We start from the raw sequence: 56,140 nt of genomic DNA on the forward strand, positions 1-56,140 counted from the left end.
GGCTCCAGTAGCGTCGGGACCATGGAATTCAGGTACCTGGGCAACTCCGGACTCAAGATCTCCGAGATCACCTACGGCAACTGGCTGACGCACGGCTCGCAGGTCGAGAACGACGTCGCCTCCCAGTGCGTGCGGGCAGCGCTCGACGCCGGCATCACCACGTTCGACACCGCGGACACGTACGCCAACACCGCCGCCGAGACCGTCCTCGGCGAAGCACTCAAGGGCGAGCGGCGTGCTGGGCTCGAGGTCTTCACGAAGGTCTACTGGCCTACCGGCCCCAAGCAGCACAACGACGTCGGCCTCAGCCGCAAGCACATCACGGAGTCGATCAACGGCTCGCTGACCCGCCTGCAGACCGACTACGTCGACCTCTACCAGGCGCACCGCTACGACCACGAGACCCCCCTCGAAGAGACCATGCAGGCCTTCGCGGACGTCGTCCGCCAGGGCAAGGCGCTCTACATCGGCGTCAGCGAGTGGAACGCCGAGCAGATCCGCGCCGGCGCAGCGCTCGCGAAGGAGCTCGGCTTCCAGCTCATCTCGAACCAGCCGCAGTACTCGATGCTGTGGCGGGTCATCGAGGGCGAGGTCGTCCCCGCCTCGAAGCAGCTCGGCCTGTCGCAGATCGTCTGGTCGCCCATCGCTCAGGGTGTCCTGACCGGCAAGTACAAGCCGGGTCAGCCGCTGCCCGAGGGCTCGCGTGCCACGGACGAGAAGGGCGGTGCCGACATGATCAAGCGGTTCATGCGCGACGAGGTCCTCGAAGCCGTGCAGCGCCTGCAGCCCGTCGCCGACCAGGCCGGCCTCACCCTCGCGCAGCTCGCGATCGCGTGGACCCTGCAGAACGACAACGTCGCCAGCGCCATCGTCGGTGCCTCGCGTCCGGAGCAGGTCACGGACAACGTCAAGGCAGCGGGCGTCACGCTCGACGCCGACGCGCTCGCCGCCATCGACGAGGCACTGGGTGACCTCCCGGAGCGCGACGCGGCCAAGACCGTGTCCCCGGCGCAGCGTCCCGCCTGAGACGCGACCCACCATCGGACGGGAGGCCCGTGGCGACGCCGCCACGGGCCTCCCGTCCGCTCTGCTGGCTGCCTGCACAGACCGGTCCGGTCTGCACAGACCGGCCGTCGGTACCCCGTGTGAACAGTACGTGTCGTGGAACTGGCAGACGCCTGGGTAAGCCCGTACCCCACCCAAACCACAATCCGGTTACCCCCGAATCGGGGGCATGACCCGAACTGATACCCCCGTTCTGGTGTCACCCGACACCGGAACGGTGCCGCCCGTGCGACCCGGCACGGTCGCCCGCCTGCTCGCCACCGCGAGGCAACTCGCGTCGTTCGGCACGATCGGTGCCGTCTGCTTCGTCATCGATCTGGGCATCTACAACCTGCTGCGCGCCACCGTCATGCCCGACGGTCCCATCGCCGCGAAGATCGTGTCGGCCGTCGTGTCGACCGCCGTGGCGTGGATCGGCAACCGCTTCATCACGTTCCGTGCCGAGCGCCAGACCGGCCGCCGCGAGACCGTGCGCGAGGGGCTGCTCTTCGCTGCCACCAACCTGATCGGGCTCGGCATCGCCGCGGCCTGCCTGTTCGTCTCGCACTACGTCCTCGGGTTCACCTCGACCCTCGCCGACAACGTCGCCGGCAACGGCGTCGGCCTCGTGCTCGGAACCGCTTTCCGGTTCGCCGCGTACAAGGCCCTCGTCTTCCGTTCCACCGATGCTCGTCGCACGAAGGGGCTCGCCGCATGACCATCTCCGCCACGCTGCTGACGGCCGCAGGGCCGCTGCTCCAGCCGAACGAGGGGACGGCTCCGTCGAGCGTCCCGAACCGAGGGACCACCGACGTCCCGACCGGAGGCTCCGGTGCCGTCCAGCAGGCCGCGTGGTCGCTGGGCGAGTGGATCGGCTACTCCGCCCTCATCGCGATCTCCGTACTGCTCACGATCGTCGCGTTGACGACGCTCTGGTGGATGTTGCACGCGTGGCGCTCGCGGGACGCGCTGAAGTCGACGAGCTTCAGCCAGACCCCGCGCCCGGCCGCGCACCGCTTCACCCTGCTGGTGCCCGGACGGCACGAGCAAGAGGTCATGGGCCAGACGCTCGACATGCTCGCGAAGCAGGACCACCCCGACTTCGAGATCATCGCGATCGTCGGCGAGGACGACCCGGAGACGGACGCCGTCGTCCGCGCCGCCGCAGCCCGCCACCCCGAGCTGATCCGGGTGGTCGTCGACGACACCCTGCCGAAGAACAAGCCGAAGGCGATGAACCTGGCGCTGCAGTACGCGACCGGTGACGTCGTCGGCGTGTTCGACGCCGAGGACGAGGTCTACCCGCACCTGCTCACCCTGGTGGACTCGCGGTTCCAGGAGACCGGCGCCGACGTCGTGCAGGGCGGCGTGCAGCTGATGAACTTCAAGTCCAGCTGGTGGTCGCTCCGGAACGTCCTGGAGTACTACTTCTGGTTCCGCTCGCGCCTGCACTTCCACGCCGGATCGAAGTTCATCCCGCTCGGCGGCAACACCGTCTTCGTGACGAAGGAACGCCTCGACTGGTCGAACGGCTGGGACGCGCACTGCCTCGCCGAGGACTGCGAGCTCGGTGTCCGCCTGTCCGCCGACGGCGCGAAGGTCGTCGTCGCCTACAGCCCCGAGGCCGTCACCCGCGAGGAGACCCCGCCGACCTTCGCCTCGCTGCTCAAGCAGCGAACGCGGTGGAACCAGGGCTTCCTGCAGGTGCTCGGCAAGGGGGAGTGGAAGAAGCTGCCGTCGTTCCGTCAGCGCTTCTTCGCCCGGTACATGCTGACCATGCCGTTCATCCAGGCGGCCACCGGTCTGCTCATCCCGCTCAGCGTCCTGATGATCCTGTTCGTCAAGGTGCCGACGGCGATCGCCCTGGTGTCGTTCATCCCGGTGGCGCCGACGCTCATGCTGCTGGCCGTCGAGGTCGTCGGCCTCAACGAGTTCGGTCGCATCTACAAGGAGAAGGTCCGCTTCCGCGACTACGTGAAGCTCGTGCTCGGTCTCGTGCCGTACCAGGTCTTCCTCGCTGCAGCAGCCGTCCGAGCGGTGGTCCGCCACGCGAAGGGGCAGAACGGCTGGGAGAAGACGGAGCACACGGGCCAGCACCGGAACGCCGAGCAGCCCGCCGAGGTCATCGGCTTCGCGTCGGAGTTGACCGGGTCCGCGGGCGCGACGTCTTCGTCTTCGTCTTCCGAACGTGAGCTCGCCGGAACGACCACAGGAGGGACCCGATGACCGCCAGCATCACCAACACCACCGGTATCCCCATCCGCGGGGCCGTCGCCGGCGACCGCACCGGCATCGGCGCCTGGTTCCGCCGGCACGCCGCGAGCCTGACGTGGCTGCTGCCCGTCGTCGCCGTCACCGTCATCGTGCAGGCCTGGAACATGTCCGGCACCCCGCAGCGGATCGACGACGAGGGCACGTACACGGCGCAGGCCTGGGCGATCATGCACCTCGGTGAGATCACGCACTACACGTACTGGTACGACCACCCGCCGCTCGGCTGGATCCAGATCGCCGGCTACACCGGTCTGACCGGGGCGTTCGCGCGCTACCCGTTCGCCGTCGAGGCCGGCCGCGAGGCGATGGTCTTCTTCTCCGCCGTCTCGAGCATCCTGCTGTTCGTCCTGGCCCGCCGCCTCGGTGCCGGCCGGATCACCGCTGCCGCGGCCGGACTCGTCTTCGCGCTGTCGCCGCTCGCCCTGCAGTACCACCGTACGGTCTACATCGACAACGTCGCGACGCCGTGGCTGCTCGCCGCGTTCGTCCTCGTGCTGAGCCGTCGTCAGCAGCTCGCCGGGTTCGCCGGAGCCGCTGCGTGCCTCGGCATCGCGGTGCTCTCCAAGGAGACGTACCTGCTCGCCCTGCCGTTCCTCATCTGGATGGCGATCCGTCGAGCCGACAAGAGCACCCGCCGGTACACGCTGAGCGTCGCCGGGGCCGTCCTGGTCATCATCGGCGGCGGGTACCTGCTGCTCGCCGCGGTCAAGGGCGAGCTGCTGCCGAGCAGCGGTCGGGTCAGCCTGTTCGAGGGCATCACCTACCAGCTCGGCTCGCGCTCGGCATCGGGATCGCTGTTCGACCCGGGCAGCCTGGCAAACGCCGCCGCGTCGCAGTGGTGGGCGCTCGACCCAGTGTTCATCGTGCTCGGCTCGGCCGCTGCGGCCGTCGGGCTCTTCCTGCGCCGGGTCCGTCCGATCGCCGCGATGCTCGTCTTCCTGCTCGCGATGATGTTCCGCCCGAACGGGTACCTGCCGGTGCCGTACGTCATCATGCTCATCCCGTTCGCCGCCCTGCTGGTCGCCTACACGGCCGAGCGTGCCGTCCTGGCGATCGCCGGTCGGGTCCGCACCCGTACCCGCCTCGGCGCCGGGACCCGTCGAGGTCTCGGCATCACCTGGGCCGTCACCACCGCGGTCGCACTCGTCGTGGCGGTGCCGCTCTGGGGAACACAGCTGCGCGGCTTCGTCCTGGGCAACCTCGACCTGCCGATGCAGCAGGCCGAGCAGTGGGTCGGGGACAACGTCTCGAAGTCCTCCCGACTGCTGGTGGACGACGCCATGTGGGTCGACCTCGTCGAGGACGGCTTCGCCCGGAACAACGTGGTCTGGTACTACAAGCTCGACACCGACGGAGCCGTGGAGCGCCAGTCGCCCAACGGGTGGAAGGACTCGGACTACGTCATCACGACGGACTCCATGCGGACCGGCGGCAACTCGTCGTCCGACGTCCGCCAGGCGATCGAGAACTCGACGGCCGTCGCGACCTTCGGGTCCGGTGACCAGCAGGTCGAGGTCCGACGCATCCACGCCGAGGGATCGACGGCCGCACAGGCCGCGATCACCCGGGCCAGCGACCTGCGGAAGACCATGGGCACCGAGCTGGCGTCGAACCCGGCGCTCCGGGCCGACGACGGCACCAAGTCGCAGTTCCGTGCGGGTCAGGTCGACTCGCGAGCGATGATCGCGCTCGGCCAGGTGCTCGCCGACCAGGACGTCCGCGTCGACCGGTTCACTCCGCTCACGGGCGAGACCGGGCAGCCGTTCCGCACCGCCGTCCTGCACACGAGTGACGCTGCCTCGGCGGAGCGCGTGGCCGCCACCCTCGAGGCGATGTCCGATTCGTTCCGGCCGGCGTCGGTCGAGCGTGAGGGCGAACGCCTCACCGTCACCTACACCCCGGCGGACCCGACCACGACCGCGACGAGCGCCTCGTGACCCGCCGCCCCGCCGCCCCGTCCGCCGAGCGGATCGCCGAGCGGGCGAAATGCCCGGGTGCTCCGGACGCCGGCCCCGGCATTTCGCCCGCTCGCGGGGCGGCCCGCACCACCCGCACACGCGGGACCGCCGAGCGGGCGAAGTGCCCGGGTGCTCCGGGCGCCGACCCCGTCATTTCGCCCGCTCGCGGGGCCGCTCGCGGGCCCGCTCGCGGGGCGGCTCGCGGGAACGCCCGCAGCGACGCCCCCGGGAACGCCCGCAGCACCACCGCACAGGACCCGACCAGCACCACGACCCGAAGGAGCACGACCATGACCGCACACACCCAGCGACGCCGCACCGTCGTCGTCGGCGCACTCGCAGCGACCCTCGTCGCAGCGACCGTCGGACTCGCAGCACCCCAGACCGCCTCCGCCGCCACCTCCGACGAGGGCTGGCTCCGCGTCGGCCACCTTTCGCCCGACACCAAGGGCGTCGACGTCGAACTGTCCAGCCTGTCCGGCGGCAAGACGGTCTTCGAGCTCGACGACGTCACGTACGGCCAGGTCAGCAAGTACCAGGAGCTCCCGGTCGGCACCTACGTGCTGTCGATGCGTGCCTCGGACGCCCCGGACTCCACGCCGGTGATCTCCACCGACGTGACGGTCGACAAGGGCGACGCGAGCACGGTCGTCGCGTACGGCAAGAACACCGACCTCAAGACGACGGCGTTCACCGACGACCTGCAGCAGCCCGGCGACGGCAAGGCGAAGCTCCGGCTGGTCCAGGCCGCCACCACGGCGAAGCAGGTCGACGTGAGCACCTCCGAGGGCACCGCCATCGCCGAGGGTGCGAAGTTCGGCACCGCCACCAAGTACGCCACCGTCGACTCCGGCAAGTGGACGCTCGACGTCTCCGGCAGCGGCCAGCAGGGCACCGCCAGTGTCGACCTCGCGGGCAACACCGTCTCCACCCTGTTCGTCCTCGACGACAGCAAGGGCGACCTGACGGTCGTGCCGGTCACGGACGCCGCGGCCACCGCCGCGACGCCGACCGGCGGCGTGCAGACGGGTGGCGGCGGCGCAGCCGCCGACCGCCCGATGACGGAGGCCGTGCACACGGCCATCGCAGCGCTCCGCTCGCTGTACCGCTGACGCCCTGGCCGGGAGGCACGGATCACGTCCGCCGACACGCTCACGTGATCCGGTCCTCCCGTCCAGTGCCGTCGTCACCATCCACGGAAAGGCAGGCCAGCATGACCCGCAGGACCTGGATACCCGTCACCGCCGCGGCGGCGGTGGTCGTCGCCGTCGGCGTCGCGCTCATCGCCGTGCGCCCGTGGGGGCAGGACACCGAAGCCGGAAGCGGCTCGGTCGCCACCCCGACCTCGACCAGCGCGCCCGACGCGGCACGCTCCCCGAAGGAGCTCCGCACGGAGTTCCTCGACCGCTACGTGCAGGACGGCCGCGTCGTCCGCACCGACCAGGGCGACGACACCGTCAGCGAAGGACAGGCCTACGGGCTGCTCATCGCCTTCGCGAACGGTGACCGCGACCGGTTCGACGACATCTGGAAGTGGACGAAGACGCACATGCTGACCGACGACGACCTGCTCGCCTGGCGTTGGACGCCCGACGCCGGTGTCGCCGACGAGCAGCCCGCGAGCGACGCCGACCTCGACGCCGCGCGGGCCCTGGTGCTCGCCGGTGATGCCTGGGGCGAGGACCGCTACACGGCAGCCGGCAAGCGCATCGCCTCGGCGATCCTGGAGCACGAGACCGCGACCACGGAACTCGGCACGATCCTGCTGCCCGGGCCGTGGGCGGACTCCGAGCCGTACCGGTACAACGCCTCGTACGCGTCGCCGGCAGCCTTCGCGGTGCTGGCGAAGGCCACGGGCGACGACCGCTGGACCGCGCTGAACCGTGGCTCCCGCGCGGCGACGGCGGCGGTGCTCGACGAGTCGCAGCTGCCGAGCGACTGGTCGCAGGTGCACGCCGACGGCACCGTCGACCCGATGCCCGCCACCGGAGGGGACCAGCGCGTGCTGTACGGCTACGACGCGATGCGGACGCCCGTCCGCTACGCCGAGGCGTGCTCCGCCGACGACCGTGCCCTCGCCGGGTCGCTCGCCCCGACCCTGCGTCGGACGACGCAGCTCGCGGCCCAGCTCGACCTGGGCGGCACCGCCGTGACCGGGGACACGAACGCCCTGGCGTACACCGCCCGTGCCGCCGCCGAGTACGCGGCCGGTTCCTCCGGTGCTGCCGCCGACGACCTGGAGCGGGCCGACCGGACGGCTGCCACCACGCCGACCTACTACGGGGACGCCTGGGCGGCACTCGGTTCGACCATGCTCACGTCGGACGTGCTCGGTGGCTGCGGGACGAAGGCCGGAGGCACGTCATGACCGGCCGACGGTCCGCCGGGCGCGGTCCGGCATTCCGGCGTCGTGGCGTGGTGATCGGGGCGGTGCTGGCCGCGGTCGTCGTGGGTGGCGGCGTCACCGGCGTGGCACTCGCGTCGACCGTCGGCAGTGACGGGTCGGACGGACGGGCCGATTCAGTGCCTTCGGGGTCTGCTTCTGCTTCTGCTTCTGCTGGGTCGGGTTCTGCGGGGTCTGCGTCTGACCGGTCGGGCATCGAGGGGTTCCAGGACCCGGCGGCACCCGCTGCCCGATCCGCGGCGACCCCCGTCAGCGTCTCGATCCCCGCGATCGGCGTGCAGTCGAACCTCGAGGACCTGCACCGCGGCTCCGCCGGTGAACTCGACCCGCCCGTCGACTGGGACAGCGCCGGGTGGTTCAGCGACGGCATCGTCCCCGGTGAGGTCGGCCCCGCCGTCATCGCCGGCCACGTCGACAGCCCGACGAGCGCCGCGGTGTTCTTCCGGCTCGACGAACTGGTCGCCGGCGACGAGATCCACGTCGCGATGTCCGACGGCACCACCCGCACCTTCACCGTCGACCGCTCGGAACGCGCCGCCAAGTCGGCGTTCCCGACGAGCGACGTCTACGGCACCACCCCAACCCCCCAACTCCGACTGATCACCTGCGACGGCGTGTTCGACACCGCCACCGGGCACTACACGGACAACCTGATCGTGTTCGCAGACCTCTCGTCGGACTGACCCATGACCGACCGATACATTCGATGTGGAGCACGAGGAGCACCATGAGCGAGACCCTGGTCATCATCCCGACCTACGACGAGGCGGAGAACGTCCGTCCCATCGTCGAGCGCACGCTCGCCGCGACGGACGACGGAGTGCACGTACTCGTCGTCGACGACAACTCGCCCGACGGCACCGGTGACATCGCCGACGCGATCGCCCGCGAGTCCGACCGGGTGCACGTCATGCACCGCACGGTGAAGGACGGCCTCGGCGGCGCGTACCTGTCCGGGTTCGCCTGGGGGCTCGAGCACGGCTACGACAAGCTCGTCGAGATGGACGCCGACGGGTCGCACCACCCCGAGTACCTGCCGTGGATGCTCGAGCTCGCCGACACGAACGACCTCGTCCTCGGGTCCCGCTGGATCAAGGGCGGCAAGGTCGAGAACTGGCCCTGGTACCGCGAACTGCTCTCCCGCGGCGGCAACCTCTACACGCGCCTGGCCCTCGGCATCGCCGTCCGCGACGCCACCGGTGGGTTCCGGGTCTTCACCTCGCAGGCGTTCGAGCGGATCGACCTGGCCGGCGTCGCCTCGAAGGGCTACTGCTTCCAGGTCGACCTGTGCTGGCGTGCCCTCGAGGCCGGTCTGCGGGTCGTGGAGACCCCGATCACGTTCACGGAGCGGGAGTTCGGTGTCTCGAAGATGAGCGGCAACATCGTGCGCGAGAGCCTGGCCCTCGTGACGAAGTGGGGCATCGACCGCCGCATCCGCGAGACCCGTTCGCTGGTCAAGGACCACCGGAAGCTGCCGTCCGTGCGCACCAACGCACACGCCGTGGCCGATCACGCCTCCTGACCCGCGGGCGCACCGTTCGACGAGACTCGGGGTGGGCGACAGGGCCCGTGCTGTGCAGCACGAACGCCGTCGCCCACCCCGAGTCTCGGTTCGGTGACACCGCAGCGACTAGCGCAACACCACCACGCCGCGCCCGCGGAACCGCACGCAGTCCGTCGCGACCTCGGCCGCTCCGAACCGGTAGAGCTCTTCGCCGGTGGCACCGGGGACCGGCACCTCGGCTGCGTCGTCGAGGAAGTTCACCACGACGTGCACGGGTGCCGCGTCCGGTCCGAGCAGCCCACGCGTGAGCACCAGCCACCGCCGGTCCTCGCTGAACCGCACGGCGTTCGCCTCGTACCGGTGGTCGACGAAGGCCTGGTCGGTCCGGCGCAGGGCGACGAGCACCCGGTAGGCGCGCAGGATCGCCGCACCCCGCTCGGAACTGACGTCGGCCCAGTCGAGCTTCGAGTTCGTGAACGTCGTCGGGTCTTGCGGGTCCGGCACGGCCGACTCGTCCCAGCCGTGCTCCGCGAACTCGCGGATGCGGCCCTCGGCCGTCGCCTTGCCGAGCTCGGGCTCCGGGTGCGACGTGAAGAACTGCCACGGCGTCGTCGCGGCGAACTCCTCACCCATGAACAGCATGGGTGTGAACGGGCCCAGCAGCGTCAGTGCCGCAGCGATGACGAGGCCTTCGTCGTCGAGCGTCGCCGCCAGACGGTCGCCCGCCGCGCGGTTGCCGATCTGGTCGTGGTTCTGGTTCGTGACCACCAGGGCCGTCGCCGGGGAGGTCCCACGGTCGATCGGCTGCCCGTGGCGCCGGCCACGGAACGACGACCACGTGCCGTCGTGGAAGAACCCGTGGTCGAGCACCTTCGCGAGCGCGGACAGCGGTGCGAAGTCGGCGTAGTAGCCGTTCGTCTCGCCCGTCAGCGCCACGTGCACGGCGTGGTGGAAGTCGTCGGACCACTGTCCGGCGAGTCCGTACCCGGCGGCTTCCCGCGGGCGGAACATCACCGGGTCGTTGAGGTCCGACTCGGCGATCAACGACAGCGGACGACCGACGAAGGAACCGTAGGCGTCCGTCTCGTCGGCCATCTCGGCCAGGACGTGCGGCCGCGTGGTGTCGCGGATCGCGTGCACGGCGTCGAGCCGGAGCCCGTCGACGTGGTGGTCGCGGAACCACATGCGCACGTTGTCGAGGACGTACCGACGGACCTCGGGGTGCTCGACGTTCACCGAGTCGCCCCACGTGTTCGCGAGCCCCTGCACCAGGTACGGCCCGTACAGCGGCAGGTAGTTGCCGCTCGGCCCGAGGTGGTTGTAGACGACGTCCTGGATGACCCCCAGACCGAGCGAGTGCGCCGTGTCGACGAACCGGTCGTAGGCGTCGGGGCCGCCGTACGGGGCGTGCACCGCGTACCAGGCGACCCCGTCGTACCCCCAGTTCCACTCGCCGTTCACACCGTTCACGGGCAGCAGTTCGACGAACTCGACGCCGAGCTCGACCAGGTGGTCGAGCTTCTGCGCCGCCGCGTCGAGGGTGCCCTCCGGCGTGTAGGTGCCGACGTGCATCTCGTAGATCACGGCGCCGCGGGCCGGTCGTCCGGTCCACGACTCGTCGGTCCACGCGAAGCGCGCGGGGTCGACGACGGCGGACGTGCCGTGCACCCCGTCCGGCTGGAAACGACTGCGGGGGTCGGGTCGGACCGCGTCGTCGTCGCCGAGGCGGAACCCGTAGCGGGCACCGACGACCGGCATTATCGCGTCGGTCGACCACCAGTCGTCGTCGGCCCGGGTCAGCGGGTACTCGACGTCGTCGACGACCAGCCGGACGCGGTCCGGCTCGGGCGCCCAGACGGCGTAACGGTCGGGTGCGGTCATGCGTGACCCTCCAGGATGTCGATCTCCGCTTGCGCGTCGGACTCGGTCGCCGGGGTGGTCCGGGCGGTCGACCGGGGGGCCCGTTCCGCGTCGGACGCGTCGGTCACCGTGTCGGCGTGGCCGGGTTCCCCGACCGTGGCGGCCGGCACGAGCAGCGCGACCGGGTAGGTGGTGAGCAGGTCCGCGAGTGCGATGCCCCGGCTGGCCGGGAAGGTCCTGCCGGTGAGCAGGTCGACCCGGTCGACGGGGACGGCGTGCACGAGGGTGTCACCCCAGCCACCGACCCGTTCGAGGCCGATCGGCAGTCGTGTGGCGACCGTGACGGCACCGCCGCGGTCGAACGCGACGACGTGGTCCGCCGCGCTGCCCGTCGCTTCGAGCGCGAGGTACCGCGTGAAGAGCTCCGGCTGGTCGCGGCGGAGACGGAGTGCACGGGCGGTCACGAGGAGCTTCGCGGCGCCGTCGATCCCGATCGCCGGAAGGTCCTCGGGGCCGTCGTCGTCCGGGCCGTCGATCTCGGCGAGGACGTGGCGCCGTTCGGCGTAGTCCACGGCTCGGCGGTTGTCGGGGTCGACGAGGGACCGGTCCCAGAACTCGGTGCCCTGGTACACGTCGGGGACGCCGGGAGCCGTGAGCTGCAAGAGCTTCTGCGCGAGCCCGTTCGACCACCCCGCGGCGTCGATCTGCTCGTCGAGGGCGTCGAGCACGGCGACCACGTCCGGGTCGTCGAACGCTGCGTCGACGATCGCGTGCATCTGCTGCTCGAACGCCTCGTCGGGCTCGGTCCAGGTGGTGCTGTCACCGGCTTCGCGTGATGCCTTCTCGGCGTAGGCGTGCAGCCGCTCACGACTCGCGGGTCGGGCACCGACGATCGCCTGCCAGAGGAGGTCGGCGAACACGCGGTCCTCGAGCGGGACGAGGGACTGCAACCGGTCGAGTGTGTCGGCCCACTCGCTGCCGAGCTCGGCCAGGACCGCGATGCGTGCGCGGGTGTCCTCGCTGCGCTTCGTGTCGTGGGTGGTGAGCGTCGTCATGGTGTGCGGCCAGCTGCCGAGCCGGTCGCGCTGCGCCTGGTGGAAGTCGGCCACGGACACCGCGAACACGCTCGGGTCGCCACCGACCTCGCTCAGGGACGTCAGGCGAGAGGTGCGGTAGAAGGCCGTGTCCTCGACGCCCTTGGCCATCACCATGCCGCTCGTCTGCTGCAGGCGGATCGCGGCGGCGTTCTCCGGGTCGACGAGCGCCGGGGCGATCCGGTCGATGACGTCGTCGAGGTCGGGACGGGCCTCTGCCGCGCGTTCGAGCGACGCGATGAGGTGGTGCGCGCCCTCGGGCAGGTAGGTGCGGTAGACGTCGAACGACGCCACGACTTCGGCGAGGGCATCGACGAGCCGTTCGTGCGTGATCGCGTCCGCGTCGGCGGTGACCGGCGCGAGCAGTCGGGCGAGCCGCTCGACCTCGCTGCCCAGGATCCCGTCGGCGATGCCGCGGCGGGTGTCGTGCGTGAGGCGCTGCCAGTCGGCTGGTTCCGCGCCCGACGCCGCGGTCAGCGAGGGTTCGCCCGCGGGGTCGACGAGCACGCGGTCCAGGACGCCCAGGGCGTCGTACCCGGTCGTGCCGTCGACGGGCCAGGAGCTCGGGAGCTCCTCGCCGGGTTCGAGGATCTTCTCGACGAGGGTGTACGCACCGCCGGTCAGCGCGGCGAGGTCCTGCAGGTAGCCGGCGGGGTCGTAGAGTCCGTCCGGGTGGTCGATGCGCAGGCCGTCGACGAGGCCGTCGCGGAACCAGCCGCCGATGACGCCGTGCGACGCCGCGAACACCTCGGGTTCCTCGACCCGGATGGCGGCGAGCGTGTTCACCGCGAAGAACCGGCGGTAGTTCAGCTCGTGGTCGGCACGCTTCCAGTGCACGAACGCGTAGTGCTGCAGCGCGTGCACGGCCTCGACCGAGTCGCCCGGGTGGGCGCTGCCCGGCGCGGTCGGGTACGCGGTGTCGCCGACCCGGAGCACCGGGCGCTCGGCGTCGGACGTGTCGAGCGTGACGGCTTCGAGGAGCCGGTCGTCGAGGACCGGCACCCGGACCTTGCCGTCGCCGGCGTCCCAGTCGACGTCGAACGCCCAGGCGACGGGGGAGCCCTGGCCGAGTTCGAGCAGGGACCACCACCACGGGTTGACCGCAGGGGTGGCGACCCCGACGTGGTTCGGGACGACGTCGACCAGCACGCCGAGCCCGACCGCGTGCGCGGCCTCGGCGAGGACCCGGAGGGCTTCGTCCCCACCACGGTCGGTGTCGACGTGCGTGTGGTCGACGACGTCGTAGCCGTGGTCCGAGCCGGGCTCCGACTGCAGGACCGGCGACAGGTACAGCCAGTCGGCGCCGAGGTCGTGCACGTAGTCGACGAGGTCGCGTGCCGCGGCCAGGTCGAAGTCGGCGGAGACCTGCAGCCGGTAGGTCGAGACCGGGACGCGACGCCCGGCTCCCGGTGTGCCGGCGCTCATCGTGCGGTGCCGCTCGGCGCGGTGGAACCGGCGGGGTTCGCTGGCGTCACGGCGTCCTGCGGGGACCGGAGCTCTGGATCGCCCTCGTGGTGCTGGACCTCGACCGGTGCGACGGAGACCTCGTGGTTCGGCTCGGCGCGGAGGACGATCATCGACCGGGCGGGGACGTCGAGCGGCGTGCCCGCCTCGACGATCTCGTCACGGGCGCCGGGCTCGGCGGTGTCGATGCGGACCGTCCAGCCGGGTGCGTACTCCTCGGGCGGCAGCGTGAACGTCACGACGTCGTCGTGGGCGTTGAAGTACGTGATGAACGCCACGTCGGTGACGCGCTCGCCGCGGGAGTCGCGCCCACGGATGCCGTCGCCGTTCAGGTACATGCCGACGCTCTTGCCGAAACCGGAGTCCCAGTCCTCCGGCGACATCGCGTCGCCCTCGGGCGTGAGCCAGACCACGTCGGGCAGCGGCTCGTCCTGACCACGGCGCACCGGGCGCCCGTTGAAGTACCGGGTGCGGCGGAACGTCGGGTGGTCGTGGCGCAGCTTGACCACGTCGGCGGTGAACTGGACGAGGTCGTCGTCCGCGGACTCCCAGTCGATCCAGCTGAGCTCGGAGTCCTGCGCGTAGACGTTGTTGTTGCCGGACTGCGAACGGCCGAGCTCATCGCCGTGGGCGATCATCGGCACGCCCTGGCTGAGGAGCAGCGTCGCCAGGAAGTTCCGGCGTCGCTGCAGCCGCAGGGCGTTCACGGTCTCGTCGTCGGTCGGGCCCTCGGCGCCGGAGTTCCAGGACCGGTTGTGGCTCTCGCCGTCGTTGTTGTCCTCGCCGTTGGCTTCGTTGTGCTTCTCGTTGTAGGCGACGAGGTCGTACAGCGTGAAGCCGTCGTGCGCGGTGATGAAGTTGATGCTGGCCTTGGGCGTGCGGCCGTCGTGCTCGTACAGGTCGGCCGAGCCGGAGATGCGCGAGGCGAACTCACCGAGCGTCGACGACTCGCCGCGCCAGAAGTCGCGCACGGTGTCGCGGTACTTGCCGTTCCACTCCGACCACTGGGGCGGGAAGTTGCCGACCTGGTAGCCGCCGGGGCCGACGTCCCAGGGCTCGGCGATGAGCTTGACCTGCGACACGATCGGGTCCTGCTGCACGAGCTCGAAGAACGCGGACAGCCGATCGACCTCGTAGAACTCGCGGGCGAGCGCCGAGGCGAGGTCGAAGCGGAAGCCGTCGACGTGCATCTCGGTCACCCAGTAACGCAGCGAGTCGAGGATGAGCTGCAGCGAGTGGGGGTGGCCGACGTTGAGCGAGTTCCCGGTGCCCGTGTAGTCCATGTAGAACTTCTTGTCGTCGTCGACCAGGCGGTAGTACGCCGCGTTGTCGATGCCGCGGAACGACAGCGTCGGCCCGAGGTGGTTGCCCTCGGCGGTGTGGTTGTAGACGACGTCGAGCACGACCTCGATGCCGGCGCGGTGGAGCTCCCGCACCATCGTCTTGAACTCCTGCACCTGCTGCCCCTGGTCGCCCGAGGACGAGTACGAGGAGTGCGGCGCGAAGAAGCCGATGGTGTTGTAGCCCCAGTAGTTCGACAGCCCCTTGTCCTGCAGGGTCGAGTCGTTCACGAACTGGTGCACCGGCATGAGCTCGAGCGTCGTGACACCGAGTCGCTGCAGGTGCTCGATGACCGCGGGGTGCGAGACGCCGGCGTAGGTGCCGCGCTGCTCTTCGGGCACGTCGGGGTGGGTCTCCGTGAGGCCCTTGACGTGTGCTTCGTAGATCACAGTCTCGCCGTAGGGCGTACGCGGTGCGCGGTCGCCCTGCCAGTCGAAGAACGGGTTGATCACGACGCCCTTCATCATGTGCGCCGCGGAGTCGTCGTCGTTCGTCGAGTCCGGGTCGCCGAACGTGTACGCGAAGAGCGACTGGTCCCAGTCGATCTCGCCGCTCGTCGCCTTGGCGTAGGGGTCGAGCAGGAGCTTGGACGGGTTGCAGCGTGCGCCGTTGTCGGGGTCGTACGGGCCGTGGACACGGAAGCCGTACTCCTGGCCGGGACCGATGTTCGGCAGGTAGGCGTGCCAGACGTAGGCGTCGACCTCGACGAGGGGGACGCACTCTTCGTTGCCGTCGGTGTCGAACAGACAGAGTTCGACGCGCTCGGCGACCTCACTGAAGAGCGCGAAGTTCGTGCCGCTTCCGTCGTAGGTCGCCCCGAGCGGGTACGGGTTGCCGGGCCAGGTGTGCAAACGGTCCTCCAGGTGATGGTCGCGCCAACATATCGGTGACGCCCGTCCGCGTCCGCAGACAAGCACCAGTTGTGTACCCGTGCGCGCGCGGCCCGGCCTGTGGAGGAACGGACGAGTAGCGTCGCGCGCATGGCCAACATCGTCACGCAGATCGCAGACAAGGTACGCCCGATCGGCGTCTCCACGAACTACGGAGACCCCGTCGAGGTCGGAGACCAGACCCTCATCCCGGTGTCCCTCGGCTGGTTCGGCTTCGGGGGCGGCGGGGACGACGAGAATGGCGGCGGCGGTGGCGGCGGCGCTTCGATCCCGGTCGGCGCCTACATCCGTCGCCCCGGCAAGGACCTCGAGTTCGAGCCGAACCTCATCTCGCTCGTTGCCGTCAGCATCCCGCTCGTCTGGGTGACCGGCACCGTGCTCCGGAAACTGGTGCGCGTCCTGAAGAAGTAGCGACACACCGGACGGGAGGCCCGTGGCGGACCCGCCACGGGCCTCCCGTCCGATGTGTGGTCGCGACCCGTCACGTGGTCGCGACCACGTCTAGACTGCTGGGACACACACGGGAGTCCGGGACCGCCGGGCTGAGAGGGAGCGAGTGGCGCTCCGACCGTCGAACCTGATCCGGATCATGCCGGCGCAGGGAGGAGTCCAGCACCATGTCTTCTGGCACGTCATCAACCGTCCACACCGCCCCGCGGCGATCGCTGCGCTGGCGGGTCGTCGACATCGTCGTCGCGAGCGTGCTCGCGGTTGCGCTCGGCGTCGTCTTCCGGCTGTGGGAGTTCGGATACGAACCCATCAGCGCCGTCATGGACCTCGTCCTCCCGGGAACGAAGGCCCTGTTCGGCGGAGTGTGGTTGCTCGCCGGACCGCTCGTCGCGATCGTCGTCCGCAAGCCCGGCGCTGCGCTCTACGGCGAGATGGTCGCCGCGTCCGTCGAGGCACTGTTCGGCACGCAGTGGGGGTGGCTGACGCTCGAGGCCGGACTCGTCCAGGGGCTCGGCGCCGAGATCGTCCTCGCACTCTTCCTCTACCGCGTGTACCGGCTGCCGGTCGTCGTCCTGGCGGGCGCCGCAGCCGGCCTCGCGCTCGGAATCAACGACACCGTGCTGTGGTACCCGGGTCTCGACGCCGCGTTCAAGGTCGTCTACGTCGTGTGCGCGATCGTGTCGGGTGCTGTCATCGCGGGCGCCGGCTCGTGGCTGGTCGTCCGCGCGCTCGCACGCACCGGCGTGCTGTCCTCGTTCGCGGCCGGCCGGGAACACAGCCGGCGTCGGCCGCGCGAACTGGTGTGACGGTGTCGGCTCCGTCGTCGACGTCCCCGGACGTCGTCGGCGTGCGCGCCGCGCGCATCGCTTTCCGTGACTGGGGATGGCGCTACCCAGAGCGTGCCGAGTGGGCTGTCCGGGGCGTCGACCTGACCGTCGAGCCGGGGGAGCGGGTCGCGATCGTCGGGCCGTCCGGCTCCGGCAAGTCGACACTGCTGCGGGCGGTGGCCGCCGTGCTGCCCGACGAACCCGACCCCACCGACGACACCGCAGCTTCCGTGCAGGGCTCGGTCCTGGTCGACGGTTCCGACCCCCGCGCGGTCCGCGGGCGTGTCGGCCTCGTCATGCAGGACCCTGAGGCGCACACCGTGATGTCGCGGATCGGCGACGACGTGGCCTTCGGGTGCGAGAACCTCGGCGTCCCGCGCGACGAGACCTGGGCACGGGTGCGGTCGGCGCTCACGGTCGTCGGACTCGAGCTGCCCCTCGACCGCTCGACCGCGATGCTCTCCGGCGGCCAGCGGCAACGACTGGCGCTCGCCGGGGTGCTCGCGATGCGTCCCGGAGCCCTCGTGCTCGACGAACCGTGCGCGAACCTCGACCCGGCCGGCGTGGCCCAGGTGCACGACGCCGTCGCTGCGCTGCTCGACGAGACGGGGGCGACCCTGCTCGTGGTGGAGCACCGGATCGGCACCTGGCTCGACCTGGTCGACCGGCTCGTGCTGCTCGAGCCCGGCGGCGGGGTCGTCGCGGACGGCGCGCCTGCCGAGGTGCTCGCACGCCACGGCGCCGCGCTCACTGCGGCGGGGGTGTGGGTGCCCGGCGCCGAACCCGAGCGGGGCGCCGCCCGCGGACGGCTCCGTCCGGCTGCGCGAACGGGCGGAATACCCGGGTCGGCCGCCGAGGGGACCGCGGCATTCCGCCCGCTCGGCGAATCGGCGGGCTCGGGCATCGGCGCGGGGGCCCGCGCGGGGGCGGGCATGCTGCTCGAGGCGCGGGACCTCGGGACCGGCCGGGGCAAGCGGCAGCGGGTGGGCAGCGGCATCGACCTCGGGCTCCGAGCCGGACAGGTCTTGGCGATCACGGGGCCGAACGGGATCGGCAAGTCGACGCTCGGCCTCACGCTCGCGGGGCTCCTGCCTCCGGCCGCGGGGGAGCTCGCCGCCACGACGGACCTCGCCGCCGGCCTCGACCCGGCGCCGCACACGTGGTCGAGTCGCGAACTCGCCGCCCGCATCGGCACCGTCTTCCAGGACCCCGAGCACCAGTTCGTCGCCGGCTCGGTCCGCGAGGAGGTCGAGGCCGGCCCCCGCGCGACCGGCGCTCCGGACGTCGCCGGCCGGGCGGACGCACTCCTCGGCGAGTTCGGCCTCGCCCACCTCGCCGAGGCCAACCCGTTCACGCTGTCCGGCGGCGAGCAGCGACGGCTCGCCATCGCCGCGGTCGTCGCCGCGCGGCCGCCGGTCGTCGTGCTCGACGAACCGACCTCCGGGCAGGACCGGTCCACGTGGGACGCTGTCGTCCGGCACCTCGGGGCACTCGCCGACGCCGGCACCACCGTCGTCGCCGTCACGCACGACCGCGACCTGATCCGGGCGCTCGACGCCGACGAGGTCGTACTCGGGTCGGACGGCGCCCGGCGCGTGGAGCGCGACCAGGGGGGTGCGACGGCGACCGCCCCGGAGCCGAGGCCGACGTCGACGGGCCGAGCCGCGCCTCCAGGCCGAACCGACGCGACGACCGCCACCGACCCGACCGATCACCACCGCGGCGTCCGAGCCGTCCAACCGGTGGCCTCGCTCGTCGGCGTCCTCGCGCTCGGCGTGTGCCTCGTGCTGAGCCTGGACGTCGTGTCCGCAGCCGTCGCCCTCGCGGTCGAGCTCGCGCTCCTGCCACTCCTGCGGCTGCCGGTGCGGACACTGCTGCTGCGGGTGTCACCGGTCCTGGTGGCCGTGCCGCTCACGGCGGTGAGCATCGCGCTGTACGGACGACCCTCCGGACGGGAGTGGTTCGACTTCGGCTTCGCCCACGTCACCGACGGGTCGCTGACGCTCGCCCTGGCGACGGCGCTCCGCGTGCTCGCGGTGGGGCTGCCCGCGGTCGCGTTGTTCATCCGCGTCGACCCCACCGACCTGGCCGACGGGCTCGCACAGGTGCTGCGGCTGCCGGCACGGTTCGTGCTCGGGGCCCTCGCGGCCATCCGGATGATGACGTTGCTGGTGGACGACTGGCGGCAGCTCGCGATGGCGCGGCGTGCGCGAGGTCTTGCCGACACCGGGCGGCTGCGGCGCGGGGCGTCGATGGCGTTCGCGCTGCTGGTCCTGGCGCTGCGACGGGCGACGACGTTGGCGGTGGCGATGGAGTCGCGCGGGTTCGGGGCTCCCGGGCGACGCACGTGGGCAAGGGCCGCACGGTTCGCGTGGCCGGAGTGGGCGATGGTCGCTGTGCTCGTCGGGATCGGTGTCGCGTCGATCGCGGTCGCCGTGGCAGCGGGGACCTGGCGTGCGTGAGTCGGCGGACCCGGCGGATCCGGCGGACCCGGTGCACCCGGCGGACCCGGTGCACCCGGCGGACCCGGCGGACCCGGCGGACCCGGTGCACTCGGCGGACCCGGCTGGCCCGGCGGACCCGGCTGGCCCGGCGGACGGCGAGGGCCTCGCCGCAGGCGTCGCTGCGGCCGCGGCCGGTGCTGCGGCGGCATCGGGCGGGCGCCTCGTGGTCCTCGTCGACGGCCGTTCCGGCACCGGCAAGACGACCCTCGGCGACCAGCTCGCGCAGGCGCTGGGGGCGCAGGTCGTGCACCTCGACGACGTCTACCCGGGGTGGGACGGACTCCGTGCGGCGGCCGACGCCGTGGTGCGCGACGTGCTCGGGCCTCCCAGCGGGTACCGCCGGTGGGACTGGGTGGCCGACGGCCCGGCTGAGTGGACCGCGGTCGACCCCGACCTGCCGATCGTGATCGAGGGCTGCGGGGCGGTGTCCCGGGCATCGGTGCCGCTGGCTTCGCTGGCGGTGTGGCTCGAGGCAGACGATGCGGTCCGCTGGGACCGGGCGATCGGCCGCGACGGCGACACCTTCGCGCGCGAGTGGGAACGGTGGGCGGCGCAGGAGCAGGACTTCATCGCCGCCGAGGACCCGGCGTCCCTGGCCGACGTGGTGCTGCGGACGTAGCGGGTCGGTCGCCGCGACCATCAGGCCGCCCCGAGTCTCGGGCTGGCCGCCCCGAGTCTCGGGCTGAGCGACAGTTCACGGGCTCACGAGCGAGAGAACTGTCGCTCACCGCGAGACTCGGCCCCGCGCAGCGCCCGCCCGCGCAGCGCCGCGCGCCCGCGCGACCGGATCCACCGCGAACACCGCCGCCACGACGGTCAGCACCGCGTACACCCCGAGGTACCCGCACAGGATCCACGGCGAGCCCCCACCGAGCTCCACGAACACCGCGGCGAGCAGCGGCGTCAGCCCCACCGAGAAGATCGACCCGATCTGGTACCCGAGCGACATCCCCGAGTACCGCCGTCCGGTCGGGAACTGCTCCGCGAACCAGGCTGCCTGCGGCCCGTAGATGCTGTCGTGGAAGACGCACATCCCGATCAGCGCCACGAGCGGCAGCAGCACGAGCGGCCCGGCGTCGAGGAACGCGAAGAACGGCCAGATGAGCACGGCGATCCCCACGGCCGACCAGATCGTGAGCACTCGGCGCCCCACCCGGTCGGACAGCCAGCCCCAGAACGGCGTCGACACGAGCGACACCGACGAGATGACGAGCACTGCCTGCAACCCGGCGTCCGAGCCCGACGGTCCCCGTACGGCCGCGAGGTAGGTCAGCGAGTACGTCGTCAGGATCGAGTACAGCGCGGGCTGCACCAGGCGCAGTCCGGCGGTCACCAGGATCGCGCGCGGGTGGTGCCGGATCGCCTGCCAGACCGGGAACCGTTCGACCCCGCCGGAGGCCCGCAGCTCCTGGAACACCGGCGCGTCCTGCACGCCGAGCCGGATGACCAGGCCGACCGCCACGATCACGGCGGAGAACAGGAACGGCAGCCGCCAGCCCCAGGCCAGGAACACCTCGTTGCCGAGCAGGGACCGCACCAGGGTGAACACGCCGGTCGCGAGCAGCATCCCACCCGCCGACCCCATCTGCGTGAACGCCCCGAACAGCCCGCGGTGCCGTTCGGGTGCGTGCTCGACGGACAGCAGCGCGGACCCGCCCCACTCCGCGCCGGCCGCGACGCCCTGCAGCAACCGCAAGAACACCAGCGCGACGACGGCACCGACCCCGATGGTCGCCGCCGACGGTACGACCCCGATCAGGGTCGACGCGATGCCCATCAGCACCAGGGACGCGACGAGCAGCTTCTTGCGTCCGATGCGGTCGCCCAGGTGTCCGGCGATCACCCCGCCGAGCGGCCGGGCGACGAAGCCGACCCCGTAGGTGGCGAACGACGCGATCACCCCGACCGCCGGCGTCACCGACGGGAAGAAGGTGGGCGCGAACACCAGGGCGGACGCCGTCGCGTACAGGTAGAAGTCGTAGTACTCGACGGTCGTGCCGACGAACGAGGCGAGAGCGACGCGACGGCGGGTCGCGGTGGTCGACGGTGCGGCGGAACGGCCGGGAGGCGCGGTGACGGTGCTCGGGGTCGGCATGCCTCAGGAGCATGGTCGCCTCCAGAGCCGGGGGGAACACCGCGCGTAACGGAGGGTCACGTCGCTGTCGTCAGGCGGTGCCCGCCGACCACGATGGGATGCATGAGCGATGCACCGAACCGACCGCTGCGCTTCGCGGCCTTCGTCATGAACACGACGTCGCACATCCAGCACGGCCTCTGGCGGCACCCCGACGCCCGTCAGGCGGACTTCGACGACGTCACGCTCTGGACCGACCTGGCGAAGACCCTCGAGCGCGGCCGGTTCGACGCGATGTTCTTCGCCGACGTCGTCGGGACCTACGGGCCGGGGCGCGGCGACTACTCGACCAACCTGCGCGAGGGGCTGCAGATCCCCTCGAACGATCCATCGGTGCTGCTCTCCGCGCTCGCCGTGTCGACCGAGCACCTCGGCCTGGCGTTCACGTCGAGCGTCATCCAGTCGCACCCGTTCGACTTCGCCCGCAAGGTCTCCACCCTCGACCACATCACCCGGGGCCGGATCGGCTGGAACGTCGTCACGAGCGCCCTCGACAGCGCCGCCCGGAACTTCGGCGCCGACCGGCTCGAGGAACACGACGAGCGGTACGTCTGGGCCGAGGAGTACCTCGAGGTCTGCGCGAAGCTCTGGGAGGGCTCGTGGGAGGACGGCGCCGTGCTGAAGGACCCGGTGCGTGGCTACGCCGACCCCGACAAGGTGCACCGCATCGACCACCACGGGAAGCGCTACGACGTGCAGGGGCCGCACCTGAGCGCGCCGAGCCCGCAGCGGACGCCGGTGCTGTTCCAAGCCGGCTCCTCGCCCGCCGGTCGGGCCTTCGCCGCACGGAACGCCGAGGCCCAGTTCATCCTGACCTCGAACCGCGACGCCACCGAGCAGCTCATCCGCGAGACCCGCGACCTCGCCCGGGCAGCCGGGCGTCGACGGGAGGACATCGCGTTCTTCCTCGGGCTGACCTTCGTCACCGGGTCCACCGAGGCCGAGGCGAAGGCCAAGGAAGCGGAGATCGACGAGTACCTGGCGGCCGACGGCTTCCTGGTGCACTCGAACCTCGGCTTCGACCCGGACACCGGCGAGGCCCTCGACCCGGACACCCCGCTGTCCGAGGTCCGCACCCACGCCGGGCAGTCGCACCTGCAGTGGCTCCGCGAAGCCGCCGGCGACCGCGAACCCACGATCGCCGACCTCGCACGCCTGTCCGCCAAGCTCCGTGCGCGGGTCGTCGGCACCCCGGAGCAGATCGCCGACGAACTCGCCGACTGGCAACGCGTCGGCGTCGACGGGGTGAACGTCATCAACTGGACGCTGCCTGGCTCGTACGAGGAGTTCGTCGACCACATCGCGCCCACCCTGCAGGAGCGTGGGCTGATGCAGTCCGAGTACCGCGAGGGAACCCTGCGCGAGAAGCTCTTCGGGCACGCGCAGCTGCCGGACTCGCACCCCGCCCGGCAGTGGCGCGGCGCGTTCTCCGGCGGCGCGAGCGGTGTGGCGGACGCGGCACGTGCCGTGGAGGTGACTGCATGACGGACGCGACGACGAGCGACGGACGGGTGACGGGCCTCCCGGCCGATCGTCTGGCGACCCTGCGCGAACGCTTCGCACCCGTGTTCGCGACCATCCGCGAGGGCGCGGTCGAGCGCGAGCTCGCCTCCGGCACCCCCGGCGACCGGCCGTTGCCGCACGCCGAGGTCCGTGCACTCGCCGACGCCGGGTTCGGGCGGCTGCGCGTGCCGGAGGACCGCGGCGGGTTCGGCGTGAGCCTGGTCGAACTCGTGCACCTGGTGGCGGACCTGGCGGCCGCGGACTCGAACGTCGCGCATCTGTGGCGCGGTCACTTCGGGTACACCGAACTCGTGCTGCTCCGGCCATCGTCGGCCGGACGGGACGAGTGGCTCCAACGCATCGTCGACGGGGCGATCGTGGGGAACGCGACCTCGGAGCGGACCGGCACGACCCTGGCCGACATCTCGACGACGGTGACGCCGGCTGGCGATTCCCTCCGTCTCGACGGGCGGAAGTTCTACTCGACCGGCACGCTCTACGCCGACTGGATCTACCTGGCGGCGGACCGCTCGGGGGACCGCGTGACGTTCGCCGTGCCGGTGGACGCGCCGGGCGTGACGAGCGTCGACGACTGGGACGGGTTCGGGCAGCGGCTGACCGCCTCCGGCACCACGGTCTTCGAGGGTGTGCCGGTCGACCCCGCCGTGGTGTCGGCGTACAAGGACGCACCGCTGTCGCACATCCAGGCCTTCTTCCAGCTGTACCTGCTGGCCGTCCTGACCGGCATCGGACAGGCGGTGTCCGACGATGCGGTCGCCTTCGTGCGGCCGCGGACCCGGACGTACATCCACGCGAACGCCGCCACTCCGGGGGAGGACCCGCAGGTCCTGGCGGTCCTCGGGCGGTTGTCCGCCGGGGCGTTCACCGCACGGTCGCTCGTCGTCGCTGCCGCGGGGCTGCTCGACGCGGTGGTGGCGACGAACGAGCCGGGCGTCGGGGTCGACCACGCACTGCTCGATGCCGCCGAGAACGCCGTGTACCAGGCGCAGGTCGAGATCGGGCCGCGCGTACTTCGGTCGGCGTCCGAACTGTTCGAGGTCGGGGGAGCCTCGGCGGCCGACCGCACCCGGGCGCTCGACCGGCACTGGCGGAACGCCCGCGTGGTGGCGTCGCACAACCCGGCCGTCTACAAGGAGCGGCTCGTGGGGGAGTACGCGCTGCACGGGCGGGGGCCGGTGGAGGCGTGGGAGAAGTACCACGAGGTGGGACCGACGCGGTTCTGACGGGCACTGTGCAGCGTCCGATACCGGAGCTCGTGTGTCAGTCGCGCGTGCCGCTCGGTGGTCCCGCCGGTCGGCTTGGACGCGCCGCGTCGCCGGCTCCGCGCTTGCCCGACATCGTGTGGGTCCCGGGCGCCCCAGGCCCCCCAGACGCCGCAGGCCCCGCAGGCGCGTCGGGTCGTCGGTGTCGTGCGCCGCGCGGTCGGTCCGTCCCGCGGAGGAGCTCCGCCCTGCGAGGTTGCTCCGTCTCGCGGAGCTGTTCTGTCTCGCGCTGCGAGGGCAGCGGACGCGCATCGAACCGCTGGCAGTCACGCGTCGAGCTGGACGCGGGGAGGCCCGCCGGTGCCACGTCGGAGCGACGTCGCAATGGCGCCGCGAGCCGCATGGCCGGCCGTTCGACGAGCAACCAGCTCGCGATCGCGAACGGGATCGACCCGAGGATCGTGACGCCGGCGATCACCCAGGGCTCCGCGGTCGGTCTCACCAGGACGTGAGCGATCATCTGACCCACGGGCCAGCCGTACAGGTACACGCCGTACGAGACGTCGTGCCGCGCGGTGAGCCGGTCGCCACGCAGCCACGCCCCGGCGAGCACGCAGAGGACGGCGAGCGGAACGGGCGCCACCAGGACCGTGAACCCGGTCCCGGCACCCGCCACGAGCACCAGTGCCATCGCGCCGGCGAACCACGCTCGTGCCGGGAGTCGATCCGCGACGAGGAACACGAACGCGCCACCGAAGAAGAACGCCGTCGGTCGGAAGGCGACGCCCAGCGCTGTCGGAACCGAGATCACGTCAGCCGCGAGCGCGAGCGCGGCGCCGCCTGACAGGGCCATCCCCAGGAGCACTCCGCCGATGAGGAGCGATCGCCGCCGCAGCACCGCCACGAGGACACCGATGACGAGGTAGCACGCGAACTCGTACCCGAGCGTCCAGAAGGATCCGTTCCACACCCCGGGCAAGGGGACGTCCTCGATCGTCCCGGGGATGTCGTCCTGCATGATCTTGAGGAAGAGGTTGCGGAGCACGAACGAGACGCTCGCCCAGACACTCCACGACGCCTCGCCGAACGCGAGCACCGCGACCGGGGCGAAGCCGAACGCGATGACGAGCGTCACGGTGATGTAGGCGGGGTAGATGCGGAGGAACCTGCGGAGGACGAAGTCCGTCAACGCGGTCCGCATCCGGCTGCGCGTGATCAGGAATCCCGAGATGGCGAAGAACGCTCCCACCGCCCAGTCGCCGATCGAGAGACCGCCGGCCGACGGTTCCCCGCTCCAACCGCCCATCGGCCAAGCGTGGGCGAGGATCACCGCCGACGCCAGGACGAGACGGATTGCGTTCAGGGCGTTCCGGCGGGGATCGAAGGCGGCTGCGAGCGACCGCGGCGAAGTTCTCGTTGGCATGGTCCTGCGAGCATGGCGTATTTTCGCTGCCGTCACTAAACATGTTGGATTCTGGTGAGAAACGGTTCCCGGAGCGCGTCACGCCCAGCCGAGCTCGTGCAGCCGCTCGTCGTCGATGCCGTAGAAGTGCCCGATCTCGTGGACGAGGGTGGTGTGCACCTCGTCCTTCAGCTCCTCGACGGTGTCGCACTCGGCCAAGTGCTGCTTGCGGAACACCACGATGCGGTCGGGTAGTTCACCGAAGCCGTACTGCCCGCGCTCGGTCGCCGCGATGCCGTCGTACACGCCGAAGAGCTCGTCGCCGTTCTCTGGTTCGTCCTCGACGACGAACACCACGTTGTCGAGCCCGTCGACCATCTCGTCGGGGAGCAGGTCGAGTTCGTCGGTCACGAGCTGCTCGAAGTCGTCGGCGGACATCTCCATCACGCAGGGATCGTCCCACACCGCGCTGACCACTCGCGGCGAAGCCGCACGGCACCGGAGGCGCCCGGACGAACACTGAGGGAGAGCCCCGGTTGCGTCACACGCAACAGGACTCTCCCTCGACTGGGGTGAATAACGGGTCTCGAACCCGCGACCTCCTAGACCACAACCAGGCGCTCTACCAACTGAGCTATATCCACCATGCACACACCGGCGGACCGGCGCGACCACTCAATAGTAGTACATGCTGCGGGCGGTGCTGACCACCCGTGTCGTCACTCGGCCGCAGGCTGGGCCAGGCGCGGTTCCCACTTCTCGACGACCTCGGCCTGGACGGCGCGGACGTCGTCGGTGGTCGGCCCGGGCTCGGCGACGAAGCCGGCGCGACGGTAGTACTCGAGCTCACGGATCGACTCGAGGATGTCCGCGAGCGCGCGGTGCCCGCCGTGCTTCTCCGGCGAGTTGAAGTACACGCGTGGGAACCAGCGGCGGCAGAGCTCCTTGATGCTCGACACGTCGACGCTGCGGTAGTGCAGGTGACCGTCGACGCGGGGCATGTACTTGGACAGGAACGCCCGGTCGGTGCCGATCGTGTTGCCGGCCAGGGGAGCGGTGCCCTCGGCGGGCACGTGCTCGAGGATGTACTCGAGCACCTGGTACTCGGCGTCCGCCAGGCTGACGCCGTTCGGGATCTCCTCGATGAGCCCCGACGTGACGTGCATGTTCGTCACGAACTCGTTCATGTTGTCGAGCGCGGACTGGTCCGGCTTGATCACGATGTCGAATCCGGGGTGCACGGGCTCGAGGTCGAAGTCGGTGATGACCACGGCCACCTCGACGAGTTCGTCGACCTCGAGGTCGAGGCCGGTCATCTCGCAGTCGATCCAGACGAGGCGGTCATTCGCGGTTGCCATGTGCACGATCCTATTCCCGGCCTGCGCGCGCGCCGTGCGCGGGTGGTGCGCGGCCGGTGTGGGGCTCGCGTCCGCGGCTGGTGCGCGGTCGCGTCCCCCGAACCCGCGAGCGGGCGAAATGCCCGGGTCGCGTCGCGAAGCACACGGGTGTTTCGCCCGCTCGCGGGCGGCGGGGCCGGAGGCGCGTTGGGCGGTGGTGGTGACGGCACGGAGGCCCGGTGCCGGTCCGCGGGGCGGGTGCCGGGCCTCCAGGCTGGTCGCGTCCACTGCGCCCACCACGCGAGCGGGCGGAATGCCGCGGTCGCGGGGCGGGGTGACCCGGGCATTTCGCCCGCTCGGCGAGACGGTCGGGGGGAGCCGCGCTCTGGCCGCCCCGCGCCAGCGCGAGCGGGCGGAATGCCGCGGCCCGGCGGCGGGGTGACGCGGGTGTTTCGCCCGCTCGGCGAGCGGGCCGGCCGGGGGATGAGGCGGACGCACGCCGCGTGGTGACGGTGACCGCCTGGAGGCCCGGTGGCGGTCAGCCGGGCGGGCGCCGCGCCTCCAGACTGGTCGCGCCCAGTGCGCAGAGCGCGAGCGGGCGAAACACCCGGGCCGCGTCGGGAGGCACCCGGGTGTTTCGCCCGCTCGCGGAGACGGAGACGAACGCGGAGACGGAGACGAACGCGGAGACGGAGACGAACGCGGAGACGGAGACGGACGCGGAGACGGAGACGGACGCGGAGACGGAAGCGGCGAGCGGGGGAGCTAGGACATCTCGCCGGCGCCGATCGCCTCGGCCTCGACGCGCTCCGGCTCGGCACCGTCGTCCACGCGGCGCAGGACGTTCGTGGTGCAGAGGATGACGACGAACGCGACGGCGACGGACGCTCCGGCGAAGACGTACGCGGCTGAGGGGGCGTACGCGTCGGCGAGCAGGGTCGCGACGGGCGGGGCGATGGCGCCGCCGATGAAGCGGACGGCCGAGTAGGCGCTCGAGGCGACCGAGCGGGGCAGGTCCGTGGCCTCCATCACGCACTCGGTGAGGACCGTGTTCAGGACGCCGAGGACCAGACCACCGACGATGACGCAGATGATGAGGCCGACCTGCGAGTCCACGACGACGGCCGCGGCGAAGAGGTCGAGTGCCAGCAGGGGCAGCGCGATCTTCAACACGGTCGTCCTGCGGAGACGGGCGGTGAGCATCGGGGCGACCCAGACGGAGGTGATCGCGAGACCGAGCCCCCAGCCGAAGAACGTGAAGCCGATGCCGAGTGCACCGAACCCGAGTGGGAAGGGCGTGTAGGCGAGCAGGACGAAGAAGCCGATGTTGTAGAACAGCGCGGTCGCGGCGAGTGCGGCGAGCGCGGGACGGCCGAGGGCACGGAACGGTGCCGAGAGCCTGGTGGGCGTGGGCTTCTCGAGGCTGCCGGTCTTGAGCAGCGCCACGATGGCGATGAACGCGACGGCCATCAGCGTGGTGACACCGAAGAACGGGCCGCGCCAGCTCACCGACCCGAGCAGGCCGCCGACGAGCGGGCCGACGGCGATGCCGAGACCGAGTGCTGCCTCGTACAGGATGATCGCCGAGGCGGTCCCACCCGACGCTGCACCGACGATGGTCGCCAGGGCGGTGGAGATGAAGAGCGCGTTGCCGAGGCCCCAACCCGCGCGGAAGTCGATGATGCTCCACACGCTGTTCGACGTCGCGGCGAGGACCGAGAACACGACGATGAGCGCCAGGCCGATGAGCAGGGTGCGCTTCGCGCCGATGCGGCTCGAGACCCAGCTCGTGAAGAACATCGCCACACCGGTGACGGCGAGGTAGCTCGTGAAGAGCAGTTCGGTCTGCGCCGGGGTCGCCTTGAGTGATGCGGCGATCGCGGGGAGGATCGGGTCGACGAGGCCGATGCCCATGAAGGCGACGACGCAGGCGAAGGCGATCGCCCAGACCGCTGAAGACTGCTTGAGGATGGAGCCGGACTGGCCGGCAGGTGCGTGGGCGTTCACGCGGTGGTCTCCGTTCTGGTGGGTGCTGTGCGCTGAGCGATCAGGACGGACGCGTGGTGCAGCACATCCCAGTCGTCGTCGGTGAGGTCGGCGAACAACGGGCCGACCGTTTCGGTGAGCGTGGCGCGCCAGGCGGTGAGTCGGGCGCGGCCTGCGTCGGTGATCTCGATGAGCTGGCCGCGGGAGTCGTCGGGGTCGACGCTCCGTGTGACCAGACCGTCGGCGAGCATGCCGGTCACGAGTCGGGTCATCGTGGGCTGCGCGACGCGCGAGGCCGCCGCGAGTTCACCGAGCCGGAGCGGCTCGTCGGACTCGAGGATGCCGAGCGTGCGCCAGACCGCGGCCGACGTGGTGTTGCCCGTCGACTGCACGGCGCTGCGGATCAGGCGGTTGACGGAGACGAGGAGCGTCTCGACCGTCTGCGCTCGCGTTGTTTCCATAGCTGAACTATATAGCGATGCTATGCGTCGCGCAACAGACCGCATCAGGGGCCGCCTGGTAGAAGGGATGCATGAGCGACATCACCATCCACGAAGGCGACGAGTACACCGCGATCTTCCACGGCGGACCCTTCGACGGCACGACCGACACCCGCACCGCGACGAGCGACGCGCTGGACGACGAGGTCACGGTGTTCGCCGACGTCGAGGGCCTGCAGACGGCCTTCACCTACCGCGCCACCAAGTCCCGTCAGGTCCTCGACCAGACTTCGGTCGAGTTCACCTACGAGCCGGGGGAGTCCGACCCGGTGGATGACCTGGCCGACCGCGGCGACCGCAGCGGCGAGTTCGACCGGGAGTAGAACCCCGCGCCGCCGCGTTGCACGGTCACATGCAGCTCGACCTCTGGACGTCCGCCTTCTGTGCGCCGTGCGCCGCCGCCCGCCGGGTGTCGGCTGAGGCGTCGGCGCTCGTGCCCGGGCTCGCCGTGACCGAGCGTGACGTGGCGTCGTACCCCGACGACGCAGAGGACCTCGGCATCCGTTCCACGCCCACGATCATCGTGCGGCGGGAGGACGGCGCCGAGGTCTTCCGTTCACCCGGGGTCCCCACCCGCGACCAGCTCCTGCTGGCGATCGCCAAGGCCCTCTGACCCGCCGCCCGCCGCGCTGCTGGCGCCCGCCGCGCTGCCGGCACCCGCGCTTGCCGCGCGCTGCGACGTCGGCGCCGCCACCACGACCGGCTCCGGCGGGTCGACCAGCGCCCTGGCCTTCCGAGCCAGTCGCTTCGTCGTCCGGATCGGCGCCCCGATCACGAGCGCGAGCCAGCCCAGCGCGGAGCGGTCCGCGCCGCCGAGTGCGTTCTTCCGCTCCCAGGCCCGGCGCAGCACACCGCCTCGGCTGCGGCGTGCGGGTTCCCGGTCGACGAGCGTCCCGGCGTCCCGTTGCACCATGAGCTCCGTGAGTCGACGCTGCCAGTCGTCGTCCGAGGCTGGGTGGAAGTAGTTGTCCTGCATCCAGCTCGGTCGGACCGTCCCGAACCGGCCGTCCACCAGGTCGACCGAATCGCCCTCGAGGCCGCTCGACACGAACACCTCGTTGATGAGGTGGCGGCCGATGCCGAAGTCGGTCAGGGTCAGCGCGGGCACACCACGTGCGGCGGCTTCGAGCACCGCCGTCGAGCTGATCGTCACGAGGGCCACTGCACGGTCGAGGTGTTCGGCCATCGGCCCGCTCTCGACCACGAGGTTCGCCGGTGCGTCGGCCGGGACGAGGTCGGGGTAGGGATGTTCCTCGCGGTGCGTCTGGTGTTCGCCGGCGGCCGCGCGGGTCTTGATCACGACGCGCCACTCCGGGTGCTGCCGTGCGGTGGCGACGAGCCACTGCACGACGAGGGCCCGGTCGACGCGCTCCAGTGGGACGCTCGGCTGAGCGGCGAAGACGACGGCGTCGCGGACGGGCGCACCGGTCGCTCCGGGGGCGCCCGTGCTGACGCTGGCGGTCGCGCCCGCGCCCGCGCTGGCGCTGGCGCTGGCGCTCGCGCTCCGGGCGAAGGGCAGCGTGGCGAGCGCGAAGTGCGGCTCGACACCACCCTCGGTTGCCATCTCCTCGTACGCCCGCACCTCGCGGTGGCTGTGCAGCACGAACAGGTCCGCACGCGCGCGGAAGAAGATGCCCTTCCACTTCGCCGGGAACGAGATGCCCGGCAGGCCGGACACCAGCACCGGCCGGTCCGGGATCCGGCGGTGCACCTCGTCGATGACGAGTTCGGCGACCGGGCCGATCAGGGACACGAGGACAGCGTCGGGCGGATCGACGCGCAGCTCCTCGACGACGGCATCGACGTCCTGCGGCGCAGGCGGAGCCGTCCGCAGGTGTGCGAGCCTCGCGTCGAGCCCGCGGAACGCCGAGCGCAGCTGCTTCGCGCTGGCCGAGCGCGGCGTCGCGACGGTCCGCAGGTCGAGGTCCCAGCCGGCCGGTGCCGCCGCGAGCAGGTGGGCACCCCACTTGGCGAACGAGTCGGTGTCGACCAGGGCGACCACCCGTCGGCCGCGGGGTGACGGGCCGGACGGGAGGCGCGCCTCCCGTCCGACGGTCGACGCACCCCCGTCAGCCGGCACGTCCAGGGCACCGGTCTCGTCGACCGGGCCGCTCACGCGGTCTCCGCTCACGCGGTCTCTGCTCACGTGGTCTCCGCTCACGCGCCGACGCGGCGCAGCTTGGCGAGCGGTGCCCGCTCGCCGGGGAAGATGCGCTTCACCCCGTCACCGAGCGCGGTCTCGATGATCCGGATGTCCCGCGCCAGGGTCTTCAGGCCGTGCGGCTCGAGCGAGGCCGCGTGGTCCGAGCCCCACATCGTGCGGTCGAGGGTGATGTGCCGTTCGACGGCGGTCGCGCCGAGGGCGACGGCGGCGATCGAGATCTGCAGCCCCGGCTCGTGACCGGAGTACCCGACCGGCACGCCCGAGTAGCGGTGCGCGAGGGTGTCGATCATGCGCAGGTTCGCCTCCTCGGCGGGGAGCGGGTACGTCGACGTCGCGTGCATGAGCACGAGGTGGTCGGTCCCGAGGGCGTCGACTGCCGCGTCGATCTGCTCGAGCGTCGACATGCCCGTCGACAGGATGACGGGCTTGCCGGTCGCGGCGACGGCGGCGAGCATCCCCAGGTCGGTCACCGACGCCGAGGCGATCTTGTACGCGACGACGTTGAGGTCCTCGAGGAAGTCCACGGACGGCTCGTCCCAGGGGGAGGCGAACCAGTCGAGGCCGCGGAGCGTGGCGTGGTCGCCGATCTCGATGTACTGGTCGCGGTCGAACTCGACGCGGTAGCGGTACTCCAGGTAGGTCATCTCGCCCCACGGGGTGCTGCGGGGCGTGTTCTTCATGTGCTCGGGCGTGGAGATGGCCGGGGTGCGCTTCTGGAACTTGACGGCCTGCAGTCCGGCGTCGGCGGCGACGTCGATGAGCTGCTTGGCGATGTCGACGTCACCGTTGTGGTTGAGGCCGATCTCGCCGATGAGGTACGCGGGGTGGCCCGCGCCGATCGTGGACGTACCGATGGTGACGGTCATGGTGCTCCGTTCAGTGCGGGGGCTGCCCGCGTCGGGGATGGGTCGTGGTCCGTGATCTGGGGAGCGACGGCTTCAGCCGTGGCGTCGGCTGTGGCTTCGGCCGCGATCAGGTCGGTCTCGTCGTCGATGTCGATCGCGCCGGCGGGGTCGACGGCGATGAGTTCGACGCGGCCGTGGAAGCGGTGCCGGTGCCGCCGGAAGCCGTCGGTCCGCATGACGTACGAGGCGCCGGTCTCGCGGTACTCGGCCGCGCGGTCCTGACGACGTGGACGGATGGCCGCGTCGTGGTTCACGGCGACGGCGGAACCGTCCGCGGCGACGCGCCACAGGAACGCGTGCGACGGCGCCGCGGCGAACACGACGTCGGCGTGCCCCTCCGAGACGCGCCGGATCGCCGTGTCGAGGTCGTCCGGGTCGATGAACGGCGAGGTCGCCTGCAGGAACACCAGGACCTCGGGCAGCGCATCGCCGGCGGCCTCGAGTTCGTCGAGCACGTGGAGCAGCGCGGACTCCGACGACGCCTGGTCGCCCGCGAGGTCGGCCGGCCGTCGGACCACGTCGGCCCCGGCGGCGCGGGCCTCGGCGGCGATGGCGTCACCGTCGGTCGTGACGACCACGGCGTCGATCAGTGCCGCGCTGCGTGCCGACTCCACGGCCCGACGGACGAGCGACCGGCCTCCGACCGTCCGGAGGTTCTTGCCCGGGATGCCCTTCGAGCCGGCGCGCGCGGGGACGACGGCGAGGACGGTGGCAGAGGAGTGCATCTCCCGGACGGTACGAAGCGCGGGTGTCCCGGAGGCGAACTGCGGGCAGACGACGGCCGAACCGTTCCGGAACCGCTCGACCGGCGGGTCCCGGTTAGAATCGACGTCGCTCGCCTCCGTAGCTCAGTGGATAGAGCAGGTGGTTTCTACCCACCGTGCCGCGGGTTCGATTCCTGCCGGGGGCACGACGCGAACGGGCCGCCATCCGATCGGATGGCGGCCCGTTGCTCGTTCGTGGCGGAGTCGGACGCTGCGTGCTGGGCGCTGCGTGCCGCGTGCTGGGTGTCCGTGCCCGCTACTCGTCGTCGTCGGCGGCGCGGCGGCGGAGTTCGGCGGCGCTGATCGGCTGCGTGTGCGGCGCCTCGGACGTCTCGCTCGCGTCGGTGGGCTCCGCCGGCGCCTGGGTGATGCGGGTCGGGATCGACGTCGTGTTCGTCGTGCCCGGGGTCTCGACCTTCTGAGCCGGAGCGGACGCCGGCCTCGTCGGTGCGCCCCCGGTCGTCGGCACGTCGTTGGCGGGCGTCCGGTTGACGTGGGCGTCAGCGGAGGTGGGTGCCGGCGTCGCGACGGTGGACGGTGCAGGACGGTCGGTGCCGCGGGCCGGGGTCACCCGGTCGGTGTCACCGAAGGCCTTGGTGACGGCGTCGTCGTCCACCACCTCGTTGTCGTCGGTGCCGCGGCTCGGGGTCGAGCGTGCGGGCGACGTGGGCGTTCCGAGTGCCGGGCGCACGGGGGGTGCGGCGTCGTCACCGTAGACGCGGGTGGTGTTCTCGCCGTAGGAGCGGGTGGCGTTGGCGTCGGACCCACCGCGGTTCACCGAGAACCCGGGTCCTGCGGCGGTGGCGGACGCCGACCCGGCTGCGGCAGCGGGGGCGCCACCGGCGGGGGCCGACGCGCCGTCGGCCGGGGCCGACGGCGCGGAGGCGGGCGTGCCTCCCGGACGCTGTGCCGGACGCAGGGAGGTCGTCGTCGGCGTCGGGCGCTCGACGGGAGCGGCCTGGGCGGACGCCGCCGGGGTCTGCGGGCGGGCGGTGCTGTTCTGGTCGGCGTTCCAGTCCTGCTGGCGCTTGATCAGGTCGGCATCCGGGTCGGGGGACTCGAACTTCCAGCGCTCGAGGTCGGCCTTGAAGAGCTTGCGTGCGCGACCCGGACGGGCCTGCCACTCGAGCAGGCGGTCGCGGAACTCCGCGAGCGACTGGTCGGCCTGGAAGCTGAAGGTCGACGAGTTCTTCTTGATGTCGGCGATCTCGTGCTGTGCCCAGTTGGCGGCGAGGGGCGCGCCCGGCACGGGGAGCAGCCGGAGCCGGATGTCGGCATCCTCTGCCAGGTGGTCCGCGTAGCTGCGTTCGTCGTGCCCGAGTGAGCCCCAGGCAGCGGCCTTGCGCGCCGCGGAGATGATCGCCGCGACGGCGGCGTTCTTCGACTCGCGCTCCTGCAGGGCGACGACTCGTTTGGTCGCACCCCGTCCGATGAGCGCCGCGATCACGCCGGCGACGACGATGGCGACGAAGGGGATCACGGCACCCGAGATCACCCGCCACCCGTCGTCGGACGAAGTCCAGTCGGTCAGGTCGTTCCACCAGTCCATGCGCGCACCATACTCACGAAACGGTCAGGCCCCGGGGAGGACGAACGGCGTTCCGCGCATCCGACCCGAGATGATTCCAATCTGGAACATCATGACCAGCGGAGGCAGTCCACGGCGTCGTCGGCCGACCACACGTTGGGCAGCTCGACGAACCGACGCTCGGTGGCGACGTAGCGACGGGCGCGGTAGGCGGTGTCACCAGCGACGTCGATGCGGTCGACGTAGCCGACGATCTCGCCGTTGGCGCGGGTCACGCGGCTCAGGTCGTCGCGGACGTCGAGGATGCGGTAGTCGCCGCGGGACCGGGAGAGCGGGACGGTGCGGATCCGCAGTGCGGGTTCGGTCGTGGTCTGCATCGTGGCCTCCTGGTCGGTGTGGTCTCGACGCTACGGGCCACCACCGACACGCCGTCGCCGTGCTGGCGCATCGTGGACGGCGCTGCGGGCGGTGCGTGCTGTGGAGGGATGTCCCCGGTCCGGCCCTGCGCGGATCTCGGGGAGGTAGGTTGTGGCAATGACCACGTTCGTGCTCGCAGGTGGATGTTTCTGGTGTCTCGATGCCGTGTACCGCACGCTCCAGGGCGTGCAGGACGTGGAGTCCGGCTACATCGGCGGTCGGGTGGAGAACCCGTCGTACGAGTTGGTGTGCACGGGCTCGACCGGTCACGCCGAGGCGGTCGCGGTCACCTTCGACGAGACGGTGATCCCGGCCGAGGTCATCCTCGACGTGTTCTTCACGCTGCACGACCCGCGGCAGCTCAACCGGCAGGGCGCCGACGTCGGCACGCAGTACCGCTCGGCGGTGTTCCCGGCGGACGACGCGCAACGCGCGCTGTTCGAGCGGGCGATCGAGCGCGCGTCCGACGTCTGGGACGGCGGGATCGTCACCACGATCGAGCCGCTCTCGACGTTCTACCCGGCGGAGGAGTACCACCAGGACTTCTTCGCGAAGAACCCCGGTCAGGGCTACTGCCTCGCAGTCGCGCTGCCCAAGGTGAACAAGGTCCGCAAGGCCTACAGTCAGTACATCCTGACGTCCTGATCCTCGGGCGTCGGGGCCACGAGGAGGTGGTCGAACGATGACGAACAACACCGGGACCTGGGTCGCGATCGGTCCGGCAGGTGCGGTGGGCAGCATCCACCGTGCGGCGGACGGCTTCCAGGTCGAGCTCTACGGACGAGGGCGCAGCGGCGGGCTGTACCCGTCGCTCGAGTCGGCGAAGGGTGCGGTCCACGCCGCGCTCGGCCCGCTCGCGGCGCGGCCCGAGTTCCGAGCGCACTAGCGGTCCAGGGCCGGACAGGAGGCCCGGGGGACTCGTCCTCCACAGGTCGCCTGATCGGGTCCACACGCCACAGATCGAGCCCGGGGCTGCTTCCGCAGCCCCGGGCTCGATGACGATCGACGCATGAACGACATCATCACCGTCTGCGGAATCGTCGCCACGGAACCCCGTCACCTCGTCACCGAGACCGGCATCGCCATCACGAGCCTGCGCCTCGCCTCACCGTCACGTCGTTGGGACCGGGCCAGCGCGGCCTGGGTCAACGGTGCGACCAACTGGTACACGGTCACCGCGTTCCGCTCCCTCGCGTCGAACGTGTTCAAGTCCCTGAAGAAGGGTGACCGCATCGTCGTGTCCGGCCGCGTCCGGATCCGCACCTGGGAGCGCGACGGCCGGGGCGGCACGTCGGTCGAGATCGACGCCGACGGCATCGGGCACGACCTGGCGTGGGGCATCAGCAACTGGGTCCGGGTGCCGCGGCAGGTGAACGACACCACGTCCGGGCACGGCGGCGTGCGGGGCGTCGATCCCCGAACCGGCGAGGTGCACGGCGGCGGCCTCGTCGCTGCTCCGGCGCTCGACGGTCAACGGCACGAGCACGGGCAGGACGCCGGCCACGAGCTCGGGGCGGACCCTGAGGCGGAGACCGACCACCGGGCCGAGGCCGACCACGGCGACGGGCTCGACCACGAGAACGAGGCCGGGACCGACCACGGGCTGGACGGCGCGGACGCGGTCGGGCCGTCCGAGCGGATGCTCGAGCAGGACGGAGCCGCATTCGACCCCCAGCCGTCGGATGACGACGGGCCGCTCACTCGGGCCGCCGCGTGACCCTGGTCAGACGCGCCGGACGGTCACCACTTCTGCGCGATCATCCCGATGCCGGACACCTGGTCGGTGTCCCAGTTGCCGCCGCGCGGCAGCCCGGAGACCCGACCGTTGATCCGGAACGTCGCTCCCTGGACCGCCGGCTTGTTGATCTGGGTCGCCTTGATGCCGTGGAACGAGAAGTTCGTGTTCCACGTGCCGTTCAGACCGGTCCGGCCCTTGACGTTGCCCACCGTGATGCGGGTGTCCTGGACAGTGGAGTGCACGACGTCGCCGTTGAGGCGGCCGTTCGCCTCGGCGTTGAAGAACAGCCGACCGTCCAGGTTGAGCTTGAGCGTGCCGATCGTCTTGTGGTTGACGATCATCGTCGCGACGTCGTTCTGGTACCAGCGCATCCCGATCGGGGTGTTCTTGTTCGTCGCCGGCCCGAGGTACCCGTAGGTGAACTTGCCGTTCTGCACCCGCTCCCAGATGAAGCGCGGCTTGCCCTTGCTCTCGGGCGAACCCTTGTCCGACTGGATGCCGAACGCGTAGGCGTTGTTGTGGGCGTCGTGCACGTTGATGTACGACGAGTACCCCGTACCGGCCCCGTCGGCGCTGATGGTCGCCGTGTAGAGCAGGTACGGGGAGCCCTTCGGCACTGCGCCGGCGGCCGTCGCCGGAGACGCAGGCGCGACGAGGGCAGCGGTGAGCGCGATCGCTCCGAGGAAGGGGAGCGCGAGTCGGCGCAGTCGTGTGGCGTGCCTGGTCATGGTTGTCATCCCGTCCGTGATCCTGAGCCGGTCCGCGTCGTGGTGAGTGACGGGCCCCGAGGTGGTTGGCGAGGACAACCTACGTCGTCGTCACGGATCCCGACAGACCCCCGTTCCGCCGGGTGCGCGAAGCGGCGATCCGGTGCCGAGCGCGCGACGCACCGACGGGGTCACTACACTAGGGGCCGATATGGCTGAGTACATCTACCAGATGGTCCGCGCCCGCAAGGCGGTCGGCGACAAGCTGATCCTCGACGACGTCACGATGTCGTTCCTCCCCGGCGCCAAGATCGGCGTCGTGGGACCGAACGGTGCGGGCAAGTCGACGATCCTGAAGATCATGGCCGGTCTCGACCAGCCGTCGAACGGCGAGGCGAAGCTCACGCCGGGCTTCACCGTCGGCATCCTCATGCAGGAGCCGGAGCTCGACGAGACGAAGACCGTGCTCGAGAACGTCCAGGAAGGCGTCGGCGAGATCCACGCGAAGCTCGCCCGCTTCAACGAGATCTCCGCGCTGATGGCCGAGCCCGACGCCGACTTCGACGCGCTCCTCGCCGAGATGGGCACGCTGCAGGAGGAGATCGACGCCGCCGACGCGTGGGACCTCGACTCGCAGCTCGAGCAGGCCATGGCCGCGCTCCAGTGCCCCCCGGGGGACGAGCTCGTCACGCACCTGTCCGGCGGTGAGAAGCGTCGTGTCGCGCTCTGCAAGCTCCTGCTCCAGAAGCCCGACCTGCTCCTGCTCGACGAGCCCACCAACCACCTGGACGCCGAGAGTGTGCAGTGGCTCGAGCAGCACCTGCAGCAGTACCACGGTGCCGTCCTCGCCGTGACCCACGACCGGTACTTCCTGGACCACGTGGCCCAGTGGATCGCCGAGGTCGACCGTGGTCGCCTCTACCCGTACGAGGGCAACTACTCGACGTACCTCGAGAAGAAGCGTGCGCGCCTCGAGGTGCAGGGCAAGAAGGACGCGAAGCTCGCGAAGCGCCTGTCCTCCGAGCTCGACTGGGTCCGCAGCAACACCAAGGGCCGTCAGGCGAAGTCGAAGGCCCGTCTCGCCCGGTACGAAGAGATGGTCACCGAGGCCGAGCGCACCCGCAAGCTCGACTTCGAGGAGATCGTGATCCCCGTGGGCCCGCGTCTGGGCTCGCAGGTCATCGACGCCGAGAAGTTGCACAAGCAGTTCGGTGAGCGCGTCATCATCGGTGACCTGTCCTTCACGCTGCCCCGCAACGGCATCGTCGGTGTCATCGGCCCGAACGGTGTCGGCAAGACGACGCTGTTCAAGACGATCGTCGGGCTCGAGCCCCTCGACGGCGGCACGCTGAAGATCGGCGACACGGTCGACATCTCGTACGTCGACCAGAGCCGTGGCGGCATCGACCCGAACAAGAACCTGTGGGAGGTCGTGTCCGACGGGCTCGACTACATCCAGGTCGGCAAGACCGAGATCCCGTCCCGTGCGTACGTCTCGCAGTTCGGGTTCAAGGGCCCGGACCAGCAGAAGCGTGCCGGCATCCTGTCCGGTGGTGAGCGCAACCGTCTGAACCTCGCGCTGACGCTCAAGCAGGGCGGCAACCTGCTGCTCCTCGACGAGCCGACGAACGACCTGGACGTCGAGACCCTCGGCAGCCTCGAGAACGCCCTGCTCGAGTACCCCGGTTGCGCTGTGGTCATCACCCACGACCGGTGGTTCCTCGACCGCATCGCGACCCACATCCTGGCGTGGGAAGGCCTCAACGAGGACGGCACGCCGAACTGGTACTGGTTCGAGGGCAACTTCGAGGCGTACGAGGAGAACAAGATCGAGCGCCTCGGTGCCGACGCCGCGAAGCCCGGGCGCGCGACGTACCGCAAGCTCACCCGCGACTGACCCGCGTGGCGAGACTGCACGCTCCCATCCGCATGCGGTGGAGCGACATCGACGCCTACGGCCACGTCAACAACTCCGCGATGCTGCGCCTGCTCGAAGAGGCGCGCATCGTGGGGTTCTGGGGCCCGGACGCCGGTGAGCTGTCGGCTGACGGCAGCCTGCCCGAGCCGATCATCGACGGTCGGCCGGGCTCCGGCACGATGACGGTGATCGCCGGACAGCGCCTCGAGTACCTCGCGTCGATCCCGTACCTGCGCCAGCCGCTCGACATCCAGATGTGGATCGGGCGGCTCGGTGGAGCGAGCGTCGACGTGTCGTACGAGGTCTGGTCGCCGGTCGGGCAGCAGCCGGCCGAGCTCTACACCCGGGCGACGACCGCGCTCGTCATGGTGGACGCCGCCACGAACCGTCCTCGGCGGCTGACCGCGGTCGAGCGTGCGGCGTGCGAGCAGTACCTCGAGGCCCCGGTGGAGTTCAGCCGCCCGTAGGGACCCGCATCATGCCCTCCTGCGCCACGGTCGCCAGCAGGCGTCTGTCGCGGGAGAACATCCGGCCGAAGGCGAGCCCCCGGCCGCCCTGCGCGCTGGGGGACTCCTGCGTGTACAGGACCCACTCGTCGGCCCGACCGTCGCGGTGCCACCACATCGCGTGGTCGAGGCTGGCGCTCTTCACGCCGGGTGTGCCCCAGGCGACGCCGTGCCGCCGCATGATCGGTTCGAGGATCGACAGGTCGCTGGCGTACCCGAGGACCGCACGGTGCAGCGCGGGGTCGTCCGGCAGATCGCCCTGCACACGGAACCAGACCGCCTGGTGCGGCACGTGCTCGCCCTGCACGTCGACGAACACCGGTCCCTCGACGTGCCGCAGGTCGATCGACCGTTCGGCCCAGGCCTTGGCGACGGGGTGGTCGATGGTGGACAGGATCGACGCGGCGGACGGCAGCGACTCCGGTGACGGCGTGTCCACCGGGTACGGGTCCTGGTGCTCGACCCCGGTGTCCGGCACCTGGAACGACGCGATCATCGAGAAGATCGGCACACCGCGCTGGTAGGCCTGCACGCGCCGCGTCGCGAAGGACCGACCGTCGTGGATGCGTTCGACACCGAAGGTGATCGGCACGTCGATGTCGCCGGGGCGCAGGAAGTACCCGTGCATCGAGTGGATGTCACGCCCGTCGATGGTGGCCTGCGCAGCGACGATGCACTGGGCGAGCACCTGACCGCCGAACACCCGCCCACCGGGGGACCAGTGGTTCGCGCCGGTGAGGATCGTCTCACCCGTGCTCGCACCGGTGTCCTCGAGTCGGAGTGTCCGCAGGAAGTCGGGTTCGCCGTTCACGTGGTGCAGTCTACGAACACAGGGTGCGCCGGTAGGATCGGTTCGACATGGGCACCTCGTTCACGCTTCCCGACGCCGCCTCCCTCGGTGACCTCCGCACGTACCTCGGACGTGCCGCTCGGATCGAGGACGGTTCGGTCCGGCTCATCGCCGACTCCGGTGTCCTCGCGGTCTACACGGCGATCCTGTACCCCCTCGGACTCCTCGACGAGCTGCCGACGGTGCTCGGCCTCCGTACGTTCTCGCTCACCGAGCCCGCGACGATCGACGCCGTGGTGCCGCTGCAGTCCCTGCTCGAGCGGCTCCGGCTCCTCGCCGAGGCACAGGACGCCGAGCACGCAGACGGCGCCGACCCGACGCGGGCCACCCCGATCGAGGTCGAGCTCCCGCACGAGGTCCACACCGTGACGTGGGCGGCGATCTCCCCGCCCCGTGGCGGATGGGTGCCGCTGCCCGACGTCTCGCCGGAGCTGCTACGCCGCGCCACCCGTGACGGCATCGCCGAGGTCGCCGATGCCGTCCCGACCAACGCGGGTGAGGCGATCATCCGCAAGGTGCGATCCGAGGTGTGGGGCCGTCCGGTGCCGGGCATCGAGCACCTGCCCGCTGGTGCAGGCTTCGCGGGGGAGAGCCTCGGCTTCCTCGGGCACGACCCGGTCCGCTTGTTCGAGACGGGTCCGTGGAGCCGTCTCACGACGTCGCGCGGGCACGTGCTGGTCAAGCGCCGCGCCTGGACCCTGAACCCGTAGCGAGCGTCACGGTCGGGCCTGGTGGTTGGCTGGCCGCATGCACGTCTTGCTCACCGGCGCGTCCGGGTACATCGGTTCCTCTGTCCTCTGCGCCCTCGTCGCCCACGGGCACGAGGTGACCGCCATCGTCCGATCCGACGAGAAGGCGCAGCACGTGCGTGACGCCGGTGGGCACGCCCTCGTCGGGGACGTCACCGACACCGAGGTCGTCGAACGACTGCTCGACGAGACCGACGGCGTCGTGCACACGGCGTCCGCCGCCGACGTCGACCCGGACTTCACCGCGACGGTCCTGCGCGCGTCCGTCGGCACACCGAAGCCGTTCGTGCACACCGGCGGCATCTTCACCTTCGGCAACTCGACGGACATCTCGGAGCAGTCGCCGATCGATCCGCCCGAGCTGACGTCGTGGCGTACGGCGAACGAGGCTGCCGTGCGGGCGAGCGACGTGCGGACCACGATCGTCGCCCCGGGCATCGTGTACGGGCGAGGTGTCGGCATCCCCGCGATGTTCGTCAGCGACGGCACCCAGCCGGTCACGCTGGTCGGTGACGGCTCGCAGCGCTGGACCACGGTGCACGTCGACGACCTCGGCGAGCTCTACGTCCTCGCGCTGGAGCGTGCCGAGCAGGACGGGTACATCGTCGCCGCGTCCGGGGACAACCCGACGGTGCGCGAGCTCGCCGAAGCGGGGGCGCACGGTGCACCGGTCGTCCCCGAGAGCGTCGAAGCTTCGCGCGAGCGACTCGGCGGGGCCTTCGCGGACGCGCTGCTCCTGCACCAGGAGGCGTCCGGTGCCCATGCGCGCTCCGCCTACGGGTGGAACCCGACGCACCCGTCCCTGGTCGAGGACCTCGCCACCGGCTCGTACGTGCGCTGAGGACCACGTTCCGCCCTCGGCGGCGGCATCAGCGCCGCCGAGGTTCCACGACATGCCGCGCGCCGTTCGCCGAGGTTCCATGAACGGGACGAGGCGCCGCCGAGATGTGCAGATTTCGGAACCTGAAGGGGCCGCGGGCGCGGGCGCGGGGCGCGCCCGGGTCAGTCGAAGGTGTTCGTCATGGCGTGCGCGGCGCGGTCGAGGTACGCCCAGAGCTCGGCCTCGTCGAGGGGTGCGAGCTGCAGCGACTCGACGGCCTCGCGCATGTGGTGCAGCCATCGTTCGCGGGCCTCGGACGTGATGTGGAACGGGTTGTGCCGCATCCGGAGCCGGGGGTGTCCGCGCTCCTCGCTGTAGGTTCCCGGCCCGCCCCAGTACTGCTGCAGGAAGGCCGACAGGCGCCAGATCGCGCCCTCGAGGTCGTCGGCCGGGTACATCGGCCAGATGACGTCGTCCTGCTGCACGCCCTCGTAGAAGCGGCGGACGAGCCGGTCGAAGGTCGGGGCGCCGCCGATGCGGTCGAAGAGCGAGCCGGTGGCCGAGACCCCGTGCTCGCCGACCCGCAGCGTGATCGGCTGGGCCGGCACCCCCGGCACCCCCGGCACCCCCGGCATGCCGAGGCCCGCTCCGCCGGTGCCGCTGTTCGGGGACGTGGGATCGGTCACTGGGAGTCCTTCCCACCGTCGTGGTGGTCGTCGGTCCGGATGGGTTGCCCGAGCACGTTGCGCTTGGTTCGGCGCGGCTTGGTCGGCGCTGGGGTCGGACGCGTCTGCACGGAGCGCAGGCCGTTGATCGAGGTCGCGTTCTCCCAGCCCTCGGGCATGATCATCGCCATCGCGGGCAGGGTGATGCCGAGCTCGTCGACGGCGTGCTTCAGGCGGGCGCGGAGTTCGCGGCCGACGACGTCGAGCTCGGACGCGCGGGTCTTCACGACGAGGCGGAAGACCATGCCGTCCGTGGACACCGACTGCAGGCCCCAGATCTCGGGCTTCTCGACGATGCGCTGGCGCCAGCGGGGCTCCTGCGACATGGTGACGGCGGCCGTGAGCAGGGCGTCCTGCACGGCGTCGATGTCGGTGTCGTAGGGGACGGTGATGTCGACGAGGACCCGCGACCACCCCTGCGACAGGTTGCCGACGCGCAGGATCTGGCCGTTCGGCACGAACCACAGGATCCCGTTGACGTCGCGCACCTGCATGACACGGAGCCCGACGTTCTCGACGACGCCCGTGGCCTGCCCGGTGTCGACGACGTCACCGACGCCGGCCTGGTCCTCGAGGATCATGAAGATGCCGGACAGCAGGTCCTTCACGATCGACTGCGCGCCGACGGCCAGGCCGGCGGCGACGAGCGAGGCGCCACCGACGATGCCGACGGCGGCGTTCGGGATCGCCACGGGGATGATGATCGCAAGAGCCACCACCACGACGATGACCGTCGCGAGGTTCTCGAGCACGCTGCCCAGGGTGCGGGTCCGCTGCACCACGCGCGCCGTCTGGACCGGTGACGCGATGAGCGCCTGCGTGTCCTCGGCACCCTGACGCTTCTTCACGCCGTTCACGACGCGATCGACGATCTGCTTGATCATGCGGCGGAGGATCACGCGCAGGATGATCGCCGCGATGATCGTGATCACGATCGTGATCGGGATGTGCCAGGCGTCCACGAACTGGGTGAACGCGTTGGATGCCCACTTCGGAACGTCGGAGGTCTCTGCAGCCAGGGTCATATCCGGTCGATGCTAGAGGGCGGGGCCTCGGCGTTCCATGAGGAACGCCGCGACCCCGCCCGTGTTCACGAGCGACTCAAGCGTCGGCCGCCTGCACCCGGAGCGCACGCTCCGTGCCCGCGACGCTCTCGGACACGATGCGACGCAGCGCCGGGGTCTCCGGGTGCGCCTCGAGCCACGCGTGGGCGGCGTCGCGGAGCTCGGCCGACGCGAGCGGCGCCGGGTAGAGGCCCGAGACGATGGTGTCGGCCATGTGGTAGCTGCGCTCGGCCCAGATGCGGGTGAGCACTTCGAAGTACTTCGGCACGAGGCCTTCGAGCACGACGGGGCTGTTCACGTGCTGGAACCCGACCGTGGTCTGCCGCACGATCGCGTTCGGCAGCTCGGACGAGTCGACGAGCGACGCGAAGGCGGCCAGTTTGCCCTCGGCGGTCGGGATCGTCGCACGGGCGCGGGCCGCGGCCTGCTCACCCGACGCGGTCTTGTCGGCCGCGAGCTCGGCGTCGACGTCGGCATCGGAGGCGGCACCGGCGAGCACGAGGCCCTCGAGCAGCTCCCAGCGCAGGTCGGTGTCGATCTCGAGCCCGTTCAGCGTGACCGAACCGTCACGCAGCCCCTGCAGGGTGGCGACGTGCTCGGGCGTCGACGCGATCTGCGCGAAGAACTTCACGAACTGGAACTGGGCGTCCGACCCGGCCTCGGCCGAGGCCGCGAGCTGCCAGAGCGTCTCGCCCACCGTGCGGACCGTGGCGTCGACCTTCGACGGCGCGACGTAGTTGCGCGTCGTCAGGAGCAGCTGCGACAGGGTCGTGCGGATGGTCGTCGACTCGGACTCGGTCGCGATGTTGCCGAGCGCGAGCCGGACGTAGTCGCTGGCGGGCGACTCGGCGTCGCGCGTGGCGTCCCACATCGCGCCCCACACGATGGAGCGGGCGAGCGGGTTCGCGATGGCTGCGAGGTGCTCGATCGCCGTCGTGCGGGACTGCTCGTCGAGACGGATCTTGGCGTAGGCCAGGTCGTCGTCGTTGAGGAGCACGAGGTCGCCGCGATGCACGCCGACGAGCTCGGGGACCTCGGTGCGTGCGCCGTCGACGTCGATCTCGACGCGGTGCACGCGCTCGAGCTTGCCGCCGGACGACGCGGTGTCGGCACCGAACGGCGCGTCCGCGTCCTGCGTGAACGCGTAGACGCCGATGGCGAGGCGGTGCGGGCGGAGCGTCGGGTAGTCGGCCGGCGCTTCCTGCAGGACGGCGAACGCGGTGATCGCGCCGGACTCGTCGACCTCGATCTCCGGGCGGAGCGTGTTGACCCCGGCGGTCTCGAGCCAGAGCTTCGACCACTCGGACAGGTCACGGCCGCTGGTGGCCTCGAGCTCGACGAGCAGGTCGCGCAGCTCCGTGTTCGAGTGGTGGTGCTTCTTGAAGTAGGCCGAGACACCGGCGAAGAACGCGTCGATGCCGACCCACGCCACGAGCTGCTTCAGGACGGAGCCGCCCTTGGCGTACGTGATGCCGTCGAAGTTGACCTGGACGTCCTCGAGGTCGTTGATCGTCGCGACGATCGGGTGGGTCGAGGGGAGCTGGTCCTGGCGGTAGGCCCAGGACTTCTCCATCGCCTGGAACGTGGTCCACGCCTCGGTCCACTCGGTGGCCTCGGCGGTGGCGATCGTGGAGGCCCACTCGGCGAACGACTCGTTCAGCCACAGGTCGTTCCACCACTTCATGGTGACGAGGTCGCCGAACCACATGTGCGCGAGCTCGTGCAGGATCGTGACGACCCGGCGCTCCTTGATGGCGTCGGTCACCTTCGAGCGGAAGACGTAGGTCTCGGTGAACGTGACCGCGCCCGCGTTCTCCATCGCGCCGGCGTTGAACTCCGGCACGAAGAGCTGGTCGTACTTCTCGAACGGGTACGGGACGTCGAACTTCTCCTCGTAGTAGGCGAAGCCCTTCTTCGTGGTCTCGAACACGTACTCGGGGTCGAGGTACTCGGCCAGCGACTTGCGCGCGAAGACGCCGAGTGGGATGGTGCGGCCGTCGCTGCTCGTGAGTTCGTCGCGGACGACCTCGTACGGGCCGGCGATGAGCGCCGTGATGTAGCTCGAGATGGTCGCGGTGGGCGCGAAGGCCCAGGTCGCGTGCTCACCGTCGACGTGGGGCTCGGGCGTCGGGGAGTTCGACACGACCTGCCACCGTGACGGCGCCGTCACGGTGAAGGAGAACTGTGCCTTGAGGTCGGGCTGCTCGAACACCGCGAACATGCGGCGCGAGTCGGGGACCTCGAACTGGGAGTACAGGTACACCTCGTCGTCCACGGGGTCGACGAAGCGGTGCAGGCCCTCGCCGGTGTTCGTGTACAGCGCGTCGCTGACGACGACGAGCTCGTTCTGCTCCTGCAGGCCGTCGAGCTGGATGCGGACGCCGTCGTTCACCGCAGCGACGTCGAGCGCGGTGCCGTTCAGGGTGACGGAGTGCACGGTCTTCGTGATCGCGTCGATGAACGTGGACGCACCGGCGGTCGCGGTGAAGCGCACGCGGGTGGTGCTGCCGAAGGTCTCGGCGCCGCGGGTCAGGTCGAGCTCGACGTCGTACGTCTGCACGCTGACGATGCCGGCACGTTCCTGGGCTTCGGTTCTGGTGAGGTTCTCTCCGGGCACGCAACGCTCCATCTTCGCTGAGGACGCGGACGATCGTGGTCCGCGCGGGGGAGTCCCGGCACGGCGTCGTGCACCGGCGGGACGGTCATCCCCAGCCTAGCGACGCCGCGTACGCTCGGAGCGTGAGCGAGACGACTGTGGACAAGACGACGGAACACACGACGGAACACCCGACCGAACGCACCACCGTGGAGTTCTGGTTCGATCCGAACTGCCCCTGGGCGTGGATGACGAGCCGCTGGGTGGGCGAGGTCGCCGAGCACCGCGACCTCGACGTCACGTGGAAGGTGATGAGCCTGTTCGTCCTGAACGAGGACCAGGACATCCCCGACGAGTACCGCGAGCGCATCCACAAGGGGCAGCTCTACCCGCGCATCGTCACGGCGGCGCGGCTCCGGCTCGGCCAGGACATCGTGAAGCCGCTCTACGACGCCCTCGGTGAGCACGTCCACCACCGCCAGGAGCACGACCCCGACCAGGTGGTCCCCGCAGTGCTCGCGGAGCTCGGCCTCGACGCCGACCTGCTCGAGTACGCCTGGACCGACGAGGTCGACGCCGCCGTGCGCGTCAGCCACCAGGACGGCATCGACCGCGTCGGACAGGACGTCGGCACGCCCGTCATCGCCGTCGCCGGCACCGCGTTCTTCGGCCCGGTCATCTCCCCGGCACCCAAGGGCCAGGAGGCGCTCGACCTGTGGGACGGCGTCGTCGCCGTGGCCAAGTACCCTGGCTTCTTCGAGCTCAAGCGCTCGCGCACCGTCGGCCCGGTCTTCGACACCACCGACTGACGGGAGGCGCGGCTCGTCCCCGCCCCTCGGCTCGCGTCAGGCGAGCGGCAGGCGCATGAGCGTCAGGTCCAGCCAGCGGTCGAACTTGCGTCCGACCTCGGGCACGACCGCGACCGTGCTGAACCCGAGCTTCTCGTGCAGGGCGATCGACCCGGTGTTCGTGCTGCAGATCCCCGCCATCATGACGTGCCGGCCCTCGGCGGTCGCCCGCTCGACGAGCGACCGCATCAGGGTCGAGGCGATGCCCCGACCGCGGAACGACTCGACCACGTAGACGCTGTGCTCGACAGTGAGCCGGTAGCCGTGGTGCGGTCGCCACTGCGAGTACGTGGCGTACCCGGCAACGGTGCCGTCGACCTCGGCGACGAGCACGGGGTACCCGTCGCCCCGCCGTTCGGCCAGCCAGCCGTCGAAGTACGCGCGGGGGTGCGGGGTCTCCTGCCAGATGGCAGTGGAGTGCAGCACGGCGTCGACGTGCAGGGCGTGCACGACGTCGAGGTCGCGGGGTCCGCAATCGCGCACCACGACCGGATCCGTCCCGTTCGTCGCATATGCTGTCGTCATGTCTCACATCGTAGACGAACCGATCGCGGATGACGCAACGGTCATCGACGACGCGACCACCCCGGACGACGCGGTCGCCGCCGAGCAGCGTGCCCTCGGCGAGCGCCTCCAACGCCTGCGCACCGAACGCAAGTGGAGCCTCACCGAGCTCGCCGAGGAGTCCGGCGTCTCCCGCGCGATGATCAACCGCGTCGAGCGCGGGGTGTCGAGCCCCACCGCGACGATCCTCGGTCGGCTCTCCGGCGCCTTCGGCCTGACGATCTCGCAGCTCCTCGACGAGGCCCTCGAGCACGAGGTGCCCAGGGCGACCGACCCCGACGACGCACGTGGCATCCAACGCGGCGCGACCGCGGAGTCCTGGACCGATCCCGACACCGGGTACCGCCGCCGTCCGGTCTCGAGCGCCGCCTTCCCCGCGGACGTCACCGAGGTGCGCCTCCCGGCCGGCCGCGAAGTGGCCTACCCAGCGTCCGCCTACGCGTTCCTGCGGCACTGCATCTGGGTGGTCGACGGCGTGCTCGAGCTCGTCGTCGGCGGCGAGCCGACGCGGCTCGCCGCGGGCGACCGGATCGAGCTCGGTGACCCCGCCGACGTGGTCTACCGGAACCCGGGCGAGGGGCCCACGCGGTACGTCGTCGTGGTGGTCCGGGGGCAGTAGCCGCAGGAATAGGATCGGTTCCATGCGCATCCACCTCGGAACGGACCACGCCGGCCTCGAGTTCAACCAGACCCTCGCAACGCACCTGACCGAAGCCGGGCACGAGGTCGTGGACCACGGACCGACCGAGTACGACGCGCTCGACGACTACCCCTCGTTCTGCATCAACGCCGCGCACGCCGTGGTGCACGACCAGCGTGCCGGCGTCCAGGCGCTCGGCGTCGTGTTCGGCGGCTCCGGCAACGGCGAGCAGATCGCCGCGAACAAGGTCGAGGGCGTCCGCGCAGCGCTCGTCTGGAACGAGTCGACCGCACTCCTCGCACGCCAGCACAACGACGCCAACGTCATCTCGATCGGTGCCCGCCAGCACACCGAGGACGAAGCGATCCGCTTCGTCGACCTGTTCATCGCCGAGCCGTTCTCGGGCGAGGAGCGTCACGCACGCCGCATCGCGCAGCTGGCCGAGTACGAGCAGACGGGGCACATCGCCGGCAAGCAGATCGACGGCTCGGCCGAGTAGACAGGTCCCATGCCCGAGGGTCACTCCGTCCACCGAATCGCCAACCAGTTCACCCGCCACTTCGTCGGCAAGCGCTGCGAGGTGTCCAGTCCGCAGGGGCGGTTCGCCGCCGGGGCCGCGCAGCTCGACGGCAAGAAGCTGGTCGCCGCCCGCGCGGTGGCGAAGCAGATGTTCCTCGAGTTCGAGGACGACCTGTTCCTCCGGGTCCACCTCGGCCTGTACGGCGCGTGGGACTTCGCGGGGGTGATCTCCACCGCCGAGGCGCTGTCGGACGACGACGACCGCGAGGAGTCGCTCAGCTCGATCGGCGCACCGCGGCTGGCCCGGTACCGGATGGCCGAGCAGGAGAAGGCGGAGGACCCGATCGAGTCCTTCCCACCGGACCCCGTCGGCCAGGTGCGCGTCCGGATCCTGACCGAGGACACCGTCGCCGACCTGCGCGGCCCGACCGCGTGCGTCGTGGAGACGCCGGCCGAGGTGCAGCGCGCCCTCGACAAGCTCGGCCCCGACCCGATGAACGACGACGGCCCCGAGGCCGAGAAGGCCTTCGTCGACAACGTCCGGAAGCGCAACGTCGCCATCGGGCAGCTGCTCATGGACCAGTCGGTCGTGGCCGGCATCGGCAACATCTACCGTGCCGAACTGCTCTTCCGGCAGCGGATCGACCCTTACAAGCCGGGCAAGAAGATCACCGTCAAGCAGGCGAAGGCGCTGTGGGCGGACTGGTCGAAGCTGCTGCACGACGGCGTCCGCGACGGCCTGATGATGACGATGGACGGCCTGTCCGACGCCGAGTACAAGAAGGCGCAGCGGTCGCGCAAGGACCGGCACTGGGTCTACCACCGCCAGGGTGAGCCCTGCCGGGTGTGCGGCACCGAGATCCGGATGGCCGACATGGCCGGCCGGAAGCTCTACTGGTGCCCGAAGGACCAGAAGTAGCGCGCTTCAGAGCTCTGAGTACGTGAACCGTCCGGCGATCGCGGTCGCGAGCACCCGCGTCGAGCGCAACGAGGACGACGACGCTGCCAGCGGGTCCGACCCGACGAGCACCAGGTCCGCGACGTCACCGACTGCGACGCTGATCCGACCGTCCGTCGAGCCCTGCCACGCGGCGAGCGTGGAGAGCCGTTCGGCGGGATGCCACGGGTCGCGGCCGTCCCGGTCGCGTCCGACGGCCGCGGCCATCGAGATCCACGGGTCGAGTGGTGCGACGGGGGCGTCCGACCCGAGCAGCAGCCGGGCACCGGCTCGGGCGAGCGACGCGAACGCGAAGGCGCGGTCGGTGCGGCCCGCCCAGTGCCGGTCGGCGATGTCGCGGTCGTCCATGGCGTGCTCGGGCTGCACCGAGGCGGCCACCCCGAGCCTGGCGAACCGGTCGACGTCGGTGTCGACGAGCAGCTGGGCGTGCTCGATGGTGCCGCGGGCGCCGACGGCTTCGAAGACGTCGAGCGCGAGGGTGTTCGCCCGGTCGCCGATGGCGTGGATCGCGGGCACGAGTCCGGCGTCGACGGCCCGGCGGGTGATCGCCACGAGGTCGTCGAACTCCCACGCCAGCACGCCGGAGCCGTCGGTCATGGCCGCGGTCCGGGTGCCGAGCGAGCCGTCGGTGACGACCTTGAACGGCCCCATCGTGAGGAGGCCCCGGGTCCGGTCGACGACGTCGCCGGTACGGAGTCCGCGGTCGATCACGGCGTCGAGTTCCGCCGGGTAGACGCCCGACGACACCCGGAGCGCGTCGGTGCCGGCGTGGATCCGGCGCGTCCAGCGGTCGAGGCCGAAGCGCATCTCGAGGTCGACGATGCCCGTCACACCGCGGGCCGCGGCGGCCTCCACGGCATCGGCGACGTACCCGTCGAGCAGGTCGTCCGGCACCTGCGAGAGCGCGCCGGTCACGTCGAAGGCGTCCTGCTCGCGCAGGACCCCGTCCGGGCCCGCCTCGAGCGGCCGGCCGACGAGTGCGGAGAAGTGCGCGAGCGCGAGGGCGTTGCACCAGACGGCGTGCAGGTCACCGCTGATGACGACGGTCGGGAGGCCCGGTGCGGCCTGGTCGAGCAGCTCGCGTCGTGCGGGGGTCGGCCACAACCCGTCGCGGTAGCCGTGTCCGATCAGCACGCGGTCCGGCACCCCGGTCCGCGCGACCGCGGCGAGGAGGTCGGCGGTCGACTCCGCGGAGTCGCAGCCGGAGACGTCGATGCGGCGGCGCACCAGGGCCCACTGGTCGAAGTGCGTGTGGTGGTCGCGGAGGCCGGGGCCGAGCCAGGCACCGGCGGCCTCGACGACCTCGGTGTCGGGGCCGGCGGGGTCGAGCGTGCCGGCCGGCGCGATCTCGGTGACCAGGCCGTCGGCGATGCGGACGTCGGCAGGGGCCCCGGAGGTGCCCACCCGGCGGACGGTGCGGAGCAGGATCTCGCTCACCGTTCCTCCAGACCGTGCGCCCGTGCCATCTCGTCGGCGAGCGCCGGCGACGCGTAGGGGCCGTCGCCGCGCAGGCCGGCGATGATGCGGTCGACGACCTCGGGGGCCTTGTTCTGGGAGAGCTTCGCGCGGGCGTCGAACCGGGTGACCCGGATCCGGATGCCGACGGTGCCCTTCGCCATCCGGCGTGCGGTCTCCTCGTCGATCTCGAGGGACACCGGCTCGGGCATGACGCGCTCGAAGTGGTCGACGAGCTCGCCGAGCACCCGGAAGTTCTCGTCGTCGGACAGCAGTTCCGGCGTGCCCCACAGGTGGGCGGTGACGTGGTTCCAGGTCGGCACGAACTGCTCGGGCGGATACCACGCGGGGGAGACGTAGCCGTGCGGACCCTGCACCACGATCAGGACCTCGTGGCGGCCGAGTTCGTGCGCGAGCTCGTCGGGGCGGCCGACGTGCGAGACGAGGACGATCGCGTCGGGGTCGTCGTCCGGACCGGGCGTCTCGAGCAGGAACGGGTAGTGCGACGCGACGATCCCGGCGTCGGTGTGCGACACGATCGTGGCCCACGGGTTGCCGGCGACGAGGCGCTTGACCTCGTCGACGTCCGTCATCAGGAAGTGGGGTGTGTGCCGCATGGTCCGAGCGTGGCACACGGCCCCGGTCGAGCGCGACACCTGTCGTTTCACGAGTGTTTCAGAACGGTAAAAGTTTCAGAGTTCATTGAAAGAAGCATTGTGCCGGGTGCTCCGACGGGCCTAGCTTCACTCATCAACGACGACCCGAGGAGACCCCCATGCGACGCAGGACCATCGCCGCCCTCGCCACGGCAGCCACACTGGCGCTCGTGGTGACCGGCTGCTCGGCGAGCGGCACGGCCGACTCCGCAGCGGACGCGAGCCTGGTGTACGCCACCGGCGAGCCCGACCACCTGACGCCCGGACGACAGACCGTCGCGTTCGACCAGGTGCAGAGCCTGTTCGCCCCGCTGACGCAGACCGACGCGAAGGGCGAGCTCCACGACGTCGCCGCGAAGAGCGTCGAGAGCGACGACGCCACCACGTGGACGATCACCCTCCGCGACGGCTGGACGTTCCAGAACGGCGAGGCCGTCACCCCGGAGAGCTACGTGAAGGCCTGGAACCACGTCGCCTACGGCCCCAACGCGTGGGAGAACAGCGGGCAGCTCGCCGCGATCGTCGGGTACACGGACCTCAACCCGGCGAAGGGCACCCCGAAGACGAAGGAGATGTCGGGGCTGAAGGTCACCGGCAAGGACACCTTCACGGTCACGCTCACGCACGCCGACAGCCAGTTCCCGCTGCAGCTCAGCCAGGCCCAGACGGCGTTCTACCCGATGCCCGAGGCCGCCTACGACGACCTGAAGGCGTACGACAAGAAGCCGATCGGGAACGGCCCCTACGAGATGCAGTCGGCGTGGAAGGCGGACAAGGAGTTCACCGTCACCGCGTGGAAGGACTACGAGGGCACGAAGCCGGTGACGAAGGACGTCACGTTCCGGAGCTACTCGGACATGAACACCGCCTACACCGACGTCCTCGCGGGCAACGCCGACGTGCTGTTCCTGCCGACCGACAAGATGACGAGCGCGAAGGCCGACTTCGGCGACCGCCTGCACTCCTTCGACGCCCCGGGCATCGACTACCTCGGCTTCCCGCTCTGGGACGACCGCTACTCCGACCCGGACGTCCGACGCGCGATCTCGATGTCGATCGACCGCGACGAGGTGAACACCGCCATCTACGGCGGCCTGTACGACCCCGCCACCGCACTCACGCCCCCGTCGATGTCCGGCACGGAAGAAGGCATCTGCGGCGACGCGTGCGAGTTCGACCCCGCAGCGGCGAAGCAGCTCCTGGCGAAGTCCGGTGGCTTCGACGGCACGATCACGCTCGTCTACCCCGGCGGCAGCGGCCTCGACTCGCTCTACGAGGCCTACGCCAACCAGATCCGGCAGAACCTGGGCGTCGACACCGTCGCGAAGGCCACCACCGACTGGGCCTCGTACTACTCCGAGCTGACGGACAAGAAGGTCGCCGGCCCGCACTTCGGTCACTGGGGTGCGCTGTACATCAGCCAGCAGAACACCCTCCGCGCCCTGTTCACCCTGGCCGGCGGCTGCTCGCCCTGCACCGGGTACTACCAGTCCGACACCGTCGACGCCCTGCTGGCGAAGGCCGACTCGGCCGGCTCGCAGGACGAGGCGAACGAGTACTACACGAAGACGCAGGAGGCCGTGCTCGAGGACTTCCCCGTCGTCCCCACCTTCTTCGACAAGTACTCGTACGTCACGAGCGACAAGGTCACGAAGCTCCCCGCGGTCGCCGGCAGCCCGGTCGTCGCGCAGATCGCCGTGAAGTAGGGCACCACCACATGGACCAGCGCACCATCCTCCGCCTGGCGGCCGAGGTCCCCGCCCGAGACGGCTTCCCGCTCGTCGACGACCTGCACGCCCGGTTCGACGCGCTCGCCGCGGCGCACCCGGACCAGGTCACGGTTACCCGGATCGGCACCAGCCGGCTCGGCGAACCGCTGCACTCCTACCGGATCGGCACCGGGTCGCACGCCGCCGTCGTGGTCGGCGGCGTGCACCCGAACGAACCGATCGGTTCGTGGACGGCCCTGCACCTCGCCGAGACGGTGCTCACCGACGACGACGCCCGTGCGCTCGACGTCACCTGGCACATCGTCCCGACGATCGACCCGGACGGCATGCGGCTCAACGAGGCCTGGTTCCACGACCCGCACGACCGCGTGTTCTACTCGCGGCACTTCTACCGCCCGGCCCCGGACAGCCAGGTGGAGTGGACGTTCCCGAACCGCTACAAGTCGGTGTACTTCGACCAGGTGCTGCCCGAGACGCTCGCGTTCATGCGGCTCATCGACGACACCGAGCCGGACCTGCTGGTGTCACTGCACAACGGCGAGATGGGTGGGGTCTACTACTACCTGTCCGAGGACCTGCCCGACGTCGTCGACACTTTGCACGCGGTCCCCGCCGCGCTCGGGCTGCCGCTCGACACCGGGGAGCCCGAGTCACCGTTCCTGCGCGAACTCGCCCCCGCGGTGTTCGCGATGGACGGGATCGAGACCGCGTACGACTACCTGGAAGGGCTCGGGGTCGACCCGGGCGAGCACATCCACGGTGCGTCGAGCGCGGCGTGGGCGATGCGGCACGGGGCACTGTGCATGGTGGCCGAACTGCCGTACTGGAGCCACCCGGACGCCGACGACCAGACCCCGACCGACGAGTCGTACGCCGACCTGCTGCGGCGCTGCTCCGCCGAGCTCGGCGCTTCGGGTGAGGAACTCCAGCAGCTGCTCGACGAGGCGTCGCCGATGCTGTCGATCGAGTCGCCGTTCCTCGAGGCGTCGCGGGCCTTCGTGCCGATGCTCGCCAGCACGGCGGACACCGACCGCCGCCGGGCCGACCGCGAGCCGGCCGACCGGCGGGCCACCGTCGCGGAGCGCTTCGGCTGCGAGGACCTGGTCCGCTGCTTCCGGCTGCGCTACGGCGGCATGCTGCTCCGCGCGGTCGAGGCGGAGACCACCGCCGGCACGGCGTCCGCGCCGCTCCGGCGGCTCCGCGACCGCCTGGCGGAGCGCTACGCGCACTGGCAGGCGGACGCCGCCTCCGAGGCGGAACCGATCCCGGTGCGGAAACTCGTGGGGGTGCAGTACGGGGCGATCCTCGCCTGCGCGAGCCACGTCGCCGAAGGCGACGACGGAAGGCACAGTGCGGACCCGACCCGTGCCTCCCGTCCGGTGTCGGCGGCCGTGTCGGGAGGCGCGTGATGCGTCCGACGCTCGCCGTCGGTCGCCGGCTCGGCGGCCTGGCCATCGTGTTCCTCGGGGTGACGTTCCTCATCTACGCGATGACGTTCGCGCTGCCGGGCGACCCGATCCGGGCGCTCGGCGGCGACCGGCCGCTCAGCGACGCGGTCGTCCGCACGCTCCGGGCCGAGTACCACCTGGACCAGCCGCTCTGGCTGCAGTACGTGCAGTA

Annotated in this window: 52 protein-coding genes, 2 tRNA genes and 1 riboswitch (1 of these 55 cut by a window edge); of the genes, 31 read left to right on the forward strand and 23 right to left on the reverse strand. The window is 71.0% G+C overall.

Going from position 1 to position 56,140, the window contains the following annotated elements; translation table 11 throughout:
• The first annotated feature begins 21 nt into the window (after positions 1–21).
• From OGL88_RS13835 to OGL88_RS13870, 8 genes are all read left to right on the forward strand, one after another.
• The gene (locus OGL88_RS13835) at positions 22–1,026 is read left to right on the forward strand and encodes an aldo/keto reductase family protein (protein WP_123341141.1); all 1,005 of its coding nucleotides are present in this window, start codon (positions 22–24) and stop codon (positions 1,024–1,026) included.
• A gap of 265 nt (positions 1,027–1,291) precedes the next feature.
• The gene (locus OGL88_RS13840; protein ID WP_263091767.1) at positions 1,292–1,762 is read left to right on the forward strand and encodes a GtrA family protein; all 471 of its coding nucleotides are present in this window, start codon (positions 1,292–1,294) and stop codon (positions 1,760–1,762) included.
• Entirely contained in the window at positions 1,759–3,270 is a 1,512-nt protein-coding gene (locus tag OGL88_RS13845) for a glycosyltransferase family 2 protein (protein ID WP_263091768.1), read from the forward strand. Before OGL88_RS13840 ends, OGL88_RS13845 begins: the two co-directional genes overlap by 4 nt.
• On the forward strand, positions 3,267–5,255 hold the full coding sequence (locus OGL88_RS13850) for an ArnT family glycosyltransferase (protein ID WP_263091769.1): 1,989 nt from the start codon (positions 3,267–3,269) through the stop codon (positions 5,253–5,255). Before OGL88_RS13845 ends, OGL88_RS13850 begins: the two co-directional genes overlap by 4 nt.
• A gap of 311 nt (positions 5,256–5,566) precedes the next feature.
• Positions 5,567–6,388, forward strand: a complete 822-nt coding sequence (locus OGL88_RS13855) for a DUF4397 domain-containing protein (RefSeq protein ID WP_263091770.1) — start codon at positions 5,567–5,569, stop codon at positions 6,386–6,388.
• Between the two features lie 101 nt (positions 6,389–6,489).
• The gene (locus tag OGL88_RS13860) at positions 6,490–7,644 is read left to right on the forward strand and encodes a glycosyl hydrolase family 8 (protein ID WP_263091771.1); all 1,155 of its coding nucleotides are present in this window, start codon (positions 6,490–6,492) and stop codon (positions 7,642–7,644) included.
• Positions 7,641–8,363, forward strand: a complete 723-nt coding sequence (locus OGL88_RS13865; protein WP_263091772.1) for a class F sortase — start codon at positions 7,641–7,643, stop codon at positions 8,361–8,363. The genes OGL88_RS13860 and OGL88_RS13865 overlap by 4 nt, the downstream gene beginning before the upstream one ends.
• Positions 8,364–8,407: 44 nt before the next feature.
• On the forward strand, positions 8,408–9,202 hold the full coding sequence (locus OGL88_RS13870) for a polyprenol monophosphomannose synthase (protein ID WP_263091773.1): 795 nt from the start codon (positions 8,408–8,410) through the stop codon (positions 9,200–9,202).
• Positions 9,203–9,310: 108 nt separating this feature from the next.
• Here the strand turns inward: OGL88_RS13870 and treZ are convergent, their stop codons facing one another.
• The 3 genes from treZ to glgX are packed head-to-tail and all read right to left on the reverse strand — an operon-like array spanning position 9,311 to position 15,794.
• A complete protein-coding gene (gene treZ, locus OGL88_RS13875; protein ID WP_263091774.1) occupies positions 9,311–11,065 on the reverse strand; it encodes a malto-oligosyltrehalose trehalohydrolase in 1,755 nt (584 codons plus the stop codon).
• The gene (treY, locus tag OGL88_RS13880) at positions 11,062–13,563 is read right to left on the reverse strand and encodes a malto-oligosyltrehalose synthase (RefSeq protein WP_263091775.1); all 2,502 of its coding nucleotides are present in this window, start codon (positions 13,561–13,563) and stop codon (positions 11,062–11,064) included. The genes treZ and treY overlap by 4 nt, the downstream gene beginning before the upstream one ends.
• The gene (gene glgX / locus OGL88_RS13885) at positions 13,560–15,794 is read right to left on the reverse strand and encodes a glycogen debranching protein GlgX (RefSeq protein WP_263091776.1); all 2,235 of its coding nucleotides are present in this window, start codon (positions 15,792–15,794) and stop codon (positions 13,560–13,562) included. Before glgX ends, treY begins: the two co-directional genes overlap by 4 nt.
• 129 nt (positions 15,795–15,923) lie before the next feature.
• On the opposite strand from glgX, the gene OGL88_RS13890 reads away from it, so the two are divergent.
• The 4 genes from OGL88_RS13890 (at position 15,924) to OGL88_RS13905 (ending at position 20,233) form a co-directional block, all read left to right on the forward strand.
• The gene (locus OGL88_RS13890; RefSeq protein WP_111086838.1) at positions 15,924–16,244 is read left to right on the forward strand and encodes a hypothetical protein; all 321 of its coding nucleotides are present in this window, start codon (positions 15,924–15,926) and stop codon (positions 16,242–16,244) included.
• Between the two features lie 99 nt (positions 16,245–16,343).
• Positions 16,344–16,455: riboswitch (TPP riboswitch) on the forward strand.
• A complete protein-coding gene (locus tag OGL88_RS13895) occupies positions 16,451–17,089 on the forward strand; it encodes an ECF transporter S component (RefSeq protein WP_123294023.1) in 639 nt (212 codons plus the stop codon). (Overlaps the previous riboswitch by 5 nt.)
• A 41-nt stretch (positions 17,090–17,130) precedes the next feature.
• Positions 17,131–19,572 carry an ATP-binding cassette domain-containing protein gene (locus OGL88_RS13900; RefSeq protein WP_263091777.1) on the forward strand — a complete coding sequence of 814 codons (2,442 nt, stop codon included), beginning with the start codon at positions 17,131–17,133 and terminating at the stop codon, positions 19,570–19,572.
• The gene (locus tag OGL88_RS13905) at positions 19,565–20,233 is read left to right on the forward strand and encodes an ATP-binding protein (RefSeq protein WP_263091778.1); all 669 of its coding nucleotides are present in this window, start codon (positions 19,565–19,567) and stop codon (positions 20,231–20,233) included. The genes OGL88_RS13900 and OGL88_RS13905 overlap by 8 nt, the downstream gene beginning before the upstream one ends.
• Before the next feature lie 105 nt (positions 20,234–20,338).
• On the opposite strand, the gene OGL88_RS13910 is transcribed toward OGL88_RS13905, so the two are convergent.
• Entirely contained in the window at positions 20,339–21,709 is a 1,371-nt protein-coding gene (locus OGL88_RS13910) for an MFS transporter (RefSeq protein ID WP_263091779.1), read from the reverse strand.
• 102 nt (positions 21,710–21,811) lie between these two features.
• On the opposite strand from OGL88_RS13910, the gene OGL88_RS13915 reads away from it, so the two are divergent.
• Both OGL88_RS13915 and OGL88_RS13920 read left to right on the forward strand, forming a co-directional pair.
• The gene (locus tag OGL88_RS13915) at positions 21,812–23,233 is read left to right on the forward strand and encodes an LLM class flavin-dependent oxidoreductase (RefSeq protein WP_263091780.1); all 1,422 of its coding nucleotides are present in this window, start codon (positions 21,812–21,814) and stop codon (positions 23,231–23,233) included.
• Complete coding sequence (locus tag OGL88_RS13920; protein ID WP_263091781.1) at positions 23,230–24,495, forward strand: acyl-CoA dehydrogenase family protein; 1,266 nt, start codon at positions 23,230–23,232, stop codon at positions 24,493–24,495. Before OGL88_RS13915 ends, OGL88_RS13920 begins: the two co-directional genes overlap by 4 nt.
• 37 nt (positions 24,496–24,532) lie before the next feature.
• Here OGL88_RS13920 and OGL88_RS13925 read toward each other — a convergent pair whose 3' ends face one another.
• From OGL88_RS13925 to OGL88_RS13950, 6 genes are all read right to left on the reverse strand, one after another.
• Positions 24,533–25,897, reverse strand: a complete 1,365-nt coding sequence (locus OGL88_RS13925; RefSeq protein ID WP_263091782.1) for an acyltransferase family protein — start codon at positions 25,895–25,897, stop codon at positions 24,533–24,535.
• A 78-nt stretch (positions 25,898–25,975) separates the two neighbouring features.
• Positions 25,976–26,320, reverse strand: coding sequence for a metallopeptidase family protein (locus OGL88_RS13930; protein ID WP_240347704.1), 345 nt, complete (start codon positions 26,318–26,320; stop codon positions 25,976–25,978).
• 124 nt (positions 26,321–26,444) lie between these two features.
• A tRNA-His gene (locus OGL88_RS13935) sits at positions 26,445–26,520 on the reverse strand.
• Between the two features lie 75 nt (positions 26,521–26,595).
• On the reverse strand, positions 26,596–27,234 hold the full coding sequence (gene orn / locus OGL88_RS13940; RefSeq protein ID WP_205464185.1) for an oligoribonuclease: 639 nt from the start codon (positions 27,232–27,234) through the stop codon (positions 26,596–26,598).
• Between the two features lie 744 nt (positions 27,235–27,978).
• Entirely contained in the window at positions 27,979–29,220 is a 1,242-nt protein-coding gene (locus OGL88_RS13945; protein WP_263091783.1) for an MFS transporter, read from the reverse strand.
• Positions 29,217–29,660: a MarR family winged helix-turn-helix transcriptional regulator gene (locus OGL88_RS13950; protein ID WP_263091784.1), complete on the reverse strand. Its 444-nt coding sequence runs from the start codon at positions 29,658–29,660 to the stop codon at positions 29,217–29,219. The genes OGL88_RS13945 and OGL88_RS13950 overlap by 4 nt, the downstream gene beginning before the upstream one ends.
• Positions 29,661–29,731: 71 nt before the next feature.
• Here OGL88_RS13950 and OGL88_RS13955 point away from each other — a divergent pair, with 71 nt between their 5' ends.
• Together OGL88_RS13955 and OGL88_RS13960 are read left to right on the forward strand one after the other, a co-directional pair.
• Positions 29,732–30,022 carry an oligoribonuclease gene (locus tag OGL88_RS13955; RefSeq protein WP_111086801.1) on the forward strand — a complete coding sequence of 97 codons (291 nt, stop codon included), beginning with the start codon at positions 29,732–29,734 and terminating at the stop codon, positions 30,020–30,022.
• 29 nt (positions 30,023–30,051) lie between these two features.
• Complete coding sequence (locus OGL88_RS13960) at positions 30,052–30,312, forward strand: thioredoxin family protein (RefSeq protein WP_123313641.1); 261 nt, start codon at positions 30,052–30,054, stop codon at positions 30,310–30,312.
• Here the strand turns inward: OGL88_RS13960 and OGL88_RS13965 are convergent.
• From OGL88_RS13965 to OGL88_RS13975, 3 genes are read right to left on the reverse strand one after another with little or no spacing between them, the layout of a single operon-like run.
• Positions 30,256–31,830, reverse strand: coding sequence for a DUF6716 putative glycosyltransferase (locus OGL88_RS13965; RefSeq protein ID WP_263091785.1), 1,575 nt, complete (start codon positions 31,828–31,830; stop codon positions 30,256–30,258). The genes OGL88_RS13960 and OGL88_RS13965 overlap by 57 nt on opposite strands.
• 26 nt (positions 31,831–31,856) lie before the next feature.
• Positions 31,857–32,729 (reverse strand): N-acetylneuraminate synthase family protein, encoded by an 873-nt coding sequence (locus OGL88_RS13970; RefSeq protein ID WP_263091786.1) that lies wholly within the window; start codon positions 32,727–32,729, stop codon positions 31,857–31,859.
• A complete protein-coding gene (locus OGL88_RS13975; protein WP_263091787.1) occupies positions 32,726–33,493 on the reverse strand; it encodes an acylneuraminate cytidylyltransferase family protein in 768 nt (255 codons plus the stop codon). The genes OGL88_RS13970 and OGL88_RS13975 overlap by 4 nt, the downstream gene beginning before the upstream one ends.
• A 112-nt stretch (positions 33,494–33,605) precedes the next feature.
• Here OGL88_RS13975 and OGL88_RS13980 point away from each other — a divergent pair.
• Positions 33,606–33,678: transfer RNA gene (locus tag OGL88_RS13980), tRNA-Arg, on the forward strand.
• A gap of 110 nt (positions 33,679–33,788) precedes the next feature.
• On the opposite strand, the gene OGL88_RS13985 is transcribed toward OGL88_RS13980, so the two are convergent.
• Complete coding sequence (locus tag OGL88_RS13985) at positions 33,789–35,081, reverse strand: hypothetical protein (protein ID WP_263091788.1); 1,293 nt, start codon at positions 35,079–35,081, stop codon at positions 33,789–33,791.
• 89 nt (positions 35,082–35,170) lie between these two features.
• Positions 35,171–35,437, reverse strand: coding sequence for a hypothetical protein (locus OGL88_RS13990; protein ID WP_111086795.1), 267 nt, complete (start codon positions 35,435–35,437; stop codon positions 35,171–35,173).
• Positions 35,438–35,594: 157 nt separating this feature from the next.
• Between OGL88_RS13990 and msrA the strand changes: the two genes are divergently transcribed.
• From msrA to OGL88_RS14005, 3 genes are all read left to right on the forward strand, one after another.
• The gene (gene msrA / locus OGL88_RS13995) at positions 35,595–36,122 is read left to right on the forward strand and encodes a peptide-methionine (S)-S-oxide reductase MsrA (protein WP_205464190.1); all 528 of its coding nucleotides are present in this window, start codon (positions 35,595–35,597) and stop codon (positions 36,120–36,122) included.
• 37 nt (positions 36,123–36,159) lie between these two features.
• Positions 36,160–36,363, forward strand: coding sequence for a methyltransferase (locus tag OGL88_RS14000; RefSeq protein ID WP_205464191.1), 204 nt, complete (start codon positions 36,160–36,162; stop codon positions 36,361–36,363).
• Positions 36,364–36,486: 123 nt separating this feature from the next.
• Positions 36,487–37,194 (forward strand): single-stranded DNA-binding protein, encoded by a 708-nt coding sequence (locus OGL88_RS14005; protein ID WP_263091789.1) that lies wholly within the window; start codon positions 36,487–36,489, stop codon positions 37,192–37,194.
• Positions 37,195–37,217: 23 nt separating this feature from the next.
• On the opposite strand, the gene OGL88_RS14010 is transcribed toward OGL88_RS14005, so the two are convergent.
• Positions 37,218–37,943 (reverse strand): hypothetical protein, encoded by a 726-nt coding sequence (locus OGL88_RS14010; RefSeq protein WP_159573927.1) that lies wholly within the window; start codon positions 37,941–37,943, stop codon positions 37,218–37,220.
• A 190-nt stretch (positions 37,944–38,133) separates the two neighbouring features.
• On the opposite strand from OGL88_RS14010, the gene ettA reads away from it, so the two are divergent.
• Positions 38,134–39,819, forward strand: coding sequence for an energy-dependent translational throttle protein EttA (gene ettA / locus OGL88_RS14015; protein WP_111086790.1), 1,686 nt, complete (start codon positions 38,134–38,136; stop codon positions 39,817–39,819).
• 32 nt (positions 39,820–39,851) lie between these two features.
• Positions 39,852–40,307, forward strand: a complete 456-nt coding sequence (locus tag OGL88_RS14020; RefSeq protein ID WP_263091790.1) for an acyl-CoA thioesterase — start codon at positions 39,852–39,854, stop codon at positions 40,305–40,307.
• Here the strand turns inward: OGL88_RS14020 and OGL88_RS14025 are convergent.
• On the reverse strand, positions 40,294–41,157 hold the full coding sequence (locus tag OGL88_RS14025) for an acyl-CoA thioesterase (RefSeq protein ID WP_263091792.1): 864 nt from the start codon (positions 41,155–41,157) through the stop codon (positions 40,294–40,296). The two genes, OGL88_RS14020 and OGL88_RS14025, sit on opposite strands and share 14 nt — an antisense overlap.
• Before the next feature lie 47 nt (positions 41,158–41,204).
• On the opposite strand from OGL88_RS14025, the gene OGL88_RS14030 reads away from it, so the two are divergent.
• Positions 41,205–41,906, forward strand: a complete 702-nt coding sequence (locus tag OGL88_RS14030; protein ID WP_263091793.1) for a hypothetical protein — start codon at positions 41,205–41,207, stop codon at positions 41,904–41,906.
• A gap of 37 nt (positions 41,907–41,943) precedes the next feature.
• Positions 41,944–42,786, forward strand: coding sequence for an NAD-dependent epimerase/dehydratase family protein (locus OGL88_RS14035; protein WP_263091794.1), 843 nt, complete (start codon positions 41,944–41,946; stop codon positions 42,784–42,786).
• Positions 42,787–42,947: 161 nt separating this feature from the next.
• Here the strand turns inward: OGL88_RS14035 and OGL88_RS14040 are convergent, their stop codons facing one another.
• From OGL88_RS14040 to pepN, 3 genes are all read right to left on the reverse strand, one after another.
• Entirely contained in the window at positions 42,948–43,400 is a 453-nt protein-coding gene (locus OGL88_RS14040; protein WP_263091812.1) for a globin, read from the reverse strand.
• A gap of 47 nt (positions 43,401–43,447) precedes the next feature.
• Complete coding sequence (locus tag OGL88_RS14045) at positions 43,448–44,515, reverse strand: mechanosensitive ion channel family protein (protein ID WP_263091795.1); 1,068 nt, start codon at positions 44,513–44,515, stop codon at positions 43,448–43,450.
• A 76-nt stretch (positions 44,516–44,591) separates the two neighbouring features.
• Positions 44,592–47,171, reverse strand: a complete 2,580-nt coding sequence (gene pepN, locus OGL88_RS14050) for an aminopeptidase N (protein ID WP_263091796.1) — start codon at positions 47,169–47,171, stop codon at positions 44,592–44,594.
• Between the two features lie 122 nt (positions 47,172–47,293).
• Here pepN and OGL88_RS14055 point away from each other — a divergent pair, with 122 nt between their 5' ends.
• On the forward strand, positions 47,294–47,959 hold the full coding sequence (locus tag OGL88_RS14055) for a mycothiol-dependent nitroreductase Rv2466c family protein (RefSeq protein WP_263091797.1): 666 nt from the start codon (positions 47,294–47,296) through the stop codon (positions 47,957–47,959).
• Between the two features lie 36 nt (positions 47,960–47,995).
• Here OGL88_RS14055 and OGL88_RS14060 read toward each other — a convergent pair whose 3' ends face one another.
• Complete coding sequence (locus OGL88_RS14060) at positions 47,996–48,523, reverse strand: GNAT family N-acetyltransferase (protein ID WP_263091798.1); 528 nt, start codon at positions 48,521–48,523, stop codon at positions 47,996–47,998.
• Between OGL88_RS14060 and OGL88_RS14065 the strand changes: the two genes are divergently transcribed.
• From OGL88_RS14065 to OGL88_RS14075, 3 genes are read left to right on the forward strand one after another with little or no spacing between them, the layout of a single operon-like run.
• The gene (locus OGL88_RS14065) at positions 48,522–49,181 is read left to right on the forward strand and encodes a helix-turn-helix domain-containing protein (RefSeq protein WP_263091799.1); all 660 of its coding nucleotides are present in this window, start codon (positions 48,522–48,524) and stop codon (positions 49,179–49,181) included. The two genes, OGL88_RS14060 and OGL88_RS14065, sit on opposite strands and share 2 nt — an antisense overlap.
• A gap of 22 nt (positions 49,182–49,203) precedes the next feature.
• Positions 49,204–49,701, forward strand: coding sequence for a ribose-5-phosphate isomerase (locus OGL88_RS14070; RefSeq protein WP_263091800.1), 498 nt, complete (start codon positions 49,204–49,206; stop codon positions 49,699–49,701).
• Positions 49,702–49,710: 9 nt separating this feature from the next.
• Positions 49,711–50,640 (forward strand): Fpg/Nei family DNA glycosylase, encoded by a 930-nt coding sequence (locus OGL88_RS14075; protein WP_263091801.1) that lies wholly within the window; start codon positions 49,711–49,713, stop codon positions 50,638–50,640.
• Between the two features lie 6 nt (positions 50,641–50,646).
• On the opposite strand, the gene OGL88_RS14080 is transcribed toward OGL88_RS14075, so the two are convergent.
• Positions 50,647–52,116, reverse strand: a complete 1,470-nt coding sequence (locus OGL88_RS14080) for an amidohydrolase (RefSeq protein ID WP_263091802.1) — start codon at positions 52,114–52,116, stop codon at positions 50,647–50,649.
• Entirely contained in the window at positions 52,113–52,751 is a 639-nt protein-coding gene (locus OGL88_RS14085) for an FMN-binding negative transcriptional regulator (RefSeq protein ID WP_263091803.1), read from the reverse strand. The genes OGL88_RS14080 and OGL88_RS14085 overlap by 4 nt, the downstream gene beginning before the upstream one ends.
• A gap of 158 nt (positions 52,752–52,909) precedes the next feature.
• Between OGL88_RS14085 and OGL88_RS14090 the strand changes: the two genes are divergently transcribed.
• The 3 genes in view from OGL88_RS14090 to OGL88_RS14100 are tightly spaced (at most 11 nt apart) and all read left to right on the forward strand, a layout consistent with a single transcriptional unit that may run on beyond the window.
• The gene (locus OGL88_RS14090) at positions 52,910–54,496 is read left to right on the forward strand and encodes a peptide ABC transporter substrate-binding protein (RefSeq protein WP_263091804.1); all 1,587 of its coding nucleotides are present in this window, start codon (positions 52,910–52,912) and stop codon (positions 54,494–54,496) included.
• An 11-nt stretch (positions 54,497–54,507) separates the two neighbouring features.
• Positions 54,508–55,929 (forward strand): M14 family zinc carboxypeptidase, encoded by a 1,422-nt coding sequence (locus tag OGL88_RS14095; RefSeq protein WP_263091805.1) that lies wholly within the window; start codon positions 54,508–54,510, stop codon positions 55,927–55,929.
• Positions 55,929–56,140: the 5' portion of an ABC transporter permease gene (locus tag OGL88_RS14100; RefSeq protein ID WP_263091806.1), read on the forward strand. It continues 730 nt past the right edge of the window; only the first 212 of its 942 coding nucleotides appear in the window; it begins with the start codon at positions 55,929–55,931; the stop codon falls past the right edge of the window. The genes OGL88_RS14095 and OGL88_RS14100 overlap by 1 nt, the downstream gene beginning before the upstream one ends.

The organism is Curtobacterium sp. RIT-PI-V (assembly GCF_025642935.1).
GTDB lineage: Bacteria > Actinomycetota > Actinomycetes > Actinomycetales > Microbacteriaceae > Curtobacterium.

Excerpts from the sequence above, each read along its gene's own strand:
- OGL88_RS14090 (WP_263091804.1), top strand. The coding sequence starts at position 52,910 with ATGCGACGCAGGACCATCGCCGCCCTCGCCACGGCAGCCACACTGGCG.
- OGL88_RS13970 (WP_263091786.1), bottom strand. The coding sequence starts at position 32,729 with ATGACCGTCACCATCGGTACGTCCACGATCGGCGCGGGCCACCCCGCG.
- OGL88_RS13920 (WP_263091781.1), top strand. The coding sequence starts at position 23,230 with ATGACGGACGCGACGACGAGCGACGGACGGGTGACGGGCCTCCCGGCC.
- OGL88_RS14040 (WP_263091812.1), bottom strand. The coding sequence starts at position 43,400 with ATGCCGGGGGTGCCGGGGGTGCCGGGGGTGCCGGCCCAGCCGATCACG.
- OGL88_RS13855 (WP_263091770.1), top strand. The coding sequence starts at position 5,567 with ATGACCGCACACACCCAGCGACGCCGCACCGTCGTCGTCGGCGCACTC.
- OGL88_RS14065 (WP_263091799.1), top strand. The coding sequence starts at position 48,522 with ATGTCTCACATCGTAGACGAACCGATCGCGGATGACGCAACGGTCATC.
- OGL88_RS14030 (WP_263091793.1), top strand. The coding sequence starts at position 41,205 with ATGGGCACCTCGTTCACGCTTCCCGACGCCGCCTCCCTCGGTGACCTC.
- OGL88_RS14095 (WP_263091805.1), top strand. The coding sequence starts at position 54,508 with ATGGACCAGCGCACCATCCTCCGCCTGGCGGCCGAGGTCCCCGCCCGA.
- OGL88_RS14070 (WP_263091800.1), top strand. The coding sequence starts at position 49,204 with ATGCGCATCCACCTCGGAACGGACCACGCCGGCCTCGAGTTCAACCAG.
- orn (WP_205464185.1), bottom strand. The coding sequence starts at position 27,234 with ATGGCAACCGCGAATGACCGCCTCGTCTGGATCGACTGCGAGATGACC.
- treY (WP_263091775.1), bottom strand. The coding sequence starts at position 13,563 with ATGAGCGCCGGCACACCGGGAGCCGGGCGTCGCGTCCCGGTCTCGACC.
- OGL88_RS13915 (WP_263091780.1), top strand. The coding sequence starts at position 21,812 with ATGAGCGATGCACCGAACCGACCGCTGCGCTTCGCGGCCTTCGTCATG.
- treZ (WP_263091774.1), bottom strand. The coding sequence starts at position 11,065 with ATGACCGCACCCGACCGTTACGCCGTCTGGGCGCCCGAGCCGGACCGC.
- OGL88_RS14085 (WP_263091803.1), bottom strand. The coding sequence starts at position 52,751 with ATGCGGCACACACCCCACTTCCTGATGACGGACGTCGACGAGGTCAAG.
- OGL88_RS13835 (WP_123341141.1), top strand. The coding sequence starts at position 22 with ATGGAATTCAGGTACCTGGGCAACTCCGGACTCAAGATCTCCGAGATC.
- OGL88_RS13975 (WP_263091787.1), bottom strand. The coding sequence starts at position 33,493 with ATGCACTCCTCTGCCACCGTCCTCGCCGTCGTCCCCGCGCGCGCCGGC.
- OGL88_RS13910 (WP_263091779.1), bottom strand. The coding sequence starts at position 21,709 with ATGCCGACCCCGAGCACCGTCACCGCGCCTCCCGGCCGTTCCGCCGCA.
- OGL88_RS13955 (WP_111086801.1), top strand. The coding sequence starts at position 29,732 with ATGAGCGACATCACCATCCACGAAGGCGACGAGTACACCGCGATCTTC.
- OGL88_RS14075 (WP_263091801.1), top strand. The coding sequence starts at position 49,711 with ATGCCCGAGGGTCACTCCGTCCACCGAATCGCCAACCAGTTCACCCGC.
- OGL88_RS13950 (WP_263091784.1), bottom strand. The coding sequence starts at position 29,660 with ATGGAAACAACGCGAGCGCAGACGGTCGAGACGCTCCTCGTCTCCGTC.
- ettA (WP_111086790.1), top strand. The coding sequence starts at position 38,134 with ATGGCTGAGTACATCTACCAGATGGTCCGCGCCCGCAAGGCGGTCGGC.
- OGL88_RS14035 (WP_263091794.1), top strand. The coding sequence starts at position 41,944 with ATGCACGTCTTGCTCACCGGCGCGTCCGGGTACATCGGTTCCTCTGTC.
- OGL88_RS13860 (WP_263091771.1), top strand. The coding sequence starts at position 6,490 with ATGACCCGCAGGACCTGGATACCCGTCACCGCCGCGGCGGCGGTGGTC.
- OGL88_RS13895 (WP_123294023.1), top strand. The coding sequence starts at position 16,451 with ATGTCTTCTGGCACGTCATCAACCGTCCACACCGCCCCGCGGCGATCG.
- OGL88_RS13990 (WP_111086795.1), bottom strand. The coding sequence starts at position 35,437 with ATGCAGACCACGACCGAACCCGCACTGCGGATCCGCACCGTCCCGCTC.
- OGL88_RS14005 (WP_263091789.1), top strand. The coding sequence starts at position 36,487 with ATGAACGACATCATCACCGTCTGCGGAATCGTCGCCACGGAACCCCGT.
- msrA (WP_205464190.1), top strand. The coding sequence starts at position 35,595 with ATGACCACGTTCGTGCTCGCAGGTGGATGTTTCTGGTGTCTCGATGCC.
- OGL88_RS13850 (WP_263091769.1), top strand. The coding sequence starts at position 3,267 with ATGACCGCCAGCATCACCAACACCACCGGTATCCCCATCCGCGGGGCC.
- OGL88_RS13845 (WP_263091768.1), top strand. The coding sequence starts at position 1,759 with ATGACCATCTCCGCCACGCTGCTGACGGCCGCAGGGCCGCTGCTCCAG.
- OGL88_RS13925 (WP_263091782.1), bottom strand. The coding sequence starts at position 25,897 with ATGCCAACGAGAACTTCGCCGCGGTCGCTCGCAGCCGCCTTCGATCCC.
- OGL88_RS14045 (WP_263091795.1), bottom strand. The coding sequence starts at position 44,515 with ATGACCCTGGCTGCAGAGACCTCCGACGTTCCGAAGTGGGCATCCAAC.
- OGL88_RS13890 (WP_111086838.1), top strand. The coding sequence starts at position 15,924 with ATGGCCAACATCGTCACGCAGATCGCAGACAAGGTACGCCCGATCGGC.
- OGL88_RS13865 (WP_263091772.1), top strand. The coding sequence starts at position 7,641 with ATGACCGGCCGACGGTCCGCCGGGCGCGGTCCGGCATTCCGGCGTCGT.
- OGL88_RS13930 (WP_240347704.1), bottom strand. The coding sequence starts at position 26,320 with ATGGAGATGTCCGCCGACGACTTCGAGCAGCTCGTGACCGACGAACTC.
- OGL88_RS14060 (WP_263091798.1), bottom strand. The coding sequence starts at position 48,523 with ATGACGACAGCATATGCGACGAACGGGACGGATCCGGTCGTGGTGCGC.
- OGL88_RS13960 (WP_123313641.1), top strand. The coding sequence starts at position 30,052 with ATGCAGCTCGACCTCTGGACGTCCGCCTTCTGTGCGCCGTGCGCCGCC.
- OGL88_RS14020 (WP_263091790.1), top strand. The coding sequence starts at position 39,852 with ATGCGGTGGAGCGACATCGACGCCTACGGCCACGTCAACAACTCCGCG.
- OGL88_RS14010 (WP_159573927.1), bottom strand. The coding sequence starts at position 37,943 with ATGACCAGGCACGCCACACGACTGCGCCGACTCGCGCTCCCCTTCCTC.
- OGL88_RS13985 (WP_263091788.1), bottom strand. The coding sequence starts at position 35,081 with ATGGACTGGTGGAACGACCTGACCGACTGGACTTCGTCCGACGACGGG.
- OGL88_RS13870 (WP_263091773.1), top strand. The coding sequence starts at position 8,408 with ATGAGCGAGACCCTGGTCATCATCCCGACCTACGACGAGGCGGAGAAC.
- OGL88_RS14000 (WP_205464191.1), top strand. The coding sequence starts at position 36,160 with ATGACGAACAACACCGGGACCTGGGTCGCGATCGGTCCGGCAGGTGCG.